Raw genomic sequence first — 57,671 nt, 5'->3', positions numbered from 1 at the left:
GTCGTGCGCGAATCCGCCTTTCTTCGCGCCTAGGTTCAGCGCTCGGATCGCATTGGCCGACAACGCGCCGAAACTCATCGCCGAGATGTTGAAGATCGACATCGAGTACGGCTGCGCGCGATCCGGCCCGACGACGATGCGAAAGTCGTGCGTGGCGAGCTTGGTGGGCGCCAGAGAATGGCTGATCCATTCATGCGCCACCGCCTTGACGTCGAGTTCGGTGCCGTAGGGCCGGCTGTCCGGTTCGTTCTTAGCACGTTGATAGACGATGCTGCGTTGCGCGCGCGAGAACGGTTTTTCCTCGGTGTCGTCTTCGACGAAGTACTGCCGGATCTCGGGGCGAATGAATTCGAAGAAAAACCGGAGGTGGCCCGCGATCGGGTAGTTGCGCAAGATGCTGTGACGCGCCTGACGCAGATCGAAGATGCCGACGGCGATCAGGACGGCGGGGATCAGCAGCCAAAGCCACGAAATCGTGTGCCGAGCGGCTAGGATGGCGCCGGCGCAAGCGAGCAGCAGCGCGCACCAGAGCGCGAAATAGCGTCGAGAAAACATCAACGGGCTCCTGTCCTGAACGGCGAACGCCGCGACCGCAGCGGTTGCCGCGGGCGAAAAGAGCGCCAGTTTAATCGGGAACGACCAAGTGCGGCGGCGGGCCGGCGTCAGAGCGCATCCCCTGCGTATGCCGTCGGCGCGGCTGGCCGGGTATCGCCGAGGGGCCGCCGATTGTAAAGCGACCTTGTCGATCGCAGGGTTGCCACGCTATCCGAATCCAGAGGCGGCTATGATCGCGTCGCGCGTTCGCTAGCCGGATGCGCGGCCTTGGCCGACAACCATCGACACTTACACCTAACCCATGCCTCACTTGACACTCGAGTACTCAGCAAACCTCAGCGCCTTCGACGCCGCGGCCACTTTGCTCGCGCTCAACGAATCGCTGGCTACGTCCGGCCATTTTGCCGTTGAAATCGACATCAAGAGCCGCTGCGTGCGGCGCGACGCATTTCAGGTCGGAACGTCGAGTGAGCCCCGCGCGTTCGTTCATGCGACGCTTTCGATACTGAGCGGGCGTACGCTCGAGACTCGACGCGCGTTGTCGGAGCGCCTGCTGTCCGTACTGAAGGCGCGCTGCGGCGCGCCTTCGGGCGTTCACCTTCAGCTTTCCGTGCAAGTCGTCGAAATCGAACGCGAATCGTATGCGAAGGCTGCCGTCGAGCCGGCGGCGTGAGCGTCGCCTGGCTCACCCCGCCGGCATTGCCACGCGCGCATTTGCGCTCGAAGTGGCGCTAGCGCCCGTCTGCGCCGATTCGATGATCCCTCCGCCGAGGCATACGTCGCCGTCGTAGAGCACGGCGGACTGGCCGGGCGTGACGGCCCATTGCGCTTCGTCGAATGCCAGGGTGAAGCGTTCGCCGTCGCCGCGCGCTTGCACGCCGGCGAACGCGCACGGCGCGTCGGCTTGCCGATACCGTGTTTTCGCGCCGAAGCGCATGCCCGGCTCGGGGGCGGCGCCCGATACCCAACTCGTATTGCCGGCAACGAGCGTGCGCGAGAGCAGCCAATCGTGGTCGTGCCCCTGCACGACGTAAAGTGTGTTCGCCGCCATGTCCTTGCCGGCGACGAACCAGGGCTCGCCGCTGCCAGCCTTGCTCCCGCCGATCCCGATCCCCTTGCGCTGCCCGAGCGTATAGAACGCGAGCCCCACGTGCTCGCCCACGACCGCGCCGTCCGGCGTTTTCATCGGTCCCGGCTGGGTGGGCAGGTAGCGATTGAGAAAATCCCGAAACGGCCGCTCGCCGATGAAGCAAATGCCCGTCGAATCCTTTTTCTTCGCATTGGGCAGGCCGATCGATGCCGCGATCGCGCGCACTTCCGTCTTTGGAATCTCGCCCAGCGGGAAGAGCGTCTTGGACAGTTGGGCTTGGTTCAGCCGATGCAGGAAATAGGACTGGTCTTTCGTGAGGTCCTTCGCCTTGAGCAACTCGAAGCGGCCCTCCACCTCGCGCACGCGCGCATAGTGGCCCGTCGCGATGGTCTCGGCGCCGAGCGCCATCGCGTGATCGAGGAACGCCTTGAACTTGATTTCGGCGTTGCAGAGCACGTCCGGATTCGGCGTGCGGCCGGCCGAATATTCGCGCAGGAATTCCGAGAACACGCGCTCCTTGTACTCGGCCGCGAAATTGACGGCTTCGACGTCGATGCCGATCAAATCGGCCACCGAGACGACGTCGATCCAGTCCTGCCGCGTGGAGCAGTACTCGCTGTCGTCGTCGTCTTCCCAGTTCTTCATGAACAGGCCGACGACGTCGTACCCGGCTTCCTTGAGCAGCCACGCGGTCACCGACGAATCGACGCCGCCCGACATGCCCACCACGACTCTTTGCTTACCCATTACGAATGACCGACTGCTTGGCTGTTACTTGCCGTTGGAAGGCCCGACCGAGTGCGTATGCACGAAGTCGAGCGGAAAACGCCGGCCCGCGAGGTAATCGTCGAGCGAGCGCATGACGAGCGGCGTGCGATGCCGCTCGCGACAGTCCCGCAACTCTTCGGCCGTGAGCCACAACGTGCGCACGATGCCTTCGTCGAGCGCGCCCGCGGGCGCCACCGGCTCGGGCCGGCCGCAAAACGTGAAGCGCAGGTAGGTGGCGGCTCGGCCGTCGGGGCGATCGACATGCATCAAGTAAGCGCCGACGAGCGCTTGCGGCACGAAGCGGTGCGCGGTTTCCTCGATCGTTTCGCGCACGACGGCTTGCGTCAGCGTCTCGCCCGGCTCCAGGTGCCCAGCCGGCTGATTGATGCGCAAACCTTCGGACGTTTGCTCCTCGACGACCAGAAAACGGCCTTCTCGTTCGACGACTGCCGCCACGGTTACGTGGGGCGCCCAGCGTTCCTGTTTCATGGGCGCCATTTTACCGGTTGGCGCGCGGCGCTGCCGGGCGCGCTCGCACGCGGCACTGCGTGCGGTGCTCGCTGACCACTGGATCGCGGGCGCAACGGCTTGAGGTGGCTGCTGCGGATCGAGGCTGCTCGATGCCATTGGGCGGCCTACTGCTTTGTGGCACCGATTTTTTTCGAGTCGGGGCGACTTCGGTTAAAGTGACGCTCAGCGTGCCGTGGCCGTGCCAGGCGCGCGTGGCGCCGTCTCCAAGGGGCCTGCCCGCGAGCAGAGCGCCTACTGGGCGCGGCCCAGCGTTCTCTTGCAGCCGTGTAGTCGTATTCAAACGATGGAGTCGGCGCAGCATCGTCGGCCCATCTTCGCTTCAATCACGAGCAGGTGAGGAGGATTCAACGATGCACATCGGAGTGCCAGCCGAGACGCATGCGCACGAAGCGCGCGTCGCCGCGACGCCCGAGACGGTGAAGAAATACGTCCAAGCAGGGCATCGCGTCACGATCGAGCGCGGCGCGGGAGCGGCCGCCAGCTTCACCGACGACGCTTACGCAGCCGCCGGCGCCGAACTTGTCGAAGCCGACGCGGCGTTGGGCGCCGATCTCGTCCTCAAAGTGCAGTCGCCCAGCGAAACCGAGCTTGCGTTGGTCAAGCGCGGCGCCGTATTGGTGGGCATGCTCGATCCGTTCAACGCCGCCAACGCCGAGCGCATCGCGCAAGCGGGCCTCACGGCGTTCGCGCTCGAAGCCGCGCCGCGCACGACGCGCGCACAGAGCCTCGACGTCTTGTCCTCGCAAGCGAACATAGCGGGCTACAAGGCCGTGCTGATTGCCGCCGATCTCTATCCGCGTTTCATGCCGATGCTGATGACGGCCGCGGGCACCGTCAAAGCCGCGCGCGTGCTGATTCTCGGCGCCGGCGTCGCGGGCTTGCAGGCGATCGCCACGGCGCGGCGCCTTGGCGCCGTGATCGAGGCCTCCGACGTGCGCCCCGCCGTCAAAGAGCAAATCGAATCGCTCGGCGCGAAGTTCCTCGACGTGCCTTTCGAGACGCAGGAGGAGCGCGAAGCGGCCGAAGGCGTTGGCGGCTACGCGCGGCCCATGCCGCCCTCGTGGCTTGCGCGCCAGTCGGCGGCCGTTCACGAGCGCGCCAAGGCGGCCGACATCGTCATCACGACGGCATTGATTCCCGGGCGCGACGCGCCCACGCTGTTGCCGCCCGAAACGGTGCAGGCCATGCGCCCCGGTTCGGTCGTCGTCGATTTGGCCGCAGGCCGTGGGGCAGAGCTGGCCGGCATGCCGGGCGTGCGCGGCGGCAATTGCCCGCTCACCGAGCCCGATAAGGTCGTGACCAAGCACGGGGTCACCATCGTGGGCCATACGAATCTGCCTGCGATGGTCGCCGCCGACGCATCCTCGCTCTATGCGCGCAATCTGTTCGACTTCCTGAAGTTGATCGTCACGAAGGAGGGTGCGCTGAACATCGACATGAACGACGACATCGTCGCGGCCACGTTGCTGGCCCGCGACGGCGCCGTGACCCGCAAGCCGGCATAAGGAGCGAGGCGATGGAAATCATCAACCATACCGTCATCAATCTGATCATCTTCGTGCTGGCCGTCTATGTCGGCTATCACGTGGTTTGGAATGTGACGCCGGCGCTGCATACGCCGCTCATGGCCGTGACCAACGCGATTTCGGCCATCGTGATCGTCGGCGCCATGCTCGCAACCGGTCTCACCATCGGCGGCCCGGGCAAGTTCTTCGGCACGTTCGCCGTGCTGCTTGCAGCCGTCAACGTGTTCGGCGGCTTTCTCGTGACGCGGCGCATGCTCGAGATGTTCAAGAAAAAAGAGCCGAAGAAAGAGACGAAGAAGGGGGGGGCGTAAATGAGCATGAACGTCGTCACGCTGCTGTATCTGCTCGCGTCGGTCTGTTTCATTCAAGCGCTCAAGGGGCTGTCCAATCCGAAGAGCGCGCGCGCCGGCAATGTATTCGGCATGGCCGGCATGGCGATCGCGATCCTGACCACGATCGTGCTCATCGTCAGGCAGGCGGCGCTGCTCGGGTCCAATCTCGCGCTCGGGCTCGGCTTGCTGTTCGCGGCGCTCGTCGTCGGCGGGGCCGTGGGCGCCTATGTCGCGGCGCGCGTCGAAATGACGAAGATGCCCGAACTCGTTGCAGCCATGCACTCGCTCATCGGTTTGGCCGCCGTGGCAATCGCGTATGCCGTCGTCAGCGAGCCGGCCGCGTTCGGGCTCGTCCCGGCCGATGCGCCCGACGCGAGCTTCTTGCCCTACGGCAACCGCATCGAGTTGTTCATCGGCACGTTCGTCGGCGCCATCACGTTCAGCGGTTCGGTCATCGCGTTCGGCAAGCTGTCGGGTAAATACAAGTTCCGCTTGTTTCAGGGGGCGCCAGTCGTCTATCCGGGCCAGCATCTGATCAATCTGATGCTCGCGCTCGGCATGCTCGGCTTCGGCATCATCTTTTTCCTGACGCAATCGTGGCTGCCGTTCATCATCATGACGCTCATCGCGTTCGCGCTCGGGGTGCTCATCATCATCCCGATCGGCGGCGCAGACATGCCGGTCGTCGTGTCGATGCTGAACTCCTATTCGGGATGGGCGGCGGCAGGTATCGGCTTCTCGCTGAACAACGCGATGCTGATCATCGCAGGCTCGCTCGTCGGTTCCTCGGGCGCGATCCTGTCGTACATCATGTGCCATGCGATGAATCGCTCGTTCTTCAACGTGTTGCTCGGCGGGTTCGGTGCGGAGCCGGGCGCGGCGGCTGCGGGCGGGACGGCGGAGCAGCGGCCCGTGAAGTCGGGTTCGGCCGAAGACGCCTCGTTCATGCTCGGCAATGCGGAATCGGTCGTCATCGTGCCCGGCTATGGCTTGGCCGTGGCGCGCGCGCAGCATGCGCTCAAGGAACTGACCGACAAGCTCATCGAGAAGGGCGTGGACGTGCGTTACGCCATCCACCCGGTCGCGGGCCGGATGCCGGGACACATGAACGTGCTGCTCGCCGAGGCGGAAGTGCCGTACGACCTCGTCTACGAGATGGAGGACATCAACAACGAGTTCGGTCAGACGGATGTCGTGCTCGTGCTCGGCGCTAACGATGTCGTCAATCCCGCGGCCAAGAACGATCCGAAATCGCCGATTGCCGGCATGCCGATCATCGAGGCCTACAAGGCGCGCACTGTGATCGTCAATAAGCGGTCGATGGCGGCGGGGTACGCGGGGCTCGACAACGAGCTTTTCTATATGGACAAGACGATGATGGTCTTCGGCGACGCCAAGAAAGTCATCGAAGACATGGTGAAGGCCGTCGAGTGAGGTGCGCGCCGGTTGCGGTTGCTGTTTGCGAGGCAACCGGCGCCGCAAAGACGGCCCCGATCAGTCCGCCGTTTCGGACCCAGCGGTTGGCTCGAGCGCTCGCTAGGTTTTCACCGTGAGCGCGTTTGCGATGCCTTGTGCTCCGAAGGGGCTTCGACACGCCGTAGGTAATCGGCGAGCCGCCGTCCTTCGATGTCTGGAAACGATTCGTTCTGCTCGACGCTCGTCATTTGCGCGATGTCGAAATTGCGGAAATCGCCACGTAGCTCGCACCAAGCGCCGACGGTCCAGCGTCCGCCCCAATAAACGAGACTGAGCGGCCAGATGCGCCGCTGCGTGCAAGCGCCTTGGCGGTCCCGGTAGGCGAAGCTGACGATGTGGCGCGTATCGACGGCGCGATGCAGCGTATCGACCTTCTCCGAAAACTCGCGATCGATGTGAAACGACGGTGCGAACACGGCAAGCCGCTCGAGCGTCGCACGTTTATCGGCCGGCATGGCCGAAGCCACTTTCGCCAGCGCGCTGCGCGCTCCGCTAGCGAGCGCTGCGCCGCCCCAGGTCTCGATCATGCGCGCGCCCGCCGCCAGCGCCGCCAGCTCCTCGGCCGTAAAAGTCAACGGCGGCAGGCTGGCCGAGCGGCTGAGCCGGTAGCCAATGCCGGCTTCGCCCTCGATCGGCACGCCCGACAACTGCAGGTCGCGCACATCCCGATACACGGTGCGCTGCGATACCCGCAGCCATTCGGCCAATTGCTGCGCGGTCGTCAAACGCCGGCCCCGCAGCAATTCAGCGATTTGGAACAAGCGATCGGCGCGTCGGCTCATGGCGCAAGTGTAATGCTCAACGCAGATGCCGCGAATGCAGGCCGACCCGGTTGCCCTCCGTATCGATGAAGAAGAAGGCGATGTACCCGATGTCGTTCGGCAATTCGACGATCGAGCCGTCGATCTTGCCGCCGGCCGGCTCGATTCGATCGAGGGTGGCTTGCAGAGTGGGTTCGGCGTTCAAGTAGACGGCGACGCCGTCGCCCGTTACCGACGGACGCATATCGCGCGGGTTGCAGACGATCGCACCGCCCGTCGCTTCGTCTTCGTGCGCGAATACGGCCATAGGCATGCCGCCGAACACTTCGCGTCGCAGCGGAGCGTCGAGCGCGGCCTCGTAGAAGCGCACGGCGCGCGCGAAATCGAGTGCGGGAATTTCGAACCAGGCAAGCACGCGCGTGGCAGTGGCAACAGCTGTCATGACAGTCTCCGTCGAAGGTGGGGAAGCAAGCTGGGCAAGGCGCCGGTTGGCGTAGGAGAGAGTCTGCGCCGGCGCTGCTGACAACGTTCTGTCAGCAGCTTGTCCCTATTTTGCGGAGCGTGTCACCTGGCGAGCGGCGTTACTCGCCGGCCGCGTCCTGCGGGTCTTGCTGCGCCGGGCGCGCCTTGACGCTGCCCGCCACGAGATCGAAACGGAACAGCCGGCATTCGAGCGCGCCGTTGAACAGAGGGGTCTTCGTCGATTCGCGCAACCGCATTTGTCCCGGAAGCGAGCGATCGGCAGTCAAGACGAAGGCGCGCCAGCCGGTGAAGCGCTGTTTGAGCGCATCGCCGAAGGCGCGGAAGAATTCGCTGTCGGCAGCATCGGGCTGGGCGCGGCTGAACGATTCGACGCCCGGGTCGCGGCCGCCGTGACGCGGCTCGCGCAGTTCGCCGCGCGGGCCGCGTCCGCGCACTGCAATGCGCTCGCCGTAAGGCGGGTTCGCGACGATGATGCCCGGCTCGTCGGTCGGCGGCACGATCGCGCGCGCGTCGAGCTGCTTGAGCCAAAGGCCGGGCACGCCGGCGCGAGCCAAGTTCGCGCGGGCTTTCTCGAGCATGTCGCCCGAGATGTCGCTGCCGAAGATCGGCATTTGCGCGCGGCTTGTGCTCGCGACGCGCTTTGCGTCTAGGGCGGCCACCTTCATCGCTTGCCAGGCCGACACGTCGTACTGTTTGAGCTTTTCGAAACCGAAGCGGCGTTCCACGCCGGGGGCGACGCCGAGCGCAATCTGCGCGGCCTCGGCGATGAACGTGCCGCTGCCGCACATCGGATCGTAGAGCGGCGTGCCGGGCGTCCAACCGGTTACGCGCAGGATTCCCGCCGCCAAGTTCTCGCGCAGCGGCGCGGCGCCTTTATCCAGGCGCCAGCCGCGTTTGAACAGCGGTTCGCCCGAGGTATCGAGGTAGAGCGTGCAGGCCGTGGCGGTCAGGAACGCGAAGATGCGCACGTCCGGCTGCGCCGTGTCGACGCTCGGGCGCGCGCCGCTGACGCTGCGCAAGCGATCGCAGACGGCGTCTTTCACGCGCAGAGTCGCGAATTCGAGGCTGCGCAGCGGCGATTTGATGGCCGTGACGTCCACCCGCAACGTCTCGTTCGCCGAAAACCAGCGTTCCCACTGCTGCTCGGCCGCCAGCGCGTAAATGTCTTGCTCATTGCGATAGGGCCGCTCGGCAATCTTGAGCAGCACGCGGCTCGCGATGCGCGAATGCAGATTCGCCGCCATGCCTTCTGCCCAACCCCCGCGGAAATGGACGCCGCCCGGCACTTGCGCGCCCGCTTCGAAGCGCGGCGCGCCGGCCGCGCTCGGCAAGCGCTGCGCAATCTCCGCGAGTTCGGCGGCGAGCGCGGCTTCGAGCCCGCGTGGGCAGGGGGCAAAAAAATCGAACGCAGTGGGGGAGGACATGGGGGAAACCGAGCGTGCAAAGGCGTCATTGTACGCGGCGGCGCTCGGCTGAGGCCGCGTTGCTACGAGGTCCCCCCGCCCTTGACCGTCGAAGGCGCCCCAACGGCGCACGCGTCGGCGCCCAGCACGGGCTCGCGTCCGCTCGACGCCAACGCCCGCACGGTCGACGCAATCGTATCGGCGAGCTTGCCGATCGCGCGTCGATGCCCCGCAACGAGCGCATCGTAACCGGGCCCGACGGTTTCGGTTTCGACAGTATTGCATGTCACCACGGCATGCGTGCGCAGTGAGCGCACACTCCAAACGGTATCGAGCACGGCCCGCGAGCCGGGCCACGATTCGAACCGGCGCACGTTCACGGCGATCCGATAGACAGGCACGTTCTCCGGGTGCGGCGAGCCGAACACGTCGAAGGTCCCGAGCCGCGCCGCCAGATCGCCCGAGAGCGCACGCCGCAATTCATCGGCTGGGGGGGAGGCCCAACGTTCCTGCTCGAGCACGGTCACGCGCGTCGCGTCGTCTTGCACAACGAGCTGATTGCGCGCGACTTGCGCGGGCATCTGCACCGTCGGCACTTCGATCAGAAGCGCGGGCTTGGGCGCTTCGTTGGCGGTGGGCGGCGCGGCATCCGCACCCGCGCCGAGCGTATAGAACCGGCTCTCGGGCGGCGAGGCGCAACCCGATAGAAGCGTCGCGCCGACCAGCGCGGCGCAGACGGCGGCCGATGCGGCCGGGCGCGCGATGAAAGCGAATCGGTCGGGCTTCATGGCTGTTTCGGATCCTTGTTTTTGCCGCGCAGCAGCGATTCCGGATGGCGTTCGAGATAGTCGGCGAGCGCATTGAGCGTCTGCAGCGTCTGCGTGAGCTGCGTCAGCGCCTGATGCATGTCCGACTGCAGCGGCGAGTCCTGCTGCAGCGTGGACTGCGCCGCGCCGAAGGTGCGCTGAGCCGCCGCCAGCGTCTCGCGCGCCTGCGGCGCCAACTGCGTGTCGAGTTGCTTGAACAGGCTGTTCGCGCTTTGCAGCGTGCCGTTCAGATTCTTGCTCAGTTCGTCGAACGGGATTTGATCGAGCTTTCTCGCGATGTCGGCCACTTGCACCTGCAGCTCTTCGAGCGCATTGGGCACCGTCGGCAGCTCAAACGGCTCGCGGTTGACGTCGATCGAGACCGGCTTCGCTTTCGGGAACAGATCGAGCGCTACGTAGAGTTGGTTCGTCAGCAAATTACCGGTGCGCAATTGGCCGCGCAATCCGTGCGCGACGAGGGTGCGCAGTAACTCCTTGCCCGCCGCTTCGCCGCCGCGCTCCACCGATTCTCGGAACTTCTGGCCGAGGCGGTCCGGGTACAGATTCATCGTGACCGGCATCGTGAAGTCGCGCGCCTTCGGATCGTAGTGAACGCCGATAGCCGTGACCTCGCCCAGTTCGATACCGCGGAAATCGACCGTTGCGCCGACCGACAGGCCGCGCAGCGACTGATTGAAGTTCATGACGACGGTGAGCGGCGGTCCGTCGGGGGCGCGCATCGCATCGCCCTCGTTTGCCGCCAGCGTGAAGACCGTGTCGTCGGGCGCTTCCTTGCCGGCGCGCTCACCCGGCGGAGACTGAAACGCGAGGCCGCCGATCACGACGGTGGCGAGCGATTGCGTGTTCAGCTTGAGGCCGTTCGAATCGAGCCGCAGATCGACTCCGCTGGCGTGCCACCAACGCGAATTGAGGCCGACGTATTGATCGTAGGGCGAATCGATGAACACATCGATCGACACGCCCGTGCCGTCCCGATCGAGCGAGAAACCGACGACTTGTCCCACCTGCACGCGCCGGTAATAGACGGGCGAGCCGATGTCGATGGATCCGAGCGAAGCGCCGTGCAAAGAGAAGCGGCGCCCTTTCTGGTCGCCCGTGACGGCAGGCGGTTTTTCCAGACCGACGAAGTCCGATTGCGATTCGTGCGAGCGGCCCGCATCGACGCCGATATAGGAGCCCGACAGCAAGGTACCGAGTCCCGTGATGCCGGTCGTGCCGATGCGCGGACGCACGATCCAAAACCGCGTGTCTTCCACCGCGAAGTCCTCGGCTTCCTTGGTGAGCTGCACCGAAACCAGAACGCGCGAATGATCGCGCGAGAGCCGAATCGTCTTCACCGAGCCGATGTCGACGTCCTTGTACTTGACCTTCGTCTTGCCCGGTTCTAGCCCCTCGGCGGTCGTGAAGCTGATGGTGATCGTGGGGCCGCGATCGAGCACGGATTTGGCGACGAGCGCGATACCGATGAGCGCCGCGACGAGCGGCACCAGCCAGACCAGCGACGGCAGCCAACCGCCGCGCGGCGCGACGACGGGCTCGGGCAAATCGGGCGGCAGCTCGGGGCCTTGCGGCGGGCCGCCGTTCGGGGAAGGGCTCTGTCCGTGCGGGCTATTCATGGAGTGTTTCTCGTCGAAGAACGTTCGTTCCGCGCCTCTGCGCAATCCCAGATCAAGCGCGGATCGAATTGGAGCGCCGCCATCATCGTGAGCACGACGACGCAGGCGAAGGCGAGCGCACCCCAACCCGCGGTGATGACCGCCAGCGACTTGAAGCGCACGAGCGCGACGGTCAGCGTCACGACGAACACGTCGAGCATCGACCATCGTCCGATGCGCTCCACGATGCGATAGAGCTTGGTGCGCTCGAGCGGGCGCCAGTCGGAGCCGCGCTGCGTGGTCCATGCGAGCAGCGCAAGCACGCTCAGTTTGAGCATCGGCACGAGGATGCTCGCGACGAAGACGATCACGGCGAGCGGCCAATCGCCCGATACCCAGAAGTAGACGACGCCGCTCATGATGGTGTCGTCCTCGTTGCCGAACAGGGACGCGGTGTGCAGCACCGGCAGCAGATTGGCGGGGATGTAGAGAATCGCGGCGGCGATGAGCAGCGCCCAAGTGCGTGTGATGCTGCCGGGGTTGCGCACATGAAGCGTCGCGCCGCATCGAGCGCAGCGCTGCGCGGGCCGCACGCGCGTTGCCGCTTCGCGCGTCTGCACTTGTCCGCAGGCGTGGCAGCCGATCATGCCGGCACGGGCGGCGCTCAGATATTTCATGGCGCGTGCGTGCTTCGGTGCGGGGGCGAGGCGAGCGCCGTAGCATCGCGCCGCCCCTTGGCGTTGCGAGACCTGCGTTGCTCGATGCCGTCGGCGATGTCCCACAGGGCGCGCGGATCGAACAGCACGACGACGGCCAGCATCAGCGTCAACGCGCCGAATGCGAATAGCGCGGCTTCCGGGACCACGCGCGCAAGGCTCGTCATTTTCACGATGGTCACGAGGATGCCGAGCATCAAGACTTCGATCATCCCCCAGGGCCGCACGAATTGAATGGCACGCAGCACGAGATTGAAGCCCGGCGGCACGACCCCGGCGCGGATCGGCATCAACACATAGAGCAGCGCGGTCAATTCGATCAGCGGAAACAGGATTGTCGAACAAAACACGGCCACCGCGACGAGCTCCATCCCTTCGTTCCATAGGGCGACGAGCGCGCCGGCCAGCGTTGTCTGGGACGTCACGCCGTTCAGTTCCAATTCGACGATCGGGAAGCCCTGGGCGATGAGGAACGTGAACAAGGCGGCGAGCGTGAGCGCGCTGATCCGCTCGAGTTGAACCGCGCTCGGGCGATAGAGCAATGCATCGCAGCGCGGGCACCGGGCGCTTCCCTTCACGCAATGAAGCGATTTTCGCAACAGTGCGTCGCAGTCGTGGCATGCAATGAGGTCGTTTCGGTTCATAAGCGTTGCGTGTCGACTTCATAGACCGGAGCCTTCGGCGCGCGGCTCGGAAACTCGCCGATACCCCGCAAACCCGCGTCCATCTTACCAAATGGGGTGCAATGCGCACGTCCGCGAGGCGATCCGGCCGGCACAACCCATTGCATTGCAGGGTGGACAGGGGCAACTTTCGCGCCACGCTCGGCCGTCGTCTGGACGTTTTGCGCGCCGGGCGCCGCCCCGCAAGAATGAGCGGCTTCGGGTAGCATGACGACCATACCCTATTCGTAGCATGGCAATGACACACCGCGATTTGTTTACCGTCGATTACGACGAGCGTTATACGTCCACGGCGATCAGCTTGCATTGGCTCATTGCCGCGCTGATGATCTGCGGCTTCGCGCTCGGCTGGATCATGACGAGCATTCACGGCTTCACGCCGGCCAAGCTGCGTTACGTCTCGTGGCACAAGTGGATCGGGGTGACGGTGTTCGCCCTCGCGACGCTGCGCATTCTGTGGCGCGCCACGCACCGCGCGCCGCCATTGCCGCTCGGCACGCCAGCGTGGCAGCGGACGGCCGCGCACCTCGTTCATGCGTTGCTGTACGTGCTGATGATCGTCATCCCGATCACCGGCTATTTGTTCAGCTCGGCGTCGAACGTGCCGGTCGTCTATCTCGGCATCGTACCGCTGCCGCGGTTGATCGCGCCCGATCCGACGCTCAAGGCGGTGTTCAAGACGGCGCACCTCGCTCTGAACTACACCTTGGCGGCGCTCGTGCTGGCCCACGTAGGCGCCGCGCTCAAGCATCAGTGGGTCGATCGAGACCGCTTGCTGTCTCGGATGCTGCCGTTTTTGAAATAAAGCCGAGATAGAGTCGGTTCGTTAGCGAGATCGATCCGATGCCGCCGCCTGCCTGCGCCGCCCGCAAGCAACCTGAAAGAAAAACGACGTCAACCAGGAAGGACCGTTATGAAAGCTTCGTTTTACCGCTACATGATCGCCGCATTCGCGGCCGCCTCGATGGCGGCCACGAGCCTCGCCTTTGCGCAGGCGGATGCGGCTAAGAGCACGATCAGCGCCATCTCCAAACAAATGAACGTGCCGGTCGAAGGCAAGTTCAAGAAGTTCGACGCTAAAGTGAGCTTCGATCCGGCCAAGCCGGCCGCGGCAAGCGCGCAGTTGAGCGTCGACGTCGGCAGCTACGACCTCGGCGACGACAGCTACAACGAACAGGTGCGCGGCAAAGAATGGTTCGATGCCAAGACGTACCCGAAGGCGACGTTCGTGTCGTCGTCGATCGCCTCGGCGGGGCCGAATAAATACAACGTGACGGGTACGCTCACGATCAAAGGCAAAGCGCAGACCGTCACGTTCCCGATGACGGTTGCACAGCAAGCCGGCGCGCAAACATTCGACGGCGCCGTGCCGATCAGCCGCCTGAAGTTCGACGTCGGCACCGGCGAGTGGAAAGACACCTCCACGGTCGCCGACGAAGTCACCATCAAGTTTCATATCGTCGTACCCAAGAAGTCGTAAAGCCGCTGCGAAAGTCTCACCGCATCGGGCTTGCATCGTCATCGTTTGCTCGCCGCCCGGCCGGGCGGCTACCCATCAGGAGAATCCATTGAAGATCCATACGCTCATTAGCGCAGCGTTGGCCGCTGCTTCGATCGCCTCGCTCAGCCCCGCCTTCGCGGCCGACACGTATCAGCTCGATCCGAATCACACTTACCCGAGCTTCGCCGCCGATCACTTCGGCGGGCTGTCCGTCTGGCGCGGCAAATTCACGAAGACGACGGGCACGGTCACCCTCGATCGCAAGGCTAAAACCGGCTCGGTGGACGTGACGATCGACGCCGCTTCGATCGACACGGGCAATGCGACGCTCAACGAGCATTTGCAAGAGGCCAATTTCTTCGACGTGAAGCAATATCCGAAGGCAACCTACAAAGGCACGCAAATCAAGTTCGATGGCGACAAGCCCGTCGAAGTGATCGGCACGTTGACGTTGCACGGCGTGAGCAAGCCCGTGAACCTGAAGATCGAATCGTTCAAGTGCATGCAGCATCCGATGCTCAAGCGCGAAGTGTGCGGCGTCGAGGCTGCGACCGATTTCCCGCGCGATGAATTCGGCCTCGATTTCGGCAAGACGTACGGTTTCAACATGGACACCAAGCTCGAAATTCAAGCCGAGGGCATCAAGCAGTAAGCGCCGAAGTTCGCACCGGCCGACGGGTCGGGCGTGGCTCGAGCGGCGTGCAGCCGCCCTGGGGAGCCGCTTGACCGCCACGCAAACGCGTAGTCGAAAACCGCCCGCGAGCCCTTCGCTTCGGGCGGTTTTTTCGTTCCCTGAGAATCGGCGCGTTGCATGTGGCATTTTTGCGGGCCATACTTGGCGCCAGCCGCCAAGCGGGGTGCATTTGGTTGTGTACGCACCTAATTCGGCGCAACGGCGTGGCCTTCGCTGCAAGCGGCGCTGCGCCGATGATTCCTCAACGGGAGACAGGCATGAGTGATACGTTGGCGGCAGCATCGATGACTTCGCGTGGCCATATCTGGCGCGCCGTCGTAGCGACTTCGATCGGCAATGCGCTCGAGTGGTTCGATCTCGTCGTGTACGGTTTTTTCGCGGTCGTTATCGCGAAGTTGTTCTTTCCCGCGGGCAACGACACCGTCTCACTATTGCTCACGCTCGGCACCTTCGGCGTGTCCTTCTTCATGCGTCCGCTCGGCGCGATCGTGATCGGCGCTTATGCCGATCGCGCCGGGCGCAAAGCGGCCCTCACGCTCTCGATTCTGTTGATGATGCTGGGCACTGCGATCATTGTCGTGTTGCCGACCTACCAGCAGATCGGCATTGCCGCGCCGCTCATTCTTGTGCTCGCGCGTTTGATGCAGGGCTTCTCGGCCGGAGGCGAGTTCGGCAGCGCGACGGCATTTCTCGCAGAGCACGTGCCGCATCGGCGCGGCTTCTTCGCGAGTTGGCAGGTGGCGAGCCAGGGGCTCACGACCGTGCTAGCGGCGGTGTTCGGCACCGTGCTCACGGGCACGCTCACGCCCGACCAGTTGATGGCTTGGGGCTGGCGTGTGCCGTTCGTGTTCGGCTTGCTGCTCGGGCCAATCGCTTACTACATTCGCTCGCATGTCGACGAGTCCCCCGAATTTCTCGCCGCGGAAACGACCCCATCGCCGCTGCGAGACACCTTCGCCGGGCAGAAGGTGCGGCTCTTGATTGCGATCGGCATCGTCGTGCTCGGCACGGTGGCTACTTACTTGGTGCTGTTCATGCCCACCTACGGCGTGAAGCAGTTGGGTTTGCCTCCGTCCGTGGCGTTTTCGGCCGTCGTGCTGACAGGGCTGATCCAAATGATCGGTTCGCCGGTGGTCGGTCATTGGTCCGATAGGATCGGCCGGACAGGCCTGATGCTGACGTCGGCCGCCCTCATGCTCGTGCTCGTCTATCCCGCGTTCGCCTGGCTCGTCGCCCGGCCGAGCGCCGCGACGCTGATTGCCGTGCAAATAGCCTTGGGCGTGATGGTTACCGGTTATTTTGCGGCGTTGCCGGGCTTGCTGTCGGAAATCTTCCCGGTTGCGACGCGCACGACCGGACTATCCCTCGCCTACAACATCGCGGTGACGATCTTTGGCGGCTTCGGGCCATTCATCATTGCTTGGCTGATTCGCGCGACGGGCGAGAAGGTCGCGCCGAGTTTTTACTTGATGTTCGCCGCGCTGGTGAGCTTCGTTGCGCTCGTTGCCGCGCGCAGGGTGCTTGGGTTCAAGTGAGGGTGCGCTTGGATCGGCGAATGATAGGAGATGTGAAGAGTGTGACTTGATGAGACGGCCGACGCCGCAAAAACCGCCGCGCTATATAAGAAGCACGCGCCGTTCGCGTTCATGCTGTTGCGTCCCGAAACAACCCGTAACGTGTGGGAGAGAAGCGTCTTCATAGAATCCACTCACCGCAACTTGTTTTAGGAGATTCGGATGACGAAGACGAAGCGTTGGACGCTCTTGGCGGCAACCGGTGTGACGGTGCTTGCATCGACGATGGCATTCGCTGCGGGCAGCGATACGGGTAGCACGGTGGCTGCGGGCACGCTGGGCGGCCAAACCTCGTTGAGCGCGACCTCGGGCGCAGATACGAGCGGCACGGGCGGCATGGCCACTGGCGCGGGCGCCGGTGCAAAAGCAGGCGTGGATTCCGGCACGAATGCAGGAGTGAAGACGCCGGGCGCTGCCGGTACGAATGCGGGTACCCATGCCGGTGCGGCGACGTCCGGTCAAATGGGAGCGGAGGGCGCCGCTCAGTCGAACGGGCAGGATGCGGCGAACACGGACAAGCGCACCGCCGGCGCGCGCACGCGCACGCACGCTACCGGAAAAGCGAGCACCCACGCCCGCACCTCGGCCAAGCATCGCCATCACGCCGTCAAGCCAACCCCGACGGATAAGTCGAGCCCCCCGGACTCTAGCGGAACGTAATCGCTGAGCTTGATTGCAGAAAGCGGGCAAAGAAAAACGGCGCGCAGCGGTAAGAACCGCGTTGCGCGCCGTTTTCGCCGTAGCGTCCCGAAGCTTTCCGAATAGGCCTGCGGGCCAGCTAGCGCCTAAGCAACTCGATGCTCAAACCTCCGCACCGGCGTTCGGATCGCTCGGATCGTGGCGAGGTTTCTTTTCCTTGAGCAAGTCTTCACGCTTCACGCCGAGCCACATCGCGAGCGCGGCCGCGACGAACACGGACGAGTAAATGCCGAAGCAGATACCGATCGTCAGCGCGAGCGCGAAATAATGCAGTGTCGGCCCGCCGAACAAGAACATCGACAGCACCATCATCTGCGTGCAGCCGTGCGTGATGACCGTGCGCGACATCGTGCTCGTGATCGCGTGGTTGATGACTTCCATCACCGTCATCTTGCGTTCGCGGCGGAACGTCTCGCGGATCCGGTCGAAGATCACGACCGATTCGTTCACCGAGTAGCCGAGCACGGCCAGCACTGCAGCGAGGACCGACAGCGAGAACTCCCATTGGAAGAAGGCGAAGAAGCCGAGAATGATCACGACGTCGTGCAAGTTCGCGATGACGCCGGCCACGGCGTACTTCCATTCGAAGCGAAACGACAGATAGATGACGATGCCCGCAACGACGCACGCGAGCGCGAGCAAGCCGTCGGTGGCCAGTTCCTTGCCCACCTGCGGGCCGACGAACTCGACGCGCTGAAGTTGCACGGACGCGTTTTGCGTCTTGAGCGCGGTCATGACCTGCTCGCTCTGTTGCGAGGAGGTCAAGCCTTGCTTCAACGGCAGCCGAATCATGACGTCGCGCGACGTGCCGAACGTCTGCACTTGCGCGTCGCCATAGCCCAGTGTGCCGAGCGTCGTGCGGACCGGCTCGAGCTGTGCGGCTTGCGGATACTGAACTTCGATGACGGTGCCGCCCGTGAATTCCACCGACAAGTGCAGGCCGCGATGCAGCAGAAAAAACACCGCCGCGAAGAACGTCAAAAACGAGATCGCGTTGAAGATCAACGCGCGCTGCATGAAGGGAATATCCTTGCGGATACGGAAAAATTCCATGTTCTTGTCTCCCGGTCCTCGTGAACCGATTAGCGGGACGAGCCCGGTTTGCGCGGCGCCGCGTTCTCGCGCGCGCGATTGCGCAGAACCGGCTTCGGGCCGCTGCGTCCGCCTTTGCTCTTCGGTTGCGCTGCGATCGCTTTCGTGGCTCGCATCGTGTCCGTATCGGCATCTACGCCGAGGCTTGCTTGCGGCTGCGAATAAGCCATCGCTTCGGCGCCTGCCGGACGCCAAACTTGGCCGATCGCGAGCGTCTTCAGCTTTTTCTTGCCGCCGTACCAGGCATTGACGATACCGCGCGAGAAGAACACGGCCGAGAACATGGACGTCAAGATGCCGATGCAGTGGACGATGGCGAAGCCGCGCACCGGGCCCGAGCCGAAGGCGAGCAGTGCGAGGCCGGCGATCAGCGTCGTCACGTTCGAATCGAGAATCGTCGCCCAAGCGTGCGCGTAGCCGTTCTGAATCGCCAACTGCGGCGGTGCGCCGTGACGCAGTTCTTCGCGCACGCGCTCGTTGATGAGCACGTTCGAGTCGATCGCCATGCCGAGCGCGAGCGCGATAGCGGCGATGCCCGGCAGCGTGAGCGTCGCTTGCAGCATCGACAGCACGGCGATCAGCAACAGCAGGTTCACCGACAGGCCGATCACCGAGACGAGACCGAACAGCAGATAGTAGGCGACCATGAAGATGGCGATCGCGGCAAAGCCGTAGATGACCGAATCGAAGCCCTTCTTGATGTTGTCGGCGCCGAGGCTCGGCCCGATCGTGCGCTCTTCGATGATGTCCATCGGTGCGGCGAGCGAGCCCGCGCGCAACAGCAAGGCGAGATCGGTGGCCGCTTGCGGCGTGGGTTGGCCCGTGATCTGGAAGCGATCGCCGAGTTCGGACTGGATCGTCGCGACCGTCAGCACCTGGCCCTTGCCCTTCTCGAACAGCACCATCGCCATCGGCTTGCCGATGTTGTCGCGCGACACGCTCGCCACCGCACGGCCCGCCGACGAGTTCAGGCGGATGTTGACGGAGGGGCGCTGGTGCTCGTCGAAGCCGGCCGACGCGTCGATGATGCTGTCGCCGGTGAAGATCACTTGCTTGCGCAGCAGCACCGGTGCTTGGCTGCCTTCGGTGAAGAGCTCGTCGCCCGGGGGCACAGCCTCGCCGGGGGCGGGATGGGTATTGACCGGATCGGCCAAGCGCGCCTCGAGCGTGGCCGTGCGGCCGATGATTTCCTTGGCTTTCGCCGTGTCTTGCACGCCCGGCAGTTCGACGACGATGCGGTCGGCGCCTTGTTGCTGGATCACGGGCTCGGCCACGCCCAGTTCGTTGACGCGGTTGTGCAGCGTCGTGATGTTTTGCTTGACGGCTGCTTCCTCGACCGCGCGCTGCTGCGCGGGCGCGAACGTGCCGACCACTTGCACGCCGCCCGCGGCGGCCGCTTGCGTGGTCCATTGCAGTTCCGTGACCGCGCGGGTGAGCTCGGCGCGGGCTGCGTCGGCCGTCGCTTGATCGGCGAAGGCGATCACGACCGATTGGCCGACGCGATTGACGCCGCCCTCGCGGATGTTCTTGTCGCGCAAGAGCGTGCGCGCATCCGATGCGTCGGAGTCGAGACGCTTGTTCAGCGCGCCCGCCATGTCGATTTGCATCAGGAAGTGAACGCCGCCGCGCAAGTCCAGGCCGAGGTACATCGGCAGCGCGTGCAGCGCCGTGAGCCAGCGCGGCGAGGCGCTTTGCAGGTTCAGCGCAACGACGTACTGCGGGTCGTTGGGATCGGGGTTCAGCGCTTTTTGCAGCACGTCCTTCACGCGCAACTGCGTGTCGGTGTCCTTCAAGCGAACGCGAATGTTGGCGTTGGCCGAGGCCGTGTCGACCGTGATGTCGTCGGGCTTGATCTGATTGGCCGCGAGCGCCGCTTCGACTTCAGCGTAGGTGGACGTGTCGAGCTTGACCGTCGCCTTGCCGCTGAGCACCTGCACGGCCGGCGCTTCGCCGTAGAAGTTGGGCAATGTGTAGAGAAGGCCGATGAGGAGCGCCACGGCCATCAAGACATATTTCCAAAGGGGATAGCGATTCATGAGGGAGCCGAACGGGTGGGTTGGCGTGGTGGCGGTGCGCCGCTCGCCCGCCGGGCCGCATCGGGCCGGGCAGGACGGGCGGTGAGCCGCATTAGAGCGACTTGATCGTGCCCTTCGGGAGAATCGTCGTGACGGCCGATTTTTGCACGGTGATTTCCGTGCCTTCGGCGATTTCGACGCCGACGTACGCTTCGCCGACCTTCGTTACCTTGCCGACCATGCCGCCGCTCGTCACGACTTCGTCACCCTTGGCCATCGCGGCGAGCATATTGCGATGCTCCTTTTGACGCTTCATCTGCGGGCGAATCATGATGAAGTACAGCACCGCGAACATGAGGATGAGCGGCAAAAAGCTCATCAGGCTCGACTCGGCGCCGCCGCCGGTTGCGCCTTGCGCGAATGCGTTGGAAATCAGCGACACGTTGGTTTCTCCGTAAGTGACGATCGGGACGATCTGAAGCGATCGAAAAATAGCCGCGTATTTTACCACCTAGACCGAATCGGGCGGCCGCGGAGCCTTGGCGCGCGTCAGCCCGGCGCCGCCGGCGTCCGTTGCGGCGCTGGGCAAGCACGATTTCGCCCGGCGCCGCTATTCGACGCCGCGTGCGCGCTCGTCTCGAAAACGCTGACGAAATGCCTCGAACGTGCCCGTTTCGATGGCTTCGCGCATGTCGCTCATGAGTTCGAGGTAGTAATGCAGATTGTGGATCGTATTGAGTTGCGCGCCGAGAATCTCGCCGACTCGATGCAAATGATGCAAATAGCCGCGCGTGAAGTGACGGCAGGTGTAGCAACCGCAGGTTTCGTCGAGCGGGCGCAGCGAGTTCTTATGCGTTGCATTGCGGATTTTCACGTCGCCGAAGCGCGTGAAGAGCCAGCCGTTGCGCGCATTGCGCGTGGGCATGACGCAATCGAACATGTCGATGCCCGCGGCCACGCCGGCGACGAGATCCTCGGGCGTGCCCACGCCCATCAAGTAATGCGGTTTATCGGCCGGCAGCTTCGGGCCGACGTGCTCCAACACGCGCATCATTTCCTCTTTCGGCTCGCCCACGGACAGGCCGCCGATAGCCAGGCCGTGAAAGCCCGCTTCCGACAAACCGGCGAGCGATTCGTCGCGCAGGTCTTCGAACATGCCGCCCTGGACGATGCCGAACAGCGCGTTCGGATTGGCGAGCCGCTCGAATTCGTCGATCGAACGCTTGGCCCAGCGCAGCGACATGCGCATCGACGCGGCGGCGTCCTCGTGCGTCGTCGGCACGCCGTCGGTCGCGTACGGCGTGCATTCGTCGAATTGCATGACGATGTCGGAGTTCAGCACCTTTTGAATCTGCATCGAGACTTCGGGCGAGAGGAACAGCTTGTCGCCGTTCACGGGAGAGGCGAACGTCACGCCGTCCTCGGTGATCTTGCGCAGATCGCCTAGCGAGAAGACTTGGAAGCCGCCCGAATCGGTGAGGATCGGGCGCCGCCAGCCCATGAAGCCGTGCAGGCCGCCATGCGCGGCGACGGTCTCGAGCCCCGGGCGCAGCCAGAGATGAAAGGTGTTGCCGAGGATGATCTGCGCGCGAATCTCTTCGAGCTCGCGCGGCTGGACCGCCTTCACCGTGCCGTAGGTGCCGACCGGCATGAAGATCGGCGTTTCGACCACGCCGTGGTTCAGCGTCAAGCGGCCGCGGCGCGCGCGGCCGTCGGTCCGAAGCAGCTCGAACTTCAGGCCCCCGAGGCCCGGTGCGGGCGAGGGGGCGTTATCGATGGTATGACCTTCGGTCATATTGGACTCCTATCGCAGCCGGGATACGCTTGGCATGGGCCTCGAGCGGCGCTCTGGCGCGCCGACGCTGGCCTGCTGCCTGCCCGGCGCAGGGAAAGGGGGCGCGGCCGGTGTCTAGGCGGCCGCCGCTTGGGTAATTCGATTATGCCGTTCGCCTTCAGCTTGCGGCCTTCGTCAGCAACATGGCGTCGCCGTAGCTGAAGAAACGATAGCGTTGCTCGATCGCGTGCCGGTACGCCTCGCGGATCGTCTCGATGCCGGCGAACGCGCTCACGAGCATGAGCAGCGTCGATTTCGGCAAATGAAAGTTCGTCACGAGCCGGTCGACCACGCGGAAACGATAGCCGGGCGTGATGAAGATGTCGGTTTCCGCGCTGGCGGCGGCGAGCGGCCGGCCGGCGGCGTCCGCGTCCCGCGCCGCGGCTTCGAGCGCGCGCATGGAGGTCGTTCCCACGGCGATCACCCGGCCGCCTCGCGCCCGCGTGGCAGCGATCCTATCGACGAGCGTCTGCGGCAACTGATACCACTCGCTGTGCATCTTGTGCTCGGAGATGTTCTCGACGCGCACGGGCTGGAACGTGCCCGCGCCCACATGCAGCGTCAGCGTCGCACGCTCGACGCCCTGCTGGTCGAGCCTGGCGAGCAGCGCCTCGTCGAAATGCAGGCCGGCGGTGGGCGCCGCCACGGCGCCCGGGTTCTGCGCGAACACGGTTTGATAGCGCGTTTCGTCGGTGGCGTCGGGATCGTGCTCGATGTAAGGCGGCAGCGGCAAGCGGCCGTAGCGCTCGATGAGCGTCAGGCAAGCTTGCGGAAAGTGCAGCGTGTAGAACGGTTCGATGCGCTCCCCCACGGTCACGTCGAATGCGTCGGCCAGCCTGAGCGTCGTGCCGGGCGCGGGGCTCTTGCTCGCGCGAATTTGCGCGAGGGCCGTCTGCTCGCCCGTCAGGCGTTCGACGAGCACTTCGATCTTGCCGCCGCTCGCCTTCTGGCCGAAGAAGCGCGCCTTGAGCACTTTGGTATCGTTGAACACGAGCAAATCGCCGCGGCGCACGCAGTCGGGTAGCTCGGCGAAACGCCGGTCGACGAAACGCGGCGGCGAGGCCGTCGCATCGACTTCGAGCAGGCGGCTGGCGCTGCGCTCGGGCAGCGCCGTCTGCGCGATGAGCTCGGGCGGTAGATTGAAATCGAAATCGGAAAGCGTGAACATGCAGCGTTGATCGGCGGCGGGGCGCGGCGAGACGGCTCACGAGCCGCTATGATCGCAAAGCGGCGCCGATGCGGCCCGCACGCCGTTCGTCCAGAGAAAACCGTCATTGTACTTGCCAGGAGCGTAATGCCGTTGCCCCGATCGCGCCCGACCGATTCCGCCGCAGAGGCGCAACCGGCTGTCAAGACCACCGCGAAGGCCGTCGCTAAGGCCGTCGAGACCGCCAAGCCCGCGAAGGCCGCCAAGCCGGTCAAGCCTTCCAAGCCGGTCGACAAGCTCGCCAAGCTTGGCTTGACGCGCGACATCGATCTCGTGCTGCACCTGCCGATGCGCTACGAAGACGAGACGACGCTCACGCCCATCGGCGAATTGCTGCCGGGCGAGACGGCGCAAACGGAAGGCGTCGTCGTCGACAATGAAATCGCTTATCGGCCGCGGCGGCAGCTCGTCGTGAAGCTGCGCGACGCCGAGGGCGCGGAACTGGCCCTGCGTTTTCTGAACTTTTACGGTTCGCAGGTCAAGCAAATGGCGATCGGCGTGCGGCTGCGCGTGCGCGGCGACGTGCGCGGCGGTTTCTTCGGGCTCGAAATGGTTCATCCGACGGTGCGCCCCGTCGACGAAGGCACGCCGTTGCCGCAAGCGTTGACGCCCGTGTACCCGAGCACCGCGGGCGTCTCGCAGGCCTATCTGCGCAAGGCGATCGACAATGCGCTCGAGCGCACGCCGCTGCCGGAGATCCTGCCCGAGCCCATCGCCAAGCAGTACTGCGGGCCGCTCGCGCTGCCGCCGCTCGAGCAGGCCGTACGCGTGCTGCATCACCCGAGCGCGAGTGCGGACGAGGCGGCGCTGATCGACGGGACGCATCCGGCGTGGACCCGCATCAAGTTCGATGAGTTGCTTGCGCAGCAGCTCTCGCTCAAGCGCGCTCACGAGGAGCGGCGCGCCCGTTCCGCTCCGGCCATGCCGCCGGGCCGGGCGGGCGGCGCGCACGGTACGCTCGTCGCCCGGCTGTTGGCCGCGCTGCCGTTCGAACTCACGCGCGCGCAGATGCGCGTCGTGGGCGAGATCGCGGCCGATCTGGCTGCGCCTCATCCTATGCAGCGGCTGTTGCAGGGGGACGTGGGTAGCGGCAAGACGGTCGTCGCCGCGCTGGCCGCCGCACAGGCCATCGATTGCGGCTACCAGGCAGCCATGATGGCGCCCACCGAGATTCTGGCCGAGCAACACGCACGCAAATTGCGCGGCTGGCTCGAGCCGCTTGGCGTGAGCGTCGCCTGGCTCGCGGGCAGCTTGAAAGCGAAGGACAAACGCGCGGCCGTCGAAGCGGCGGCTTCAGGCACGGCGCGACTCGTGATCGGCACGCACGCGATCATCCAGGACACGGTCGAGTTCGAGCGGCTCGGCCTCGTGATCGTCGACGAGCAGCATCGCTTCGGGGTCGCGCAAAGGCTGGCGTTGCGCGCGAAGGCCGATCGCGCGGCCGACGGCGCCGCCGGGTTTCAGCCGCACCAGTTGATGATGTCGGCCACACCGATTCCGCGCACGCTCGCCATGACCTATTACGCCGATCTGGACGTGTCGACGATCGACGAACTGCCCCCGGGACGCACGCCCATCGTGACGAAACTGATCTCGGACGCGCGCCGCGACGAGGTCATCGCCCGCGTGCGCGATGCTGCGTTGAAGGGGCGTCAGGTGTATTGGGTCTGCCCGCTCATCGAAGAAAGCGAGACGCTGCAGTTGCAAACGGCGATCGAGACCTACGAGACGCTCGTCGCCGCGCTGCCCGAGCTGCGCGTCGGCCTCGTGCATGGACGGCTGCCGCCCGCCGAAAAGGCGGCGGTCATGGAGGCGTTCTCGCGCAACGAGGTGCAGTTGCTCGTGGCCACCACGGTCATCGAAGTGGGCGTCGACGTGCCCAATGCATCGCTCATGGTGATCGAGCATGCGGAGCGGTTCGGCCTCGCCCAACTACACCAGTTGCGAGGACGCGTGGGGCGCGGCAGCGCCGCCTCGATCTGCGTGCTGCTCTATAGCAATCCGCTGTCGCTGACGGCGCGCGAGCGGTTGAAAACGATGCGCGAGACGACCGACGGGTTCGAGATCGCGCGCCGCGACTTGGAGATTCGCGGGCCGGGCGAATTCCTCGGGGCGCGCCAGTCGGGCGCGGCCATGCTGCGTTTCGCCAGTTTGGAAAACGACGCTTGGCTCATCGAGCCGGCCCGCGAAGCGGCGGCGCGGCTGATCGAGCGTCATCCCGATGTGGTGCTGCAACACTTGGCGCGCTGGCTCGGCGGACGCGAGCAGTTCCTGAAAGCGTGAGGGCGGCGGCACCGTAACCGCTCTGTCGGCTGCCGGGCAGCGAGCGGTTGGCCGGGGCGATGGGGCCAGGGTGGCATATGCGCGCTCAGGCGCATCGCTGCTGCGTCGAGGCCGCCGGTCACGCCGTCCGGCTGAAAGCACCTGTCCCCCTGTTGGCGAATCGGCGTCTCGGGTGTATAAGATAAACCTATCGATTTCAATGTCCTGATTGGTCCCCCAATGACGCTCACTGAATTGAAATACATCGTTGCGGTTGCGCGCGAACGGCATTTCGGCCGCGCCGCCGAGGCGTGCTTCGTCAGCCAGCCGACCCTCTCCGTGGCTATCAAGAAGCTCGAAGACGAACTGAACGTGCAGATCTTCGAGCGTGGGACGAGCGAAGTCAGCGTGACGCCGATCGGCGAGCAAATCGTCACGCAAGCGCAGCGGGTGCTCGAGCAAACGCTCGCCATCAAGGAGATCGCGAAGCAGGGCAAGGACCCGCTCGTCGGGCCGTTGCGCCTGGGCGTCATCTATACGATCGGGCCTTATTTGCTGCCCACATTGGTCAAGCAAATGATCAAGCGCGTTCCGCAGATGCCGCTGATGCTGCAGGAAAATTACACGCTCAAGCTGATCGAGCTGCTCAAGCAGGGCGAGATCGACGTGGCGATCATGGCGTTGCCGTTTCCCGAAACGGGGCTCATGGTGCGCCCGCTCTATGACGAACCGTTCGTCGTCGCGCTGCCGGCGGGGCACGCCTGGGAGTCGCGCAAGAAGATCGACGCAAGCGACCTGAAGCAAGAGACGATGCTGCTGCTCGGCACGGGGCATTGCTTTCGGGACCACGTGCTGGGCGTCTGTCCCGAACTCATGCGGTTTTCCCAAACGGCCGACGGCATTCAGAAGACGTTCGAAGGGTCCTCGCTCGAAACCATCCGCCATATGGTGGCGAGCGGCGTCGGCATTACCGTGCTGCCGCGCATGTCGGTGTCCGAGGTGCGGGCGCACGCCGGCGGCCCCGATGCCGGGCTGCTCAGCTATGTGCCGTTCGACGAGCCGGTGCCCGATCGACGCGTCGTCCTCGCTTGGCGCAAGAGTTTCACGCGCATGCCCGCCATCGACGCGATCAGCGAAGCCATCGCGGCCTGCGAGCTGCCGGGCGTGAACAAGCTCGACATGCCGGCTGTCGTCAATTGACGGACGCAAGGCCCGTCGGCAACCGTCGGGCCGAACGCCGATTCGCCTATTCACCTATCTAGTCAGACCCATCGCTGCGATGCGCGGTGGCGCTTCGGCCGCCGCGGCATGTCGCGTCACCGCCCCGCCCGAGCCGGGCGGTAGCCGCTTCGAATGAATGCGGCTATCGAATAGATAAAAATAATTGAATTCGCTTTTTTGATAGTTTTCTTTATTCTTCTCTCCATACCGCGCCGCTCGAGCGCTCACGCAGAGGGAAGAAGTCATGTCGCAATTGATTGTCCGCGTCGTTTCGTCGTCTCGCCGCGCCCGAACGGGCGCTCGGCTGGCCGTTTCGCTGCGTCGCTCGCGCGCGGCCGTCGTTTCGCTGCTGGCCAATCGCGCGCTCGGGGCTTGAGCGCGCGGCCCCCCGCTCGCCAATCGCAGTTGCCGACCGGCTAGACCAAGACCTTACGCGCGGCGGACGCGCTGCGCCGCGTTCCCGATCCACGAACCCGCTTACCCGCTTTCCCGAGGAGCACACGATGTCCGACCGAAAATTGACGACCGCCGCAGGCGCCCCTGTTGCCGATAACCAGAACTCCTTGACCGCTGGCCCGCGCGGACCGATCGCGCTGCAAGACGTTTGGCTGCTCGAAAAATTGGCTCATTTCGATCGCGAGGTGATTCCCGAGCGCCGCGTGCATGCGAAGGGCTCGGGCGCTTTCGGGCGCTTGATCGTCACGCACGACATCACGCGCTACACGAAGGCGAAGATTTTCAGCGAGATTGGGAAAGAAACGCCGCTCTTCATGCGCTTTTCGACAGTGGCCGGCGAGCGCGGCGCTGCCGATGCCGAGCGAGACGTACGCGGCTTTTCGATCAAGTTCTATACGGACGAGGGCAACTGGGACGTCGTCGGCAACAACACGCCCGTGTTCTTCATTCGCGATCCGTTGAAGTTCCCAGACTTCATTCACTCGCAAAAGCGCGACCCGTACACGAATCTGCGCAGCAACGTGGCCGCGTGGGATTTCTGGACGCGCCACCCCGAGTCGCTGCATCAAGTTACGATTCTCATGAGCGATCGCGGCATTCCGAAGAACTACCGGCAGCAGCATGGCTTCGGCTCGCACACGTTCTCGTTGATCAACGAAGGCGGCGAACGCTTTTGGGTGAAGTTTCACTTCAAGTCGCTGAACGGGATCGAAAACTACACCGATGCGGAAGCTGCGCAGGTGATCGCTGGCGATCGCGAGAGCGCGCAACGCGACTTGATCGCCAACATCGAAAACGGCAACTTCCCGAAATGGGCCTTCCGCATTCAGGTGATGCCTGAGGCCGAGGCGGCGACGCTCGCGTATAACCCGTTCGACATCACCAAGGTGTGGCCGCACAAGGACTATCCGCTGATCGATGTCGGCGTGATCGAACTCAATCGCAACGCGGGCAACTATTTCTCCGATGTCGAGCAGGCTGCCTTCACACCGGCCAACGTCGTGCCCGGCATCGGCTTTTCGCCCGATCGCTTGCTGCAGGGGCGGCTGTTCTCGTATGGCGATGCGCAGCGCTATCGCCTCGGCGTCAATCATCATCAGATTCCCGTGAACGCGCCGAAATGCCCGGTTCATCATGCGTTCCACCGCGATGGGGCGATGCGCACGGACGGCAATCTGGGCGGGACGCCGAACTACGAGCCGAACCGCTTCGGCGAATTCGCTCAGGACGCGCGTGCGGCCGAACCGGCGCTCGCCGCTGGCGCCATCGAACGATACGATCATCGCGAAGACGCCGATTACTACAGCCAGGCCGGTGCGCTGTTCCGCTTGTTCGGCGAAGACGAGCGTCAGCGCTTGTTCGAAAACATCGCCAGACATATCGACGGCGTGCCCGCCGATATCGTCGCGCGTGCGCTCGAGCATTTCGGCCGCGCCGACGAGGCTTACGGGTTAGGCGTTGCCGCCGCGATCGAGCAGCGACAGGCGGCGCGCGCGGAGTAAGCCGAGCCTCGCAAGATGATGCCCCGGCCTATGTCGCGCTGGGGCGTCTGCGCTCGAGGTCTATCGATGATGAAAGGCGAATGAGGCGTCGCGCCGATCATTGCGTCGACCATTGCAATGGCGAAGGAAAAGCGCACGGCGGCGACTAAGGCCTTGCACTCGTGTGTCACGGCGTTGTCACGTAACTGGCGTCGTTTGACTCGCCTGGGCTACACTGGCAATCGTTCGTACCCTACTGGGTCTCGTCGGTCGTTTCGCCGATTCGTTCGCGAAAGCCTGATCGACGAGTTGAGCTATTTCGCCGTTTCGCTTCATCCTTCGAAGGAATCGCCATGGCAAAGAAAAACGTCGCAGTGCAAATCGACATCGGCATCAATGACAAGGACCGCAAAAAGATCGCGGAAGGTTTGTCGCGGTTGCTTGCCGATACCTACACGCTTTATTTGAAGACCCACAACTTCCATTGGAATGTGACGGGGCCGATGTTCAATACGCTGCACCTCATGTTCGAAGGCCAGTACAACGAGCTTGCGCTGGCCGTCGACGCGATCGCCGAGCGCATCCGCGCTTTGGGCGTGCATGCGCCCGGCAGCTACAAGGACTTCGCGAAGTTGTCGTCGATTCCGGAAGCCGATGGCGTGCCCGCGGCCGAAGAGATGATTCGCCAGCTCGTGCAGGGGCAAGAGGCTGTGGCTCGCACCGCACGCGACGTCTTTGCTGCCGCGGATGCCGCCAATGATCAGCCCACGGCCGATCTGTTGACCCAGCGCCTGCAGACGCACGAAAAGACCGCATGGATGCTGCGTTCGATGCTGGCTTGAGCTGCCGCGCGCGCTGTTGTCTTTGTTGACGAAGGCCTCCCCGACCGGGAGGCCTTCGTCGTTTGGGCTCCGCGGCTCTACAATACGGCGTTCGTTTTTCGTTTACGGCCGCTTCGCCCATGTCTGCGCCCATGTTCGCCCGTCTTCCCCTTTATCTGCGTTTGATCCGCATGGATAAGCCGATCGGCAGCCTGTTGCTGCTGTGGCCCACGCTGAACGCGCTGTGGATCGCATCGAATGGCAAGCCGTCGCTTTCGCTGCTCGTCATCTTCGTCGTCGGGACGGTGCTGATGCGCTCGGCGGGCTGTGCGATCAACGATTACGCCGACCGCGACTTCGACCGTTACGTCAAACGCACCGAATCGCGCCCGATCACGTCGGGCAAGATTCACGCATGGGAGGCGATTGCGATTGCGGCCGGCCTATCGATCGTTTCTTTTCTGCTGATTCTGCCGCTCAACGGTTTGACTAAGGCATTGTCGGTGGTGGCGCTCTTCGTGGCCGGGTCCTATCCGTTCACGAAGCGTTTCTTTGCGATCCCGCAGGCATATCTGGGCATTGCGTTCGGCTTCGGCATCCCGATGGCGTTCGCGGCCGTGCAGGGGCACGTGCCGATGCTCGCGTGGGTCATGCTGCTCGCCAATGTATTTTGGTCGGTGGCCTACGACACGGAATACGCGATGGTGGATCGCGACGACGACATCAAGATCGGCATTCGCACTTCGGCGCTCACGTTCGGCCGCTTCGACGTGGCGGCGGTGATGCTCTGTTATGCGGCCACGCTCGGCATCTATGCGGCGATCGGCGCCGTGTTGCGTTTCAATGCGTTTTATTGGGCCGGATGGCTGGCAGCCCTCGGCTGCGCGCTTTACCACTACACGCTTATTCGCGGCCGCGAGCGGATGCCTTGCTTCGCGGCGTTTCGCCACAACAACTGGCTCGGCGGCGTGCTGTTCGCCGGGATCGCCGCTCACTATGCGTTGACGGCGTTCTGACGCAAGCGCCTTCGCAGAAGCCGACGGTGCGCCGGCTTTTGCGGAGCCAGTTCCCGTTGCGTTATTGATTGCCCAATTCGTCGCCCATTTCTTTCGCGCGCGCATCGGCTGCCAGCGCGCCTTTGACAATCGCCTCCTTGACGCCTTGCGCCTCGAAGGCCGCCAATGCCGCGGCTGTCGTCCCGCCTTTCGACGTCACGCGCTCGCGTAACACAGCGGCGCTTTCCTCCGATTGCACGGCCAGTTGCGCCGCGCCCGCGAACGTGCCGAGCGCTAGGGCGCGGCCTTCTTCGTCGCTCAATCCTAGGCGGCGCGCCGCTTCCTGCATCGCTTCGATGAAATAGAACACATAGGCCGGGCCACTGCCCGAGATGGCGGTAACGGCGTCGATCTTCGCTTCGTCGTCGAACCATACCGTCGTGCCGACGGCGCCGAGCACTTCGGATGCGAGCGTGCGTCCCGCTTCGTCCACGCCCGCGAGTGCGACTAGACCAGCGACGCCTTGCCCGATCAGCGCTGGAGTGTTCGGCATCGCACGTACGACGCGCGTGTAGCCGCCGAGCCAGCGGGAGAGATCGGCGCCGCGAATGCCCGCTGCAATGCTGACTACGAGTTGCGTCGACAAATGCGGCGCGAGCGAAGCGGCAACGGCTTTGAGCACTTGCGGCTTCACCGCCAGCACGATGGCATCGTAGCCACGTAGCGTTTCATCGGCTTGCGCGCCGGTTGCGACACCGAACTGCGCGTGCGTGCGTGCGCGGGCGTCTTCGTTGACGTCGATGGCGTAGAGGTCGGCGGGCGCGACGCCGCGCTTGATCAAGCCGCCGATCAATGCCGCGGCCATGTTGCCGCCGCCGATAAATGCGATCTTCATGATGTTGTCGAGAAGGAGGAAGGATAGCCGTAGCGGGCGATTATAGACGCCTGTCGATTGGCGTTCTGTCGGGTGCAACCCGCAGCGGGTGCAACCGTGAGCGTAGGCGTTTTCGCTTTCGTGCGGGAAGGCGGGATAGGGCTTTGAGCCGTCGTTCAGTGGGAGTAGTCGCGTTTGCCGAAGATGGCCGTGCCGATGCGGACGATCGTTGCGCCTTCGAGCACGGCCGCTTCCAGATCCGCCGACATGCCCATGGATAGGGTATCGAGTGCAACGCCTTGCGCACGCAACGTCTCGTAGAGTTCGCGCAGGATGCGATGCGGCTCGCGCTGCGCTGCCAGATCGGCGGCGGGTTCGGGTATCGACATCAGACCACGTAGACGAAGCTTCGGCAGACTGGCGATCTCGCGTGCGACGGCGGGGGCGTCTTCAGGTGCGACACCGCTTTTCGATGCCTCGCCGCTAACGTTCACCTGCAAGCATACGTTTAAAGGCGGCAGCGTGTCGGGTCGTTGTTCGGACAAGCGTTGAGCAATCTTGAGGCGATCGACCGAATGGACCCAGTCGAAATGCTCGGCGACGGGTCGCGTTTTGTTCGATTGGAGTGGGCCGATGAAGTGCCACTCGATTTGGGCGCGCAGATCGGCAAGCGCTTCGATCTTGGAGACGGCCTCTTGCACGTAGTTTTCGCCGAAGGCGCGCTGACCCGCGGCGAAGGCGGCGCGGATATCGTCGGCCGGGAAAGTCTTCGAGACGGCTAGCAGGCGAATGGCATCCGTCGGCCGCTGGGCGGCGCTAGCCGCACGCTCGATGCGGGCGTGCACTTCCTGAAGGTTCTCGGCGATGTGGGACATAGACGGTACGGGAGAAGGCTCGAAGTCAGTTGCGGATTATACGGCGCAGGGGCGGGAGGGCGTTGCGTCGCGAGGCCGCGATGGGGCCGCGGGGGAGGGGGGCGTGCCGGCTACTTTTCCGGCTTTTAGGTCATATTTGCCATTTAAATGTGATAGTGGAAAAAAAGACCGATCTTTTTCTTTAAATCTGATTTTGGAGGGATGCCACGTCGCGTTTCTCATGATGCTCGATTAGAATTCATGCCTTCATAAAATGCTGGCCGACTTAAAGAGGACGTCGTTGGCATGGGTTCCGATCTGCTCTCTGAAATTGCATATGCTGGGCGCGCTCAACACAACCGTTTGATTCGACTCGATACGCCGCTGGGCGAGGATTGGCTGCTGCCGTTGTATGCAAAAGGCACGTCGCGCTTGGGACGGGATTACGAATTTACTGTCGATGTCGCTTCGACTAAGGGCCGGGAAATCGATTTGACGGCGCTGATCGCGCAGCCGGTGACGTTGTGGTTGCAGCAAGCGGATGGCTCGTATCTGCCGCATCACGGCTATGTGAAAACGTTCTCTCGATTAGGCAGCGACGGATATCTCACGTTTTATCAATTGCGATTTTCTTCGTGGATGTGCTTTTTGCCGTTGCGTCGCGATATGCGCGATTGGCAGGAGCAGACGGGCGAGCAGATCGTGGCCGACGTGTTCGACGAGCATCCGCAAGCCCAGGGCGCTTATCGGTTCGATTTGCGGCAGGCGATGCCGCAGTATTCGAACCGGGTGCAATGGGAGGATGACTGGAACTTCGTGCATCGCAGCTTGGAGGAAGCGGGCGTGTTTGGGCGCTTCGAGCAGGCGGAGGATGGCAAGTCGCACACGCTCGTGCTGATGGACGATGTGTATTTCGTGCCGCAGCTCGAGCAGAAGACGGTGCGCTTCGTCCGCACGGGCTTACGTGAAGAGGTGGAAGGCTTCACACAATGGAAAGAGCAGCAACAGATTCAGAGTGCCAAGCTGACGACGCGCACGTTCGATTACAAGCGGCCGGATTTGCATAAACAAGTCAACAGCGCGATCAGCCCGCGCGACGATGTTCCGGCGCAGGGCGAGGTCTACGACTACACGGGCGCGTACACATGGGGGGTGCGCGATAGCGGCGAGCATCGAAATGCCGTGCGCGTCGAAGCATGGGAATCGCAAATGAAGCGGTTTCACGGCATTGGCAGCCTACGTTTGGCCATGCCTGGGTACTGGTTTGTGTTGGAAGGGCATCCTGTCCACGATAAAGAGCGTGCGGAGGACCGCGAGTTCGCGATCATCGAGACGACGTGGACGATCCGCAACAACTTGCCCGGCATGGATGATGTGGCAGATTTTGCCGAGAGTTTGCGGCCTTCAGTCTCCCGAGCCGAGCATTCCAATGTAGGCGGCGTGAAAGTTCGGCATGCCGACGGCAGCGAAGGGTACTTTCAAGTCGAGATTGAAGCGCAACGGAGGCGCACGCCGTTCCGTAGCCCGCTTGTGCACCGCAAGCCGGTGATGGAACTGCAGACTGCGATCATCGCGGGGCCGGATAGCGAGGAGATTTACACCGATGCGCTCAATCGCGTGAAGGTGCTGTTTCCGTGGAATCGCCGCAATGAGGGCGATGAGCGGGCATCGGTATGGGTGCGGGCTGCCTTTCCCGATGCGGGCTCGAAGCGTGGCGGACATTTCCCGTTGCGCAAGGGCGATGAAGTGATCGTGGGCTTCATGGGCGGCGATTGTGATCGGCCCGTGATTCTGGGCCGCATGCATGGCGGACCGACGCCCCCGGTTTGGCACACGAATGGTTTGCTCTCGGGGTATCGATCGAAGGAATACGGCGGCAGGGGTTTTAATCAACTCGTCATGGATGACTCGACGGGGCAGAACCGAGTTCACCTGTATTCGACGAGCGCCGATTCGCATCTTCATTTGGGATACTTGGTCGATCACACCGGCAATACGCGGGGCGGATACCTGGGCAGCGGCTTCGATTTGAAGTCGAATGCGCATGGGGCGATTCGTGCGGAGCAAGGGCTGTATGTGTCGAGTCACCCGGCGTCGGTCAAGCAACCGATGGATGTGCGGCAGGCGAGCAGTCAGCTCGTCAACGCAGAAAGCGTGATTGAAGCGCTATCGGACGCGAGTGCGACGCATCAAGCGGAAAGCTTGAAAGACGGCTACGACGCGCTGAAGGCGTTTACCGATGCGACGCAAAAGAGCGTGGCGGGTGACGCGTCGGGGGCGGGGCGCACGGCGGGCGGCGGCACCGGTAACGCCAATGGCTTCGCCGAGCCGATCATGCTGATGGCGAGCCCGTCGGGGATCGCGCTATCGACACAGCAATCGACGCAGATCGCCGCGGACAAGCATGTGAATATCGTTAGCGGTGCGAGTACGCATATCGCCAGCGGCAAATCGCTGATCGCTTCGATTGGTGAAAAGCTGAGCCTGTTCGTGCAGAACGCGGGGATGAAGCTATTCGCCGGGAAGGGCAAGGTGGAAGTGCAGGCGCATTCCGATGGAATCGAACTGACGGCGCATAAAGGCGTGAAGGTAATTTCGATCACCGATGTCATCGAGATGGCGGGCAAACGCGAAGTTTTTCTGACCTCGGGAGGCGCCTACATCCGCATCAAGGACGGCAACATCGAAATGCATGCGCCGGGGACGATTGACGTGAAAGGGGCCAAGCGTGTGTTTGCTGGGCCTACAGAGATGCCATATCCCATGCCGCAGTTGCCGCAGAACATTTGTGTGGAATGCATGATCCGGGCGGCGCAGGCCAAGATGCCTTTTGCGATTAGCAATTGATGATGACTGAAGAAGAACTGCTTAATGAGTTGCGAGCGGTTGCGGCCGAGCAGCGCGACGGGCTTGCACTCTATGCGTTGCTCGATAGCGCCATTTATGCCGGCGCAACCATGGATGAGTCGGGCAAGCGGTACGGCAATCTTGCGTCGGTGCTGGCTGACGCGAAGCCGGAATCGCTATTCATCTATGCGTTTGACGATGAGCGCACCGACGCGTCGCCGTTGCTCGTATCGATTCGTGATTTCGATGGCGAGCTAGCAAAACGGATTGCGACGCTGGCTCTCGAATACCAACTTGCAAGTTGGATATGGTCGCCGCTCTCTGCGCCAGCGCTGGCCCGACACTTGGCCGCATTCATTCGGGCAAAGTTCGGCGATGCGGCCGCGATGCTTCGGCCCTACGATCCTCGTGTCATGGAGGACACCATCGCGTGTCTTGATCCTGGGAGGCAAGCGGCTTTGTGGGCGCCGGTTTGTGCGTGGGCTTATTTTGATGAAGATAGGGTGGTGAAGCGGCTGCGGCCTCCAGACGGGCCAGTTGCGGAGCGGGTTACGGCGCCGCTCGTGTTGGATGATGACGAACAAAAACGGTTCGAGGCGCTTGCAAATCGTATTGCGTTGGGCGGGTACATCGAAACGCACGCACCATCGCTTGTGGAGTCACTACCGCCGGCGCAGCGCAAGGCGTTCTATGAGGAGCAGATTGAGATCGGCGAGCGGTTGAAGAAAGAATCGATGGGCGATCTGTTTATCATCGCAGCGCTTTCCGGGGCATACGGTGCGCGATGGATCGAAGCTGAAGCGATCGCACCGCTCGTGCAGTCTGTCGTCTCGGGCACTGCGACGCTGTCGGCCGTTGCGCTCGAGATTGGCGAGCGCCTTGAACGACTATCGCGATCCTGATCTCTATGAGAGCGCGGATTTACTTTGCTGTTGCGGCCTTGTCGTTCGTCGCGATGACTGGGTGCTCGCAGAAAGCAGAAAACGAAAGTCTGATAGGCGATTCAAATATGGATTACCGTTGACCCTTGCTATGCACACATTTACTCGTATCGCCGTTTCCGCATCGTTGTTGACCCTGATAATGGGATGCTCGCGGGCGAAGCCCGTTGGGCTTTCGATTGAGGGATATAATTATACAAACCGGTTTATAGACAGTTTTACAGTCACTGACCAAGACGGTAATGGCTCATGGGGAGGTGACGTCCAATTGAGTACACCGACCGCGGGCGGAGGCAAGTCAACGTGCTGCGTCATGCTCGACCCGAGCGTCAAGATGCCAGTTCGGCTGCGGATCGATTGGACGCTTGATCGAGTAGATGATTCTTCCGGCCGCACAATTGCACCGGAAATCAAGAGGCGAGCTTGGGTGACTGTCAGCCCCCCGTTTCCTGATGACCCGCAAAACCTCGAGATTCATTTCTATCAGGACGGGCACGTTGAGGCCGCTGTTACTCACTGGTCTTCGCCCCCGCGCGTCTCTCTTCCCGACGGCCGGAGGCCGACGCCATGAGCGACGCAGCACTTCGCCCAGACGTTGTCCTTATCGAAGAGCGCCCCCCCTCCGAATTGGTCGCGCGCGCCGCGCGTATGGCCAACGCTGAGGTTGATTCACCCTTCAAGAAAGCATCTTGTACGACTGACGTCAGGTTCGCCGTATTTTTCGATGGAACGAGCAACAGTATGTACGACGAAGACGCTCGTCCGCCTGATCAGCAGGAATACACCAACATAGCGAAGCTATACCATGCACATAAATTGCGTGATGATTCAAATGCGATCTACGTCGAATACCTGCAAGGGGTAGGGACGAAATTTGCGGAAATAGGCGATCCTGGTGGCCTTAGTGGGGCCGCCACGGGCTACATGGGGATGGAGCGTGTCCAACATGCAGAGAAGCGCCTGAAATTCGCATTAGATGGGCAAAGATCTCGTGGACTGACGGTGAACACGGTCCACGTCGCAGTATTCGGATTTTCGCGCGGCGCCACGCTCGCACGTGCGTTCGTGAATCGTCTTGCCGATCAGTCTCAGCACAAGGGCGGTCAATGGATACGCGATGGTGTCCGGTTGCGTATTTACTTCGTCGGGATCTTTGACACTGTTGCATCGGTAGGGTTGCCTCGAGACCACAATACCTATGCGAAACAACTGTGCATTCCGCCGATCGTCGAGCGTTGCGTGCATATGGTCGCCGGGCACGAGCTGCGATTCGCTTTCCCACTGGATTCGGTCCGGCGCGGCGGCTCCTATCCGGCGAATACTGTTGAGTACGTGTATCCAGGAGTGCATTCGGACGTAGGCGGTGGTTATGCCATGAACGCGCAGGGACGCACGAACGCTTATGCTCGGTTACCGCTACATGCGATGTACCGTGAGGCTCGTTTGGCAGGCGTGCCCTTGCTTCCGTTAGAGGACCTGGGGCCGAAGATACAGGACCGGTTTGCCATAGCTGCAGACCTGCCCGCTCGTTTTCGGACCTATATGAACGCGCTAGAAACCAAGGGCGAATCTCTCGAGGAGCAAGCATTTGGCCACCTTAAGCTCTACTGGCGCTGGCGCAGGCTGCGCATGAACAGCACGCAAGCGCCAATCCCGCAGCGGCTTGAAACACTCTCCGAGCAGGCCAAGCAGCAAAACAAATCGTTATTCCAGCGATTGCGGGCACTAAGAGACGATGATCGCGGCCTGATCTTGTTTAAAGCCCAGGGCGGCATTCTGACAAAGAATCAGGCCGCTCAACTGAAGAGCAACGCAGACCAAGAGACGGCCCTCGACAAAGAGATATCTACGAACAACCAATTCGAAACGGACGTGGCTCAAGCAAAGGGATCCGACCGCACATTGTTAGGCGAGGCTCGAGCGCTTGAGCGGGTGGTTGCCGCGGGTCGAGCATCGGATTGGGAAAAAGCCATTTGGGAAGCTTGGAACGACCCTCGTCCGTTGCCCAACGAAGTCGCTTCATTCTTCGACACTTACATTCATGATAGCCAGGCCGCGTGGAACCATACGACCGATGCGGCCGCAGTCGCTCTGAATCAAATCGGTGCGGCGCAAACGTGCGGTCGGTACTTCAACACGGTAGCTGTCAAATACTGCGCAGCGGTCGAGGAAGAAAACCGTGCAGGAACCGTTAAATATCTGCGGCCGCGAACGCTCTTTTTCGGCCAGAAGGAGGCGGTCTTCGCTGCGTCGGACACGAATTTTTAGGGTGATGATGGCGGGTCAACGATCGGCCTGATAGACAACCCGATAGCGAGAAATTGTGCTGGGGCGTCGATGGTGCGAAATTTACTGGCCATCGCACGCCCTACGCGGACTGGTTAATCTGAATTCCTGATCGAACCGTAGCCATTGGATTCGATCGATGGGATGTTCGATACGCCAGGGCTGGTTGCGGCAGGCGTGGTGATCGGCCACCTGGGCGGACATAACTTTGCCACGAAGCGTCGTTCCTCTCGGGCATCCCGGCCGAGAATAGCGAACAGTGGGAACAAAAGACTTAATTCAGGCTTTTCTATGCGAGCTTCAATTTTCATTTCACTTATTGCCTTGTCGCTGGCTGCGGTGGCATGCTCAAGGGCCAAGCCGGTCGGACTTGCCATTGAAGGATACAACTATACCAATCGCATTATCGTTAGCTTTACGGTTACAGACGAAAATGGCAATGGTGTGGGTGGAGGGAATATTGCGCTGAGTACGCCGACGGCAGGTGGTGGCAAGTCCACTTGTTGCGTGATGCTTGAATCGACCGTATCGAGGCCGGTTCGCCTACGTATCAACTGGACTTTTGACAGGATCGACGATCCAACGGGACGCACGATCGTACCCGAAACTAGCAAGGAGGCGTGGATTACGATCGCACCACCGTTCCCTAAGGATCCCAAAAACTTTGAAGTTCATTTCTATCCAGACGGACACGTTGAGGCAGAGGTCACTCATTGGTCGTCCCCTCCTCGCATTTCGTTGCCCGAAGGTCGGCGGCCGGCGATATGAACACTACGGCGGTTACATGCCCAATGCGTTCAACGAATAACTGGAACAACTACGGTTTCTACCTTGCTATGCGAACGCTCACTCGGGTTATTTTTGCGGCCTCAGCGCTGACTGCAGTGTTGGGATGCTCGCGTGCGAAACCCGTGAGTCTTGCCATAGAGGGCTACAACTACACCAATCGCTATATCTCCAGCTTTACTGTCACCGATGAGGATGGAAATGGCTCGTGGGGCGGAGACGTTAAGCTGAGTACACCGACCGCGGGCGGCGGCGGAGGCACCTGCTGCGTATTACTGGATTCGAATACGAAGCGACCGGTTCGACTTCGAATCAACTGGGTGATCGGGCGGATCGATGACGCGGCCGGCCATCCTATCGCCCCTGACGTTCGCCGTGAGGCTTGGGTGTCCATAAGCCCTCCGTTCCCCGCCGATCCGCAAAACTTCGAGGTGCATTTCTACGCTGACGGCCATGTAGAGGCAGCAATAACGCGTTGGTCGTCTGAACCTCGCGTAAAGTTGCCGGAAGGCAGACGGGAACGCCGGTGAGTGATGATGTGCTTCGGTCCTGAAGTTGCGATGGGGTGCGGTGGTGGGCGATAAGCTTCCGCATGCCATGCGGCTCACCAAGAAGCAATTAATTCATTTTGAAAAATACTATGCAGTTCTCGTCCAGCATTCTCACCGCCTCTCTGCTAGTCACGATGACGGGGTGTTCGCAGGCAAAGCCTATCGGCCTTGCCATCGAGGGGTACAACTATACGAACCGGTATATCGTTGACTTTACGGTTACAGACGAAGACGGAAACGGCGCGTGGGGCGGGGATGTGCTTCTGAGCACACCGACCGCCGGGGGTGGAAAATTCACATGTTGCGTGATGCTCGAGCCCAGCACGCGGCATCCCGTTCGGCTGAAGATCAAATGGACAGTTGAGGGAATATACGATTCGTCCGGCAAAGCAGTTTTGCCCGATGTTCAGAAGGAAACCTGGGTGACGGTGAGCCCGCCATATCCGCCGGAGGCACACAACTTCGAAGTCCACTTCTATCCCGACGGACATGTCGAAGCCGCCGTAACGCACTGGTCGTCGCCCCCGCGCATCTCTCTGCCCGAAAACCGCAAACCAGTGCCATGAGGGATGCCGCCCTTCGCCGCAACAGTGCGCCGTCACCGAAATGCGCTCACCCCCTCACCGCTCACCCGTAAATCAAATGCTCGACAAGCTCGATCCAATGCCCGACGGGCATCGATGTCCCGCTTTGCAGGTGAGCAATGCAGCCCACGTTAGCCGATACGATCACCTGCGGCTCGAGCGCCTCGAGGTTCTTCACCTTCCTATCGCGCAGCGTGTAAGACAAGCCCGGCTGCGTGACGGAATAGGTCCCGGCCGAGCCGCAGCAAAGATGGCTGTCCACGGGCAGCCGGGTCTCCACACCGAGCGTCGTCAATAAGTGTTCGACGATCCCGCGAATCTGCAGCCCATGCTGCAGCGTACACGGCGGATGAAACGCAACCGTATGCACGCCGCGCCGACGCGCAAGCCCCGCGAGTTCCGCTTCGTAACCGCTGAGCACCTCGGCGATGTCGCGCGACAGCTCCGTGATCCGCCGCGCCTTCTCCGCATACTCGGGATCGTTGCGCAGCAAATGGCCGTATTCCTTTACCGTCGCGCCGCAACCCGACGCATTGATGACGATCGCGTCGATCCCCGCTTCGACATGCGGCCACCAGGCGTCGATGTTGCGCCTCACGTCGTCGAGCGCTTCGGCGCGATAGCCGAGATGCAGGCGAATCGCCCCGCAGCACCCGGCCTCGGGTTCGATGACGGACTCGATGCCCAACGCATGAAGCACGCGTGCCGTCGCAATGTTGATGTTCGGCAGCATGGCCGGCTGCACGCAACCCGCAAGCAACAGCATGCGGCGCATGGTGGCGGGTGCATCCGCGATGGCGCTACTCTTGGCGCTAAGGGGCCCCCCATTGGCCGGCCATTCGAGCAGCCGTTGACGCGGCGGAATCTTGTCACGTAGTCGGCGCGGCAAGAACGGACGCACGAGTTGTCCCAGACGCAGGGCGGGCGCAAACACGGCGCTGTTCGGCAGCACGCTCGCCAGCAACCGCCGCAATAGTTGTTGACGCAACGGCCGTGGCACCGTCGCTTCCACGTGCTGCCGCCCGATCTCGACGAGCCTGCCGTACTGCACGCCCGAGGGGCACGTCGTTTCGCAACTGCGGCAAGTCAGGCAGCGATCGAGATGCAGTTGCGTGCTGCGCGTGACCGGCGCGCCTTCCACCATCTGCTTGATCAAATAGATGCGCCCGCGCGGGCCGTCGAGTTCGTCCCCAAGCAATTGATAAGTAGGGCAGGTGGCCGTGCAAAAACCGCAGTGGACGCACTTGCGCAAAATCGCTTCGGCCTCGTCGCCGTCGGCGGTGTTGCGGATGAAATCTGCGAGTTGGGTTTGCATCGCTGCGCTCTTATCCCTTGCTCTATCGCGTGGTTCGTGAAGGCTCGCCGCAGCCTCGGGATGAATAGGCCCGCTGCATCAGAAGTCGGGATACATGCGCGCGCGATTGAACACGCGCGCCGGGTCGAACGCCGCCTTCAACCCTCGATGGATCTTCATGACCGGCGCGGGTAGCGGCGTGAATACGCCGACGCTGCGGTCGAAAGCGCGACCCGCGCGGAAGATCGTCGCATGTCCGCCCGCCTGTTTCGCGCTGATACGCACCGTTTGCGCGTCGGTGTCGGTTATCCACCAGCGCTGCGCGCCGCCCCACTCCATCAACTGAGCGCCGGGCAACTGCAGCGGCTCGGTGATCGATGGGAGCGCGAGGCGCCACAGGGCCGCGTTCGGGGGAATCGAGGCGAAGAACGGGTCCGTCTGTTCTCGTAATCCTTCCCAGAAGCGCTCGGCCTCCACGGCGTCGACTACTTCTCCCCCTATCGCGCTGCGCGCCGCTTTGACACCGCTTTCAGCCCCGGACAAACGCACGGCGAGCGTGCCGTTGCGCCATGCGCTAGCCGTGATCGGCAACGGCCGGCCACCCCATTCGTTGAGCTTGCGCACCGCGTCGGTGCCGTTCATGTCGAACTTGAGCGTCGCTTCCACCGCGGGGCGCGGCATCACCTTGATCGATAGATCGAGGATCAACCCCAGCGTGCCGAGCGAGCCGGCCATGAGTCGCGAAACGTCGTAGCCCGCGACATTCTTGACGACCTGGCCGCCGAAGCGCAGCACTTCGCCGGCGCCGTTCATCAGCGTGACGCCCAATAGGAAATCGCGCGCCGCGCCAGCCTGCGCTCGGCGTGGCCCGGCGATGCCGGCGGCGATGCAACCGCCGAGCGTCGCCGCGCGGCCGAAGTGCGGCGGCTCGAACGCCAGCATTTGGTCATGCTCGGCGAGCGCCGCTTCCACATCGGCGAGCGGCGTGCCGCAACGCGCCGTCATGACGAGCTCGGCCGGATCGTACGCAATGATGCCTCGATAGGCACGCGTATCGAGTATTTCGCCCTGTAATTGCTGACCGTACCAATCCTTGGTGCCGGCGCCGCGCACGCGCAACGGGCGCGCCTCTGCCGTGGCCGTCCGAATCCGTTCGGACCAGTAGGCCACGATCTCTTCGTCTTGCATGCCTTCCCGCTTCGTCGTGTCGTTCATCCGGTTGTGCCGGCTTTTCGCAAGTCATGCCGTCGTTCACTTCGTTCCAGATTGTACCGACCGAGCGCCGCGAGACAAGCCGCTAGGCGCTTGCCTAGGGGTAACTACGCGTATGGGCCGGCTCCCCGGCCATGCGGTTGCAGCGGGGCACGACGAACCGCGCGCCAGGCCAACCGTGGGTTGCGGCGACCCGGCCCTAGAACCGAGGTAACTCCGGGTGCGGCAACAAGCCGCCGCTCACGCGCATCTTCCCGTATTCGGCGCAGCGTGCGCGCGTCGGAATGCCCTTGGTGGGGTTGAGCAATTCGGCCGGATCGAATGCGCGCTTGACGGCGAAAAACGCATCGCGCTCCGCCTGCGAAAACTGCACGCACATCGAGTTGATTTTCTCGATGCCGACGCCGTGCTCGCCCGTGATCGTGCCGCCGAACTCGACGCACGTTTCGAGGATCTCGGCGCCGAATTCCTCGGCCCGTCGAAGCTCATCCGGGTTGTTGCCGTTGAATAGGATCAGCGGGTGCATGTTCCCGTCCCCCGCATGAAATACGTTGATGCAACGCAGGCCGTACTTGCCTTCCATCGTTTCGATGCGGGCGAGCAAGGGGCCGATGCTGCGGCGTGGGACCGTACCGTCCATGCAATAGTAATCAGGCGAGATGCGGCCCGCGGCGGGGAATGCATTCTTGCGGCCGGACCAAAAGCGCAGCCGTTCCGCTTCGCTGCGCGATATCTGCAGGCGCGTCGCGCCATGCTCGCGCAGCACGGCCGTCATGCGCACGATCTCGTCGGCCACTTCTTCGGGCGTGCCATCCGATTCGCACAGCAAGATGGCGGCGGCATCGAGGTCGTAGCCCGCGCCGACGAACGCTTCCACGGCCCGCGTGGCAGGCTTGTCCATCATCTCGAGGCCGGCCGGGATGATGCCCGCGGCAATGATGCCCGCCACGGCTTGTCCGCCTTTGACGACATCGTCGAAGCTCGCCATCACGACCTGCGCGGTTTGCGGCTTCGGGATCAGCTTGACGGTCACTTCGGTCACGACCGCGAACATGCCTTCGCTGCCGATCATGACCGCGAGCAGATCCAGCCCCGGCGAATCGGGCGCTAGCGAGCCGAATTCGACGATGTCGCCATCCATGGTGATGGCGCGCACACGCAGGACGTTGTGAACCGTCAAGCCGTATTTCAGGCAATGCACTCCGCCCGAGTTCTCAGCGACGTTGCCGCCGATCGTGCAGGCGATTTGCGATGAGGGATCGGGGGCATAGTAGAGCCCATACGGCGCCGCCGCTTCGGATACGGCAAGGTTGCGCACACCGGGCTGGACCGTGGCCGTGCGCGCATAGGAATCGACTTCGACGATTTTCGTAAAGCGCGAAAGCGATAGCACGACGCCATGCGCGATCGGCGTCGCGCCCCCCGAGAGTCCCGTGCCTGCGCCACGCGGCACGATGGGCACGCCCAGCCGCTTGCAGATTTGCACGACGCGCTGCACTTGCGCTTCGGTTTCGGGCAGCGCGACGGCGAGCGGCAACTGGCGATAGACGCTCATGCCGTCGCACTCGTAGGGCGCGGTGTCCTCGTCGCGGTGAAGCAGGCAGTGCGCGGGCAGCGTGGCCATCAACGCTTGCACGACTTCTCGCTGGCGCTCGGCGCGGATGGCGGCGGCCGGCAGGGCAACGGCTTCCATAGGCTCTCCCCGTTGGCCCGATCAGGCCGTGTAAGAAAAAATCTTGCCCGGATTCATCAAATTGCGCGGATCGAACGCATGCTTGATGGCGCGCATCGCGTCCACGGCCGCGAGGCCGTGCTCTTCGAGCAGAAAATCCATCTTGTGTAAGCCGATGCCGTGCTCTCCCGTGCAGGTGCCGCCCATCGACAGCGCCCGCTCCACCACGCGCCGGTTTAGCCGTTCGGCTTCGGCGAGTTCTTCAAGCTTGGCCGGATCGATCAGCATGGCGACGTGGAAATTGCCGTCGCCGACGTGGCCGACGATCGGGCAGGGCAGCGGCGAGCCGATCAGGTCCTCTTCGGTTTGAACGACGCAATCCGCAAGCCGGGAGATCGGGACGCAAACGTCCGTGGTAACGGCACGGCACCCCGGCTTCAATTGCAGCATGGCAAAAAACGCCGTATGGCGTGCGTTCCATAAGCGGCTGCGCTCCTCGGGCCGCGTCGCCCACGCAAAGCCGCTGCCGCCATGCTCGGCGGCGAGGCTTTCCACGCGCTCGGCCTGCTCCTTGACGCTTGCCTCGGTACCGTGAAATTCGAAGAAGAGGGTGGGCGACTCGGTCAGCGTGAGGTTCGAGTGCCGGTTGATCGCGCGAATGGCCAGCGCGTCGACGAATTCGACACGCGCGATCGGAACCCCGAGTTGAATGGTTTCGATGACGGTGCGCACGGCCTCGCCCATCGACGGGAAGGCGCAGACGGCCGCCGATACCGCTTCGGGCTGCGGGTAGAGCCGCACGGTGACTTCGGTGATGATGCCGAGCGTGCCTTCTGAGCCGACGAATAGGCGGGTGAGATCGTAGCCGGCCGACGACTTGCGTGCCCGCGTGCCGGTTTTGATGATGCGGCCATCGGCCAGCACGACCGTGAGCCCGAGGACGTTCTCGCGCATCGTGCCGTAGCGCACGGCGTTGGTGCCCGAAGCGCGCGTGGCCGCCATGCCGCCGAGACTGGCGTCGGCGCCCGGATCGATCGGAAAGAACAGGCCCGTGTCGCGCAGCGCTTCATTCAATGTCTTGCGCGAAACCCCCGCCTGGACGGTGGCCGTCATGTCCTCGGCCGCCACCGAGACGATGCGATTCATGCCCGATACGTCGATCGTGACCCCGCCTTCGACGGCAAGCAGTTGCCCCTCGAGCGAGGAGCCGTTGCCATAAGCGATGATGGGCACATCGTAACGAGCGCACAGTTCGACGGCGGTTTTCACCTCCTCCGTGCTTTGGGCGAAGACGACGGCGTCGGGCAACTGCGGATCGAACGGCGACTCGTCACGCCCGTGATGCGAACGCACTGCTTCCGAAACCGACACGCGCTCGCCGAACGCGGCTTGGAGCGCCGCGAGCAAGGCGGGTGGGAACGGCCGGCGAGAGGCCACGGCGGCGGGGGGCGCGGGATGGTTCACGAATGGTGTCTCCTCACGCGCGTGCCGAAACGGCTCGCGCGTCGATGTCATGCAGCTAATGAGCGCAATCAAGCTACAAAGCGGCGCACACCGCGATGGCACATGGCGCGTGCACGCTCCGTTAAAAGGTCGATTCATTCTACGCCCATCGCCGGCGCGCCAGAATTGGCCGAACGGCCGATCCCGAACCGGGAGAAAAGCGCTCCGGAGCGCGCCTATAATGATCCGCTTTCAGGTGTCGCGGCCTGCTGGCCCGTATCCGGCGGACGCCGAGCGCGCATGCGAATCGACCGACGATGCGCCCGCAACGGCACGTCAACGGTATCAAAAATGGGAGCAAAGAGATGGGCCACCGCTTGAGCAAGATCGCCACCCGCACGGGCGACGACGGCACGACCGGCCTTGGCGACGGCAGCCGCGTGCGCAAGGACGACGCACGCATCGCCGCCATGGGCGAAGTCGACGAACTGAACTCGAACATCGGCGTACTGTTGACCGAGCCGCTGCCGGAGGATGTGCGCGACGCGCTAACCGCGATCCAGCACGACCTGTTCGATCTAGGCGGCGAGATCTGCATTCCGGGCCATGTCGTGATCGGCGATGCCCATCTGGCTCGGATCGACAGTTGGCTCGCGCACTACAACGCGAACCTGCCGCCCCTCAAAGAGTTCATCCTGCCCGGCGGCTCGCGCGCCGCCGCGCTCGCGCACGTCTGCCGCACCGTTTGCCGCCGCGCCGAAAGGGCGATCGTCACGCTCGGCCTTGCGCAATCGCTCGCCGATGCCCCGCGTCGCTATGTGAACCGCTTGTCCGACCTGCTGTTCGTGCTCGCCCGCGTGCTCAATCGGGCGGACGGTGGCGCCGATGTGCTGTGGCAGCCCGAGCGCCGCGTTCAATAGCGCGCCCGCAGCAGGGTAGACGGTTGAATTTAGGAAAACGAAGGGCGGCTGCGGCTTGCGCGGCATGCTGCCCTGCGACAAAGTGTCGTATAGAAGTGGCGGTCTGTTAAAATGTATTCTTGATGCATCTTAACGACGAGCGCCCCAATCGATGACCTCCGCCCTTACGCCCGATCAAATCTCTCGAGTCAAAGCGACCGCCCCCGTGTTTGCACAACACGGCGCAACAATCACCAAGCATTTCTACCGCCGCATGTTCGCGAGCCGTCCCGAGTTGAAGAACTTGTTCAACCAGACGCACCAGACGAGCGGCAGTCAAGCCGACGTCCTTGCCCACGCCGTGTACGCCTATGCTGCCAACATCGACAACCTGGGTGCGCTCGGCTCCGCGGTGGGCCGCATTTCGCATAAGCATGCGAGCTTGAACATCCGCCCCGAACACTACCCGATCGTCGGTGAGAACCTGCTTGCATCGGTGGTCGAGGTGCTTGGCGATGCCGTGGACGAGGCGACGCTCGAAGCCTGGCGCGCGGCCTATTCGCAGCTTGCCCAGATCATGATCGGCGCCGAGGCGAAGCTTTATGAGGGCGCGGCCTGGAGCGGCTATCGCCCGTTCGTCGTCTCGCGCAAAGTCGTGGAAAGCGACGAGATCACTTCGTTCTATCTGACGCCCACGGACGGCGCTCCGGCGGCGAGCTTCCAGCCGGGCCAATTCGTGACGGTGAAGCGCTACGTCGGCGAGCTCGGCGTGGATCAGCCGCGTCAGTACAGCTTGTCCGATGCGCCCCACGGCAAGTGGCTGCGCATTTCGGTGAAGCGGGAAGGCGGCAATGAGGTGGTGCCCGCTGGCCGTTTGTCTACGCTGCTGCACGACGGCGTGGAAGAGGGCGCGATCGTGGAGGTGACGGCGCCGATGGGTGACTTCCGCCTCGATCGGTCGAAGTCGACCCCCGTAGTGCTCGTTTCTGGCGGCGTGGGCATCACGCCGATGGCTTCGATGCTCTCGACGCTCGTCGCCGAGGGTAGCGAGCGCCGCGTCGCGTTCGTCCATGCCTGCCGCTCCGGCAATGTCCACGCGTTCAAAACGTGGCTCGCCGAGGTGGTGGCGACGCGCCGGAACGTATCGCGCGCGGTGTTCTACGAAGAAGTGGGCTCGGCCGACCGGCAAGGCGTCGATTACGATTTCGAAGGCCGCATCGACTTCGCGAAGATCGCCGAGCAAGCCGTCCTGCCCGACGCCGATTACTACCTCTGCGGCCCGATGGGTTTCATGGCGGCGCAGCGCGATGCGCTCGTGGCCCGTGGCATCGATCCCGCGCGCATCCACAGCGAGGTGTTCGGCACGGGCGCACTCGCCTAAACGCCGATGGGCAATCACGATCGTGATCGCGCCGCACGTGGCCGCGCGTAATACAACGCAACGGGCCGCCAGCCTCTGGGAAACAACCCTGGGGCTGGCGGCCCGTTCGTCATGGCGAGCTAGCCTGAATGCTACCGAGTTGCGAAGGCCGACTCAGTTGCCGCTGCCGCGTGCGATGCGCCGTTGCTTCACGCTCTGCGCCAATCCTTCGAGCACGGCAACGCTCTCGTCCCAGCCGATGCATGCATCGGTAATGCTTTGGCCGTACGTGAGCGGGCAGTTGGGCTGCAAGTCCTGGCGGCCTGCCACGAGATGCGACTCGACCATCACGCCCACGATGCGTTCATCGCCCGCCGCAACCTGCCGGCCGATGTCGGCGCACACGGGAATCTGGTTCTCGTGCTTCTTCGAGCTATTGGCGTGGCTCGCATCGATCATCAAGCGCGCTGCGAGCCCGGCGCGGCCGATATCGGCGCAGGCCGCATCGACGCTCGCCGCGTCGTAGTTCGGCGTCTTGCCGCCGCGCAGGATCACGTGGCAATCTTCGTTGCCCGCGGTGGAGACGATGGCCGAGTGGCCCCCCTTGGTCACCGATAGGAAGTGGTGCGGCTGTGAAGCAGCCTTGATTGCATCGACGGCTATCTTGACGTTGCCGTCGGTGCCGTTCTTGAAGCCGACCGGACACGAGAGGCCCGATGCCAGCTCGCGGTGAACTTGCGATTCGGTCGTGCGTGCGCCGATCGCGCCCCACGACACCAAGTCCGCGATGTACTGGGGGCTGATCATGTCGAGGTACTCGGTACCGGCCGGCAGTCCGATCTCGTTGATGCCGACGAGCAGTTCGCGTGCTGCGCGCAAACCATCGTTGATCTTGAAGCTGTTGTCGAGATAGGGATCGTTGATGAGCCCTTTCCAGCCGACCGTCGTCCGCGGTTTTTCGAAGTACACGCGCATGACGATTTCGAGCTCTCCGGCAAAGCGCTTGCGCTCGCCCACGAGCCGGCTCGCGTACTCGAGCGCAGCCTTCGGGTCGTGAATCGAGCACGGGCCGATGATGACAATCAGCCGATCGTCCATGCCGTGCAGGATGCGATGCATCGCGCGCCGCGCGCTGTAGATCAGATCGGACACGCCCTCGCTACACGGAAACTCGCGGATCAAGTGCGCGGGCGGCGTGAGTTCTTTGAGTTCTCGAATACGGACGTCGTCGGTATTGTGCGGGGGCATGCTGCGGTTCTCCTCATCGGTTCGGTGCGGTTTCGCCGGCGATCGACTGGGCCAAGGCGAAAAAAAACCGCCAGGTTCGCTGGCGGTTTTTCGGGAATTCGGGTTTGCGTTGAGCGCTAACACCCCTCTCGATCCGCCAGCGGACTGAGATGCCAAAAGAAGTAAAAATAAAACTTCGTGGACATGGTAGGGGCGATGCTCATTAGCAAAAGGTGCGTCTCACTTTATACGCCGGTTAAGCGTGGTCTGCAACCGTCAGGCCCAGAAAATGCGGGCACCCCGCGCAAAATGCCGCAGGGGCGCAAGAAATCCGCATGCGCGGCGGGGCGGCCGGCCGGTCAGGCCGTTCCGCCCACGGTGAGGTTATCGATGCGCAGGGTGGGCTGGCCCACGCCCACAGGCACGCTTTGGCCTTCCTTGCCGCACACGCCGACACCCGTATCGAGCGCCATGTCGTTGCCGATCATGCTGACGTACTTGAGCGACTCCGGGCCGCTGCCAATCAAGGTTGCGCCCTTGACGGGGTAGGTGACCTTGCCGTTCTCGATCATGTAGGCCTCGGACGCCGAAAACACGAACTTGCCGTTCGTGATGTCGACCTGGCCGCCGCCGAAGTTGACCGCGTAAATGCCATGCTTGACCGATTCGATGATCTCCTGCGGCGCTTTGTCGCCGGCCAGCATGTACGTGTTCGTCATGCGCGGCATCGGCAGGGCGGCGTACGATTCGCGCCGCGCGTTGCCCGTGACCGGCATCTTCATGAGCCGCGCGTTGAGCGTGTCTTGGATGTAGCCCTTGAGCACGCCGTCCTCGATCAGCGTCGTGCATTGCGTCGGGTTGCCTTCGTCGTCGATGTTCAGCGAGCCGCGGCGGTTCGGCAACGTACCGTCATCGACGACCGTCACGCCCTTGGCCGCGACGCGCTCGCCGATGCGACCGGCGAATGCCGACGACCCCTTTCGATTGAAGTCGCCTTCGAGCCCGTGGCCGATCGCTTCGTGCAGCAAGACGCCGGGCCAGCCCGGCCCGAGCACGACCGTCATGGCGCCGGCCGGGGCCGGGCGCGCTTCCAAATTGACGAGCGCGGCCTTGACGGCGTCGTCGACGTAGCGGGCCAGGATGTCGTCGGTGAAGTACCCGTAATCGAAGCGGCCGCCGCCGCCGCCGCTACCGATCTCGCGCCGGCCGTTCTGTTCGGCGATGACCGTCACCGATACGCGCACGAGCGGGCGAATGTCGGCTGCGAGTGCGCCGTCGCTGCGCGCGACGAGCACGACGTCGTATTCGCCGGCTAGACCCGCCATCACTTGCGTGATGCGCGTATCGCGGCTGCGGGCCATCTGTTCGATGCGCTCGAGCAGCTTGACCTTCTCGGTCGCATCGAGCGAGGCGAGCGGATCGGCCGCCAAATAAAGGTCGCGGCCCGTCACGCCCTTGAGCGACGTAGCCACTTGGATCTTGCGCTTGCCGCCGCCCGTTTTGGCGATCGAGCGCGTTGCATGCGCGGCCTGCGCGAGCGCTTCGGGCGAAAGATCGTCCGAGTATGCGAAGGCCGTGCGGTCGCCCGCGACGGCGCGCACGCCGACGCCTTTGTCGATGCTGAAGCTGCCCGACTTCACGATCCCTTCCTCGAGACTCCATGCCTCGCTACGCGTCGCTTGGAAGTACAAGTCGGCATAGTCGACGCGATGCGTGAAGATGTCGGCGAGCGTGCGTGTGAGCCGCGCTTCGTCGAGGCCGTAAGGGGTGAGCAGGACGTCTTTCGCGGTCGCGAGATTGCGGATGCCGGGTTCGATGAGATTCATGCGGTCGTTCGATGCCAAGAAGGTTAAGCAAGCGCGCTTTAAGCCAGCACGCGGTGGCGCCACGCAGGCAGGCTGCGTCTCACCTCGTCGATGCGTGCGCGGTCGATGTCGCCCGCTACCACGCCGGGGCCTTCGTCGAGCACAGCCATGATCTCGCCCCATGGGTCGATCAGCATGCTGTGGCCCCACGTGCGCCGGCCGTTTTCGTGCGAGCCGCCTTGCGCCGCGGCGAGCACATAGCACTGGTTCTCGACGGCCCGCGCGCGCAGCAACATCTCCCAATGCGCGCGGCCCGTCGTATAGGTGAAAGCCGAAGGCACGACGATCAGCGCGACATCGCCCATGCGCCGATAAAGCTCCGGGAAGCGCAGATCGTAGCAGACCGACAGCCCCACGGGCCCGAACGGTGCGTCGAAGGTGCGAACCTCGCCGCCGGGGCGGATCGTGCGGGCTTCGTCGAACGACTCCGTGCCTCTTTCGAAATTGAACAGGTGGATCTTGTCGTAGCGCGCTTTTTCCGTGCCGCTCGGATCGAACACGAGCGTCGTATTGAGCACGCGCGTGGCGTCGGGCGCCGGCTCGGTGACGGCAAGCGGCAGCGTGCCGCCGATGATCCATACGCCGTGACGGCGCGCGCTGTCGGCGAGGAAGCGTTGAACCGGGCCGTCGCCGTACGTCTCGCGCACGGCCAGCTTGTCCGCATCCTTGTAGCCCATGAAACAAAAGTACTCGGGCAGCAGCACGAGCTGTGCGCCTTCGGCCGCGGCCTGCGCAATGAGCCGCTCGGCGTCCGCGAGATTGCGCTCGCGCTCCGGCGTGCTGACCATCTGCAGCGCGGCAACGTGAAACGGTGTCGTAGGGGCAGGTCGATCGCTCATCAATTCGAAATCGGATGCTGCCGGGCAATCCAAGCGCGTGGCCCCGCGGGGAGGTCAGTGGCCCGTCGCCTCGGCCGGAGCAGCCATCTTACCCCGATCGGTCGTGAGCCGCTCGACGAGCGGATGCGACCATGACCCCGTTACCGAATAATCGTGCGCGAACGCGCGCGAGATCGACTGCGAAAGCGCGACATTGGCGACGAGTGCGCCCAAGCCGAGCAGCGGATTGACGACGGTCGCGGCGATGACGGCGGAGCCCGCGTTCAGCGTGGGCGTGAGGACCACATGCAGATGCTGCGTCTCCTGAGCGAGATCGACAGAGCCCGACAGATCGGCCCGCATCGGCGCCGTCACGACGCGAAAGTCGTTCGTGCTGGCGATGCCGTTGGCAATCAGCGCCTTGCCCGTCACGCTCTGAAACGGCAACCCCTCGCCGATGACGTCGCGGAAGTTCAAGGTGAGCACGCGCGTCAGGCTCTGCAGGCTCAGCACGCCGAGCAGCTTGGCCACGGCCGGATCCACCTTGAGGAATTGTCCGTGGTGCAGATCCATCGTGAAATGGCCGTTTAGCGTGGGGTAATCGATGGCGGTAGGCCCGCCGCGCCAGACGACTTTCCCCGCGAGCGTGCCCGCTCCAGCCTTTACCGTTCGCGGCAGACCGAATCGGTCGAGCAACGCGCCCGCATCCTCGACGTCGAGCTTGAAGTCGACGATCGTGCGGCGCGGCGCGTCGGCGTCTACCTCGCTGCCGAGCCGGCGCGAGGTGCGCCAGTTCGCCGTCGCGAGCAGGTGGGCGGCCGGGTTCGATACCTCCAGCTTATCGACTTGCCAAACGGGCACGCCGCGTTCGTCGACATTGCGCGCATTCACGGCGAGACGGCCGATGTCGCGCTGATGCACCTGCAAATCGTCGATGACGAGATCGATCGCCGGCATGTGTTCGTTCGCGCTCGGCGTGAGCTGCCCCAGCAGTTCGTGCCCCACGGCCGCCGGGATGATGGCCTTCTGCAGCCGCGCGCGCAGTAGGCCGCCGGGGGAATCGGCGTCCCCAGGCTGCCAGGACAGGTTGCCCGAGAGTTCGCCGGAAGCGACATCGGCTTGCCAGCGCTCGTTCGTGTGTGTCGCATCGATCGAAACATTCGACCATTGGCGGTTCATGAGATTGAGGGTTCTGAAGCGCGCCGCGATGCGGCTTGGCAGGAACGGCGACTGAATCGCCCCCGCGTTCTCCCCATTGTCTTTTCCGCGGGGCGGCCCGGCTGGCGCTTGCGCCATCACGCCTGAATTGCCGGCCGCTTGCGCGCCCTGTATGCGGCTCGCGCGTAGCTCGTTGGCCAGTGCGCGCCAGGCGTCGGCGTCGAGCGAGTCGGCCGTCAGCGCCGCCGTGACGCCGCGAGGCGGTAGTTCGACGGGTTCGCCGAGTCCCACCGCGCCTTGCAAGACGGTTAGCGGCGATGCGCCCTTGGCGTTTGCCGCTGCGCGTTCGACGACATAGGCCGCTTGCAGCGGGCCGAGGCGCAGATCGGCTCGTGCTCGGCCACCGCCGCTCAGCGAAGCGGCTTCGCCGTTCGCGGCGTTAAGCGGCTTGACTTCGAACGAAAACGGCATTGGGGCGCCGCGCGGTTTGCCGAGCGGCGCGGGCAGATCGAGTGCGAGACCCGACAGGTCGGAGTGGGCGGACACGGTTGGCAGCGATCCGCGGGCACCGCGCACGTCGATCGCGTAGGGCGCGTCGCCCGAGAGGTGGCCGAGCAGCTTTGCTGCGGGGCCTTGCAGGTTCAACTGCCGGGTGCTGTCGGCGGCGATGCGCCCGGCGATGTCGAACGCATAGCTGCCGTTTTCGCGCAGCGCGCCGTTCGCGCGTACGTCGCCGCCGAGCCAACGGCCGTCGACGCGTTCGAGTGCGAGCGTTTGCTTCGTGAAATGCACGCGGCCCTTCAGGGCTTCGAGCGGCGGAAGTTGCGGCGCCGACAGCGTGTTGCCTTCGAGTCCCACGGTGCCCGCGACGCCCACGTGGGGCTCGTGCGTGCGCGGCACGGTCAGCGTGAGCGACAGCGTGGCGGGGCCGCTTGCGCCGACCTTTTCGCCGATATGGCCGGACATGCCGGCGAGGGCGCTGTGGTTGACATAGTCGAGCATGTCGCCGAGCGGACCATGGGCGTCCCCGTCGATGACGAGATCGGAGCCGTGGTTGCCGAGATCGTCGATGCGGCCGGCAACGCGGGTGATCGCGACGCGCTTGTAGCGCGCACGCGCGATGTCGAAGCGCAGCAAGTTTTCCTTCAACGTGAAGACGCCGTCGATCCCCTCGAGCGCGGGCCAGACGTCCGGCGTGCCGTTCTTGAGTGTTTTCAGCGGGTAGGGGGAGGGGTCGAATTTCCCACCAGAGAACGGCGCGACGATGCGAAAAATCCCCGCTTGCGGCTCGCGCGAATAAGGAAATTTGTCGAGGCCGCCATGCACTTCGATCGTCGCGTTGTGCGCTACGCCGTCTTGCAGGCCGTGACCCAAATAGTGGCGCAGGTGCTCGCCGATGCTCGTCGGCAAGTAGCGCGGGATCATCGGCGCTTTGGCGCGCGCAATCGTCGCCTTCAGATCGAGCGCACCGCGACCGTGGCCCGGATTGGTGTAGGTGGCCGCCAGCGTGCCCGCCGTATCGGCGTTCTCCAGGCTCAGTTCGGGCACCGTCACCGAAAACGCCTTATGCGCTTCGCCCGGGGCACGCGCGCGACTGACCGTCCAATTTCCGCGTGCTTGCAGCCGGTCGAAGGTGAGCCGCGGATCGTCGAATTCGCCGGGAATCGTGACGGCGGCGTTGACGGTGTCGATCGTCAGCTCGCCGTGCCGCTCGTCCGCATCGATGCTGCCCCAAAGGTTCTCGAAGCCCGGCAAGCCGGCTCGCGGATGCCCCGCGGGGGAAAGACCGGGGGGCGGCTCCTGCGCGGCGAGGCTGATGCCCTGAAGGTCTGCCTTGAAGCGGTAGCGCACGACCGGCGCTTCGCCTGCGACGCGCTCCTCGCTGGCGGCCAGCGCACCCTCGGGGCGGGCGCGCTCGACCGCGATTGTGTAATTGGCGACCATGCCGCGCGGATCGAAGCGGACGAGCTCGTCGAGGAAACGGCGCGGAACGGGCAACGCACGGCTGAACTCCGCGAGAATGCCGAGGTCCACGCGATCGCCCGTCACGCTCATCAGTTGGCCGTGCTCGACCGTCGGCACTCGGTATCGCCCCGTCAGCGTAGCGAACGTGAGCGTGCGCGAAACGGGCGTGCCGTCGGCGAGGGGCGGCTGACCGAGCTCGGCGTGCAAGTCCGTGAGCCGTAGCTTGTAGTCGCGCTGCGCCTGGATCTGCAGCGCCCAACCGAAGCGGGCGACAGGGACGTCGAGCTTGGGCTGCGTCGGCCGCACGCGCAATGCGATGTCCGAACCTTGTAGCGCGCCATGCGCCGAGAGGATATGCCCATCGCCGAATTGCGCCCAGATCGCATTGTCGATCAGGCCCGCATAAGTCTTCACGGGCAGCTTCACATAGGCGGCGAGCATCGGCAGTTCGACCGGGCCCGTGGATAGATACGCCTGTCCCGTCCAATTTTGCGGCTTGCCGACGGCCATCAATGGCGTATGCCGAAAGCGCGCGCGAAAGTCGATCGGGCCTTTGAGCAACGCGCCTTCGCCCGGGGCTTGAAGGGCGACCCGGTGCGTGAAGCCGTCGTTGAGCATGGCGATGCGCACGTTGTGCAGCGCGAGCTCGGGTGCGCCGCGCTGCGCATCGCGCCAGCGCAGCGTACCGCCGCGCAAAACGATCGCTCGTTGCGAGAGCAGCCAACTCGAGAACGTGTCGTTGCCGGTGTGCGTGGTCGGCACTTCCACGCCGCCCACCCATAGCGAGCCGTCGCGCTCGCGCGCCGCCAACACCTCGGGCCGCTCGATCACGAGGCTCGCGAGCGCGGGCTTGAACCGTAGCAAAGAGGCCCATGACAGGTTGGCGGTCGCATGGGGCACGGACAACGCGCGGTTACCGCTTCTATCGCTGATGGTCAAACCGGTGACGTCGATCCCGGGCTCGAGCCCCGACCAGTACGGCGCGAGCTTGCCGATTTGCACCTGGGCGTGGAGCCGCTGCGAGACGATCGCCTCGATGCGGGGGCGGAAATCGTCGATGCGGGGCAGGACGACGTAGCGCAGGCCGATGAAAAGGGCTGCGACGACGAAGTAGACGATGAAGGCGACAGCCAGCGCGATATGCAGGATTCGGCGCAGCCGCCGATGTTCGTGACGCGCGTGTCCGGCAACGGCGGCTTCGGCGGATTCCTTGCTGTCGGACATACTGCGGCGAATCGGGATGTGAATATGGTAGTTTGGCGTCTAGGACGACGAAATGTATCACAGCGGCCGGCCGTATCCGCGCGGGCCTCGCATGCCGGGCAGATTCGGCGGGCTGCTCGCCGCGGCTTGCGGCAGGCGGGCACGCAGCGATCGTGCCCGCTCTCGCCCGCGGCCGGCGATTGGCCTCGCGCCAATAACCGCTGCAACGAGCGAGCCATACCTTCTCATCTCTCATGACTGCTGCCGATCTGTTGAGTTCCGCTTATTCCTCGTACGTCGCGCGGGCCATCGCCGCGCGCCCAGCGCTTGCCGAGCGCATCGCCGCATGGGCCGCAGCGCCCATCACGCGCGAGCGCATCGACGCCCGGCTGCGCGAGCTTAGCCTCGAGTATGGCGACGCGCGCGGAGAGGAGGCGCTGCGTTGCGTCTTGCGGCGCCTGCGTACCGAAGTGTTTTGCGCGGTGATGGAGCGCGATCTGGGCGGACAGGCCGATATCGCCGAAGTGACGGGCGCGATGACCGACTTGGCCGAAGCCGCGATCCAGCATGCGCTCGAGGTGCTATCCGCCGAATTGGAAGCGCTCTATGGGGCGCCGCGCTCGGCCGCGGGCGATCGGCTCACGCTCGGCGTCGTCGGCATGGGTAAGCTCGGCGGACGTGAGTTGAACGTGTCCTCCGACATCGACCTCATCTTCGTCTATGAAGACGACGGCGAGACGGCGGGCGGCAGTCGCGCCGCCATTTCGACGCAGGAATTCTTCACCCGGCTCGGACGGCGCCTGATCGGCGCGCTGGCCGAGCCGACGGCCGACGGCTATGTGTTTCGTGTGGATATGCGCCTGCGTCCGAACGGTGACTCGGGCCCGCTCGTGTGCAGCCTGGGGATGCTCGAGGAATACTTCTACGTCCAAGGGCGCGAATGGGAGCGCTACGCGTGGATCAAGGGGCGGCTCGTCTCCGAGCACCACAGCGACGCGGCCCGGCGGCTGGCGGACCAGCTCGAGGCGCTCGTCAAGCCGTTCGTCTATCGGCGCTACCTGGACTTCGGCGTCATCGGCGCGATCCGGGCGCTGCATGCGCAGATTCGAGAGGAGGCGCAGCGTCGCGCCACCATGCGGCCCGACAAAGCCGACGACATCAAGCTGGGGCGAGGGGGCATCCGCGAGATCGAGTTCAGCGCGCAGGTGTTTCAGTTGATACGCGGCGGCCAGGA

At 63.7% G+C, this 57,671-nt stretch carries 47 protein-coding genes and 1 pseudogene (2 of these 48 running past the window's edge); 23 read left to right on the top strand and 25 right to left on the bottom strand.

Annotation, left to right across the window (positions count from 1 at the left end):
• Positions 1 to 555, bottom strand: the 5' end (the start) of a protein-coding gene (locus MMB74_RS13430; protein WP_277429133.1) for an FMN-binding glutamate synthase family protein. Its footprint begins 1,062 nt before the window's first position; the window shows 555 of its 1,617 coding nt (coding positions 1–555); its start codon is at positions 553 to 555; the stop codon falls past the left edge of the window.
• Positions 556 to 856: 301 nt separating this feature from the next.
• On the opposite strand from MMB74_RS13430, the gene MMB74_RS13425 reads away from it, so the two are divergent.
• Positions 857 to 1,228 carry a 5-carboxymethyl-2-hydroxymuconate Delta-isomerase gene (locus MMB74_RS13425; protein ID WP_277429132.1) on the top strand — a complete coding sequence of 124 codons (372 nt, stop codon included), beginning with the start codon at positions 857 to 859 and terminating at the stop codon, positions 1,226 to 1,228.
• Positions 1,229 to 1,240: 12 nt separating this feature from the next.
• Here MMB74_RS13425 and mnmA read toward each other — a convergent pair whose 3' ends face one another.
• Both mnmA and MMB74_RS13415 read right to left on the bottom strand, forming a co-directional pair.
• Positions 1,241 to 2,392 carry a tRNA 2-thiouridine(34) synthase MnmA gene (gene mnmA, locus MMB74_RS13420; RefSeq protein WP_277429131.1) on the bottom strand — a complete coding sequence of 384 codons (1,152 nt, stop codon included), beginning with the start codon at positions 2,390 to 2,392 and terminating at the stop codon, positions 1,241 to 1,243.
• A 24-nt stretch (positions 2,393 to 2,416) separates the two neighbouring features.
• Entirely contained in the window at positions 2,417 to 2,902 is a 486-nt protein-coding gene (locus MMB74_RS13415) for an NUDIX hydrolase (protein WP_277429130.1), read from the bottom strand.
• Positions 2,903 to 3,294: 392 nt separating this feature from the next.
• On the opposite strand from MMB74_RS13415, the gene MMB74_RS13410 reads away from it, so the two are divergent.
• The 3 genes from MMB74_RS13410 to MMB74_RS13400 are packed head-to-tail and all read left to right on the top strand — an operon-like array spanning position 3,295 to position 6,236.
• Entirely contained in the window at positions 3,295 to 4,449 is a 1,155-nt protein-coding gene (locus MMB74_RS13410; protein WP_277429129.1) for a Re/Si-specific NAD(P)(+) transhydrogenase subunit alpha, read from the top strand.
• Positions 4,450 to 4,460: 11 nt separating this feature from the next.
• A complete protein-coding gene (locus tag MMB74_RS13405) occupies positions 4,461 to 4,781 on the top strand; it encodes a proton-translocating transhydrogenase family protein (RefSeq protein WP_277429128.1) in 321 nt (106 codons plus the stop codon).
• Complete coding sequence (locus MMB74_RS13400; RefSeq protein WP_277429127.1) at positions 4,782 to 6,236, top strand: NAD(P)(+) transhydrogenase (Re/Si-specific) subunit beta; 1,455 nt, start codon at positions 4,782 to 4,784, stop codon at positions 6,234 to 6,236.
• A 110-nt stretch (positions 6,237 to 6,346) separates the two neighbouring features.
• Here MMB74_RS13400 and MMB74_RS13395 read toward each other — a convergent pair.
• From MMB74_RS13395 to MMB74_RS13365, 7 genes and pseudogenes are all read right to left on the bottom strand, one after another.
• A pseudogene (locus tag MMB74_RS13395) lies at positions 6,347 to 7,063 on the bottom strand (YafY family protein); the annotation flags it as partial.
• A 13-nt stretch (positions 7,064 to 7,076) separates the two neighbouring features.
• Complete coding sequence (locus MMB74_RS13390; protein ID WP_277429125.1) at positions 7,077 to 7,481, bottom strand: VOC family protein; 405 nt, start codon at positions 7,479 to 7,481, stop codon at positions 7,077 to 7,079.
• A 139-nt stretch (positions 7,482 to 7,620) separates the two neighbouring features.
• Entirely contained in the window at positions 7,621 to 8,946 is a 1,326-nt protein-coding gene (locus MMB74_RS13385) for a class I SAM-dependent RNA methyltransferase (RefSeq protein ID WP_277429124.1), read from the bottom strand.
• 62 nt (positions 8,947 to 9,008) lie between these two features.
• Positions 9,009 to 9,713 (bottom strand): PqiC family protein, encoded by a 705-nt coding sequence (locus tag MMB74_RS13380; RefSeq protein ID WP_277429123.1) that lies wholly within the window; start codon positions 9,711 to 9,713, stop codon positions 9,009 to 9,011.
• The gene (locus MMB74_RS13375; protein ID WP_277429122.1) at positions 9,710 to 11,368 is read right to left on the bottom strand and encodes an MlaD family protein; all 1,659 of its coding nucleotides are present in this window, start codon (positions 11,366 to 11,368) and stop codon (positions 9,710 to 9,712) included. The genes MMB74_RS13380 and MMB74_RS13375 overlap by 4 nt, the downstream gene beginning before the upstream one ends.
• The gene (locus MMB74_RS13370) at positions 11,365 to 12,024 is read right to left on the bottom strand and encodes a paraquat-inducible protein A (protein WP_277429121.1); all 660 of its coding nucleotides are present in this window, start codon (positions 12,022 to 12,024) and stop codon (positions 11,365 to 11,367) included. The genes MMB74_RS13375 and MMB74_RS13370 overlap by 4 nt, the downstream gene beginning before the upstream one ends.
• Complete coding sequence (locus MMB74_RS13365) at positions 12,021 to 12,707, bottom strand: paraquat-inducible protein A (RefSeq protein WP_277429120.1); 687 nt, start codon at positions 12,705 to 12,707, stop codon at positions 12,021 to 12,023. The genes MMB74_RS13370 and MMB74_RS13365 overlap by 4 nt, the downstream gene beginning before the upstream one ends.
• A gap of 277 nt (positions 12,708 to 12,984) precedes the next feature.
• Between MMB74_RS13365 and MMB74_RS13360 the strand changes: the two genes are divergently transcribed.
• From MMB74_RS13360 to MMB74_RS13340, 5 genes are all read left to right on the top strand, one after another.
• On the top strand, positions 12,985 to 13,551 hold the full coding sequence (locus MMB74_RS13360; protein ID WP_277429119.1) for a cytochrome b: 567 nt from the start codon (positions 12,985 to 12,987) through the stop codon (positions 13,549 to 13,551).
• A gap of 108 nt (positions 13,552 to 13,659) precedes the next feature.
• On the top strand, positions 13,660 to 14,226 hold the full coding sequence (locus MMB74_RS13355) for a YceI family protein (protein ID WP_277429118.1): 567 nt from the start codon (positions 13,660 to 13,662) through the stop codon (positions 14,224 to 14,226).
• Positions 14,227 to 14,320: 94 nt separating this feature from the next.
• The gene (locus MMB74_RS13350) at positions 14,321 to 14,899 is read left to right on the top strand and encodes a YceI family protein (protein ID WP_277429257.1); all 579 of its coding nucleotides are present in this window, start codon (positions 14,321 to 14,323) and stop codon (positions 14,897 to 14,899) included.
• Between the two features lie 299 nt (positions 14,900 to 15,198).
• The gene (locus tag MMB74_RS13345) at positions 15,199 to 16,476 is read left to right on the top strand and encodes an MFS transporter (RefSeq protein ID WP_277429117.1); all 1,278 of its coding nucleotides are present in this window, start codon (positions 15,199 to 15,201) and stop codon (positions 16,474 to 16,476) included.
• A 201-nt stretch (positions 16,477 to 16,677) separates the two neighbouring features.
• On the top strand, positions 16,678 to 17,175 hold the full coding sequence (locus MMB74_RS13340) for a hypothetical protein (protein ID WP_277429116.1): 498 nt from the start codon (positions 16,678 to 16,680) through the stop codon (positions 17,173 to 17,175).
• A gap of 141 nt (positions 17,176 to 17,316) precedes the next feature.
• Here MMB74_RS13340 and secF read toward each other — a convergent pair whose 3' ends face one another.
• From secF to queA, 5 genes are all read right to left on the bottom strand, one after another.
• The gene (gene secF / locus MMB74_RS13335) at positions 17,317 to 18,267 is read right to left on the bottom strand and encodes a protein translocase subunit SecF (RefSeq protein WP_277429115.1); all 951 of its coding nucleotides are present in this window, start codon (positions 18,265 to 18,267) and stop codon (positions 17,317 to 17,319) included.
• Between the two features lie 29 nt (positions 18,268 to 18,296).
• A complete protein-coding gene (gene secD, locus MMB74_RS13330; RefSeq protein WP_277429114.1) occupies positions 18,297 to 20,342 on the bottom strand; it encodes a protein translocase subunit SecD in 2,046 nt (681 codons plus the stop codon).
• A 91-nt stretch (positions 20,343 to 20,433) separates the two neighbouring features.
• Entirely contained in the window at positions 20,434 to 20,763 is a 330-nt protein-coding gene (gene yajC / locus MMB74_RS13325) for a preprotein translocase subunit YajC (RefSeq protein WP_277429113.1), read from the bottom strand.
• Between the two features lie 168 nt (positions 20,764 to 20,931).
• Positions 20,932 to 22,116 (bottom strand): tRNA guanosine(34) transglycosylase Tgt, encoded by a 1,185-nt coding sequence (tgt, locus tag MMB74_RS13320; protein ID WP_277429112.1) that lies wholly within the window; start codon positions 22,114 to 22,116, stop codon positions 20,932 to 20,934.
• A gap of 157 nt (positions 22,117 to 22,273) precedes the next feature.
• Complete coding sequence (queA, locus tag MMB74_RS13315; protein WP_277429111.1) at positions 22,274 to 23,323, bottom strand: tRNA preQ1(34) S-adenosylmethionine ribosyltransferase-isomerase QueA; 1,050 nt, start codon at positions 23,321 to 23,323, stop codon at positions 22,274 to 22,276.
• A 126-nt stretch (positions 23,324 to 23,449) separates the two neighbouring features.
• On the opposite strand from queA, the gene recG reads away from it, so the two are divergent.
• The 6 genes from recG to ubiA all read left to right on the top strand — a co-directional run bounded on the left by recG (position 23,450) and on the right by ubiA (position 30,619).
• The gene (recG, locus tag MMB74_RS13310) at positions 23,450 to 25,645 is read left to right on the top strand and encodes an ATP-dependent DNA helicase RecG (protein WP_277429110.1); all 2,196 of its coding nucleotides are present in this window, start codon (positions 23,450 to 23,452) and stop codon (positions 25,643 to 25,645) included.
• 219 nt (positions 25,646 to 25,864) lie between these two features.
• Positions 25,865 to 26,824 (top strand): hydrogen peroxide-inducible genes activator, encoded by a 960-nt coding sequence (locus MMB74_RS13305; RefSeq protein WP_277429109.1) that lies wholly within the window; start codon positions 25,865 to 25,867, stop codon positions 26,822 to 26,824.
• Positions 26,825 to 27,089: 265 nt separating this feature from the next.
• A complete protein-coding gene (locus MMB74_RS13300; protein WP_277429108.1) occupies positions 27,090 to 27,221 on the top strand; it encodes a hypothetical protein in 132 nt (43 codons plus the stop codon).
• 127 nt (positions 27,222 to 27,348) lie between these two features.
• Positions 27,349 to 28,803 carry a catalase gene (locus MMB74_RS13295; RefSeq protein WP_277429107.1) on the top strand — a complete coding sequence of 485 codons (1,455 nt, stop codon included), beginning with the start codon at positions 27,349 to 27,351 and terminating at the stop codon, positions 28,801 to 28,803.
• Between the two features lie 332 nt (positions 28,804 to 29,135).
• Positions 29,136 to 29,624 carry a Dps family protein gene (locus tag MMB74_RS13290; RefSeq protein ID WP_277429106.1) on the top strand — a complete coding sequence of 163 codons (489 nt, stop codon included), beginning with the start codon at positions 29,136 to 29,138 and terminating at the stop codon, positions 29,622 to 29,624.
• A gap of 131 nt (positions 29,625 to 29,755) precedes the next feature.
• Complete coding sequence (ubiA, locus tag MMB74_RS13285; protein ID WP_277429256.1) at positions 29,756 to 30,619, top strand: 4-hydroxybenzoate octaprenyltransferase; 864 nt, start codon at positions 29,756 to 29,758, stop codon at positions 30,617 to 30,619.
• Between the two features lie 61 nt (positions 30,620 to 30,680).
• Here the strand turns inward: ubiA and proC are convergent, their stop codons facing one another.
• Both proC and MMB74_RS13275 read right to left on the bottom strand, forming a co-directional pair.
• Complete coding sequence (gene proC / locus MMB74_RS13280; RefSeq protein ID WP_277429105.1) at positions 30,681 to 31,493, bottom strand: pyrroline-5-carboxylate reductase; 813 nt, start codon at positions 31,491 to 31,493, stop codon at positions 30,681 to 30,683.
• A gap of 155 nt (positions 31,494 to 31,648) precedes the next feature.
• The gene (locus MMB74_RS13275; RefSeq protein WP_277429104.1) at positions 31,649 to 32,347 is read right to left on the bottom strand and encodes a YggS family pyridoxal phosphate-dependent enzyme; all 699 of its coding nucleotides are present in this window, start codon (positions 32,345 to 32,347) and stop codon (positions 31,649 to 31,651) included.
• A gap of 285 nt (positions 32,348 to 32,632) precedes the next feature.
• Here MMB74_RS13275 and MMB74_RS13270 point away from each other — a divergent pair, with 285 nt between their 5' ends.
• The 5 genes from MMB74_RS13270 (at position 32,633) to MMB74_RS13250 (ending at position 40,303) form a co-directional block, all read left to right on the top strand.
• A complete protein-coding gene (locus tag MMB74_RS13270; protein WP_277429103.1) occupies positions 32,633 to 35,173 on the top strand; it encodes a type VI secretion system Vgr family protein in 2,541 nt (846 codons plus the stop codon).
• A 77-nt stretch (positions 35,174 to 35,250) separates the two neighbouring features.
• Complete coding sequence (locus tag MMB74_RS13265; protein WP_277429102.1) at positions 35,251 to 36,075, top strand: DUF4123 domain-containing protein; 825 nt, start codon at positions 35,251 to 35,253, stop codon at positions 36,073 to 36,075.
• A gap of 606 nt (positions 36,076 to 36,681) precedes the next feature.
• On the top strand, positions 36,682 to 38,382 hold the full coding sequence (locus tag MMB74_RS13260) for a DUF2235 domain-containing protein (protein WP_277429101.1): 1,701 nt from the start codon (positions 36,682 to 36,684) through the stop codon (positions 38,380 to 38,382).
• A gap of 144 nt (positions 38,383 to 38,526) precedes the next feature.
• Entirely contained in the window at positions 38,527 to 39,168 is a 642-nt protein-coding gene (locus MMB74_RS13255) for a DUF3304 domain-containing protein (RefSeq protein WP_277429100.1), read from the top strand.
• A 658-nt stretch (positions 39,169 to 39,826) separates the two neighbouring features.
• Positions 39,827 to 40,303, top strand: a complete 477-nt coding sequence (locus tag MMB74_RS13250; protein WP_277429099.1) for a DUF3304 domain-containing protein — start codon at positions 39,827 to 39,829, stop codon at positions 40,301 to 40,303.
• Between the two features lie 61 nt (positions 40,304 to 40,364).
• Here the strand turns inward: MMB74_RS13250 and glcF are convergent, their stop codons facing one another.
• The 4 genes from glcF to MMB74_RS13230 all read right to left on the bottom strand — a co-directional run bounded on the left by glcF (position 40,365) and on the right by MMB74_RS13230 (position 45,963).
• Positions 40,365 to 41,636 (bottom strand): glycolate oxidase subunit GlcF, encoded by a 1,272-nt coding sequence (gene glcF / locus MMB74_RS13245; RefSeq protein WP_277429098.1) that lies wholly within the window; start codon positions 41,634 to 41,636, stop codon positions 40,365 to 40,367.
• 78 nt (positions 41,637 to 41,714) lie between these two features.
• Complete coding sequence (gene glcE, locus MMB74_RS13240; RefSeq protein ID WP_277429255.1) at positions 41,715 to 42,803, bottom strand: glycolate oxidase subunit GlcE; 1,089 nt, start codon at positions 42,801 to 42,803, stop codon at positions 41,715 to 41,717.
• A 223-nt stretch (positions 42,804 to 43,026) separates the two neighbouring features.
• Positions 43,027 to 44,520, bottom strand: a complete 1,494-nt coding sequence (locus tag MMB74_RS13235; protein ID WP_277429097.1) for an FAD-linked oxidase C-terminal domain-containing protein — start codon at positions 44,518 to 44,520, stop codon at positions 43,027 to 43,029.
• Between the two features lie 21 nt (positions 44,521 to 44,541).
• Positions 44,542 to 45,963, bottom strand: coding sequence for an FAD-linked oxidase C-terminal domain-containing protein (locus MMB74_RS13230; RefSeq protein ID WP_277429096.1), 1,422 nt, complete (start codon positions 45,961 to 45,963; stop codon positions 44,542 to 44,544).
• A 344-nt stretch (positions 45,964 to 46,307) separates the two neighbouring features.
• Between MMB74_RS13230 and MMB74_RS13225 the strand changes: the two genes are divergently transcribed.
• Together MMB74_RS13225 and hmpA are read left to right on the top strand one after the other, a co-directional pair.
• The gene (locus tag MMB74_RS13225) at positions 46,308 to 46,862 is read left to right on the top strand and encodes a cob(I)yrinic acid a,c-diamide adenosyltransferase (RefSeq protein ID WP_277429095.1); all 555 of its coding nucleotides are present in this window, start codon (positions 46,308 to 46,310) and stop codon (positions 46,860 to 46,862) included.
• Positions 46,863 to 47,013: 151 nt separating this feature from the next.
• The gene (hmpA, locus tag MMB74_RS13220; protein WP_277429094.1) at positions 47,014 to 48,222 is read left to right on the top strand and encodes an NO-inducible flavohemoprotein; all 1,209 of its coding nucleotides are present in this window, start codon (positions 47,014 to 47,016) and stop codon (positions 48,220 to 48,222) included.
• Between the two features lie 153 nt (positions 48,223 to 48,375).
• On the opposite strand, the gene aroG is transcribed toward hmpA, so the two are convergent.
• The 4 genes from aroG to MMB74_RS13200 all read right to left on the bottom strand — a co-directional run bounded on the left by aroG (position 48,376) and on the right by MMB74_RS13200 (position 56,458).
• Positions 48,376 to 49,449: a 3-deoxy-7-phosphoheptulonate synthase AroG gene (aroG, locus tag MMB74_RS13215; protein ID WP_277429093.1), complete on the bottom strand. Its 1,074-nt coding sequence runs from the start codon at positions 49,447 to 49,449 to the stop codon at positions 48,376 to 48,378.
• Between the two features lie 338 nt (positions 49,450 to 49,787).
• Positions 49,788 to 51,254 (bottom strand): metalloprotease TldD, encoded by a 1,467-nt coding sequence (gene tldD, locus MMB74_RS13210; RefSeq protein WP_277429092.1) that lies wholly within the window; start codon positions 51,252 to 51,254, stop codon positions 49,788 to 49,790.
• A gap of 38 nt (positions 51,255 to 51,292) precedes the next feature.
• Positions 51,293 to 52,132 (bottom strand): carbon-nitrogen hydrolase family protein, encoded by an 840-nt coding sequence (locus tag MMB74_RS13205; RefSeq protein WP_277429091.1) that lies wholly within the window; start codon positions 52,130 to 52,132, stop codon positions 51,293 to 51,295.
• 54 nt (positions 52,133 to 52,186) lie between these two features.
• Positions 52,187 to 56,458 carry an AsmA-like C-terminal region-containing protein gene (locus MMB74_RS13200; RefSeq protein WP_277429090.1) on the bottom strand — a complete coding sequence of 1,424 codons (4,272 nt, stop codon included), beginning with the start codon at positions 56,456 to 56,458 and terminating at the stop codon, positions 52,187 to 52,189.
• Between the two features lie 233 nt (positions 56,459 to 56,691).
• Here MMB74_RS13200 and glnE point away from each other — a divergent pair, with 233 nt between their 5' ends.
• On the top strand, positions 56,692 to 57,671 hold the 5' portion of the coding sequence (glnE, locus tag MMB74_RS13195; RefSeq protein ID WP_277429089.1) for a bifunctional [glutamate--ammonia ligase]-adenylyl-L-tyrosine phosphorylase/[glutamate--ammonia-ligase] adenylyltransferase. The gene runs 1,807 nt beyond the window's last position; 980 of the gene's 2,787 nt are visible here — the first part of the coding sequence; it begins with the start codon at positions 56,692 to 56,694; the stop codon falls past the right edge of the window.

This window comes from Trinickia sp. Y13 (assembly GCF_029522115.1).
GTDB lineage: Bacteria > Pseudomonadota > Gammaproteobacteria > Burkholderiales > Burkholderiaceae > Trinickia.
Note: the sequence above shows the minus strand (reverse complement) of the source record. Positions and strands in the feature narration are given on the sequence as shown.

Bases quoted from the DNA above. Each gene is read 5' to 3' on its own strand.
- MMB74_RS13275 (WP_277429104.1), bottom strand. From the start codon at position 32,347: ATGTCCCACATCGCCGAGAACCTTCAGGAAGTGCACGCCCGCATCGAG.
- MMB74_RS13300 (WP_277429108.1), top strand. From the start codon at position 27,090: ATGTCGCAATTGATTGTCCGCGTCGTTTCGTCGTCTCGCCGCGCCCGA.
- MMB74_RS13270 (WP_277429103.1), top strand. From the start codon at position 32,633: ATGGGTTCCGATCTGCTCTCTGAAATTGCATATGCTGGGCGCGCTCAA.
- aroG (WP_277429093.1), bottom strand. From the start codon at position 49,449: ATGCCCCCGCACAATACCGACGACGTCCGTATTCGAGAACTCAAAGAA.
- ubiA (WP_277429256.1), top strand. From the start codon at position 29,756: ATGTTCGCCCGTCTTCCCCTTTATCTGCGTTTGATCCGCATGGATAAG.
- MMB74_RS13360 (WP_277429119.1), top strand. From the start codon at position 12,985: ATGACACACCGCGATTTGTTTACCGTCGATTACGACGAGCGTTATACG.
- queA (WP_277429111.1), bottom strand. From the start codon at position 23,323: ATGTTCACGCTTTCCGATTTCGATTTCAATCTACCGCCCGAGCTCATC.
- MMB74_RS13400 (WP_277429127.1), top strand. From the start codon at position 4,782: ATGAGCATGAACGTCGTCACGCTGCTGTATCTGCTCGCGTCGGTCTGT.
- MMB74_RS13340 (WP_277429116.1), top strand. From the start codon at position 16,678: ATGACGAAGACGAAGCGTTGGACGCTCTTGGCGGCAACCGGTGTGACG.
- glcE (WP_277429255.1), bottom strand. From the start codon at position 42,803: ATGCAAGACGAAGAGATCGTGGCCTACTGGTCCGAACGGATTCGGACG.
- MMB74_RS13415 (WP_277429130.1), bottom strand. From the start codon at position 2,902: ATGAAACAGGAACGCTGGGCGCCCCACGTAACCGTGGCGGCAGTCGTC.
- MMB74_RS13250 (WP_277429099.1), top strand. From the start codon at position 39,827: ATGCAGTTCTCGTCCAGCATTCTCACCGCCTCTCTGCTAGTCACGATG.
- secD (WP_277429114.1), bottom strand. From the start codon at position 20,342: ATGAATCGCTATCCCCTTTGGAAATATGTCTTGATGGCCGTGGCGCTC.
- glcF (WP_277429098.1), bottom strand. From the start codon at position 41,636: ATGCAAACCCAACTCGCAGATTTCATCCGCAACACCGCCGACGGCGAC.
- MMB74_RS13405 (WP_277429128.1), top strand. From the start codon at position 4,461: ATGGAAATCATCAACCATACCGTCATCAATCTGATCATCTTCGTGCTG.
- MMB74_RS13235 (WP_277429097.1), bottom strand. From the start codon at position 44,520: ATGGAAGCCGTTGCCCTGCCGGCCGCCGCCATCCGCGCCGAGCGCCAG.
- MMB74_RS13385 (WP_277429124.1), bottom strand. From the start codon at position 8,946: ATGTCCTCCCCCACTGCGTTCGATTTTTTTGCCCCCTGCCCACGCGGG.
- tgt (WP_277429112.1), bottom strand. From the start codon at position 22,116: ATGACCGAAGGTCATACCATCGATAACGCCCCCTCGCCCGCACCGGGC.
- tldD (WP_277429092.1), bottom strand. From the start codon at position 51,254: ATGAATCTCATCGAACCCGGCATCCGCAATCTCGCGACCGCGAAAGAC.
- MMB74_RS13410 (WP_277429129.1), top strand. From the start codon at position 3,295: ATGCACATCGGAGTGCCAGCCGAGACGCATGCGCACGAAGCGCGCGTC.
- MMB74_RS13205 (WP_277429091.1), bottom strand. From the start codon at position 52,132: ATGAGCGATCGACCTGCCCCTACGACACCGTTTCACGTTGCCGCGCTG.
- MMB74_RS13425 (WP_277429132.1), top strand. From the start codon at position 857: ATGCCTCACTTGACACTCGAGTACTCAGCAAACCTCAGCGCCTTCGAC.
- hmpA (WP_277429094.1), top strand. From the start codon at position 47,014: ATGACCTCCGCCCTTACGCCCGATCAAATCTCTCGAGTCAAAGCGACC.
- MMB74_RS13305 (WP_277429109.1), top strand. From the start codon at position 25,865: ATGACGCTCACTGAATTGAAATACATCGTTGCGGTTGCGCGCGAACGG.
- recG (WP_277429110.1), top strand. From the start codon at position 23,450: ATGCCGTTGCCCCGATCGCGCCCGACCGATTCCGCCGCAGAGGCGCAA.
- MMB74_RS13260 (WP_277429101.1), top strand. From the start codon at position 36,682: ATGAGCGACGCAGCACTTCGCCCAGACGTTGTCCTTATCGAAGAGCGC.
- mnmA (WP_277429131.1), bottom strand. From the start codon at position 2,392: ATGGGTAAGCAAAGAGTCGTGGTGGGCATGTCGGGCGGCGTCGATTCG.
- MMB74_RS13375 (WP_277429122.1), bottom strand. From the start codon at position 11,368: ATGAATAGCCCGCACGGACAGAGCCCTTCCCCGAACGGCGGCCCGCCG.
- MMB74_RS13225 (WP_277429095.1), top strand. From the start codon at position 46,308: ATGGGCCACCGCTTGAGCAAGATCGCCACCCGCACGGGCGACGACGGC.
- MMB74_RS13345 (WP_277429117.1), top strand. From the start codon at position 15,199: ATGAGTGATACGTTGGCGGCAGCATCGATGACTTCGCGTGGCCATATC.
- MMB74_RS13370 (WP_277429121.1), bottom strand. From the start codon at position 12,024: ATGAAATATCTGAGCGCCGCCCGTGCCGGCATGATCGGCTGCCACGCC.
- MMB74_RS13355 (WP_277429118.1), top strand. From the start codon at position 13,660: ATGAAAGCTTCGTTTTACCGCTACATGATCGCCGCATTCGCGGCCGCC.
- MMB74_RS13365 (WP_277429120.1), bottom strand. From the start codon at position 12,707: ATGAACCGAAACGACCTCATTGCATGCCACGACTGCGACGCACTGTTG.
- MMB74_RS13390 (WP_277429125.1), bottom strand. From the start codon at position 7,481: ATGACAGCTGTTGCCACTGCCACGCGCGTGCTTGCCTGGTTCGAAATT.
- secF (WP_277429115.1), bottom strand. From the start codon at position 18,267: ATGGAATTTTTCCGTATCCGCAAGGATATTCCCTTCATGCAGCGCGCG.
- proC (WP_277429105.1), bottom strand. From the start codon at position 31,493: ATGAAGATCGCATTTATCGGCGGCGGCAACATGGCCGCGGCATTGATC.
- MMB74_RS13290 (WP_277429106.1), top strand. From the start codon at position 29,136: ATGGCAAAGAAAAACGTCGCAGTGCAAATCGACATCGGCATCAATGAC.
- MMB74_RS13200 (WP_277429090.1), bottom strand. From the start codon at position 56,458: ATGTCCGACAGCAAGGAATCCGCCGAAGCCGCCGTTGCCGGACACGCG.
- MMB74_RS13380 (WP_277429123.1), bottom strand. From the start codon at position 9,713: ATGAAGCCCGACCGATTCGCTTTCATCGCGCGCCCGGCCGCATCGGCC.
- MMB74_RS13295 (WP_277429107.1), top strand. From the start codon at position 27,349: ATGTCCGACCGAAAATTGACGACCGCCGCAGGCGCCCCTGTTGCCGAT.